The sequence below is a fragment of the Nostoc sp. genome, assembly GCF_036917635.1.
Lineage (GTDB): Bacteria > Cyanobacteriota > Cyanobacteriia > Cyanobacteriales > Nostocaceae > Nostoc.
In genome coordinates, this window is sequence record NZ_JBALCW010000101.1 from 1 (window position 1) to 57,671 (window position 57,671).

Sequence of the window (57,671 nt, forward strand, 5' to 3'; positions counted from 1 at the left end):
CAGCCGTAAAGATTTGGGACGTATCAAATCCACCTGTGAGTTAGTATGCAAAAAAATAATTGTTTGTCAAATAAATTTAGATGCGTTTACCCTGGGTAGGGGCATGACACTGCCATGCCCCTACACCTGGCGATATAATGTTGTACCGCATCTGAATGGAAACCGGTATATCATATTAAGCCTTGACAGGTAAACGGGAAATTGTCCATAAGATGAGCAAGAAGATTAAGTAAATTATGCCAACTAGTCCAAACTCAATCAGAGGAATATAGGTTACTTCATAAATTCTGCCCAAGCCGCGTTCAGTCAATCCATAAAGGGCCATTACACTCACTAAAAAGGCTCCGTAGATAGTACGTTTAGTCAAGATACTCACAGGTAAACCGTGGAGTTGAGTAAGTATTAAAATGCCAAGAAAACCAAAGAGAAATGTTGGCCACTTGCTTTGTCCTAGCATCAACGAGACAACAGCACTATGTAAAATTACTGTAATTTCTAAAGTAAATGTCCACCAACGATTTACATGGCTGCGGTTAAATATTAACGACGATTGCAGCAGAAGCAAGAACATATAGAGAAAACCAATTAAGTGTCCCAAAGTCGCCTCCATTGGATGATACCAAAAGGTGTAGATAGCGGCGAAGGAAAAAAAGTAGCCGTGGTACAGCTTGATAATTTGCAAAAATTGTTGATGGAATGGAACAGAATTACCAAAAAACAAACCGCGTCGGGGCGTTTCTAAAATCAGGACGAATACCAGTAAAAGGACAACCGCACCTTGAGAAGCCCAAATTGAAGTATCTTGAGCTAGAGCATCGTACCAAATATAGGTTTGGAGAAAGTGTAAAGCGATGAATGCACCATTAATAGCAAGCATGAGGTAATTAATCGGGTGCAACGCTGATTTGTATTTCAACTGCGATCGCTGCGCCCACAAGATACACCCCCAGATGCTAAACTGATGCCCAAGGTACATACCCCAAGCTGTTGCTCGACTCCAAAAGGTTGGTTGGGGAAGCTTCCAGTAATACCAGTTTAATCCTTGGTCAGGAAGTTTGGTGATGCTTGCAGGAATACTCCCACCTAGCCAAATTGCGTAGGTGAGGAGGATGCTTATAAAGATGCCTAAAAATAATACTCGGCGACCAGTCATAGTAATTCGTAATTCGTAATTCGTAATTCGTAATAAAAAGGGGAGAATAATCTTCTCAAAGTCCTCCAATTTATCGGAGGATCTAAAGTTTTGGATACATCAACCATCACTTTTAAAACATCTTTTAAGACCTAGATTCGGAGGCAACACGTTCTGTCTTTTGTTCAGATGCGCTTTTAGTCACTCGCAAACTAAGAGTCAAAGCTACTAGCATTACTAAAAATCCACTCAAAAAAGGAGCATGACTCCCAAATTTCATAAAACTAACCCCTGCCCATGTTGGCCCACTAATGCGTGCTAAGGCAGAGCAAGAACTAGCAATACCTAATATTTGTCCTTGTTCTTCTGGGGCTGCAATTTGGGAAATCAGGCTATTTAATATTGGTTGGCTGACACTAATTCCCCATGCTACAAGCGTGGTGGCGACCAACAATAAAATTAAACTTTGTGAGAATCCAATTAACAGTAATCCCAAACCTAACCCTAATATCCCCAAGATAAGTAACTTTCTTTCACCGAAGTATTTCTTGAGAAATCCGATTAGTCCTCCTTGAATGATTGTGCTGACAATCCCCATGAAGGCAAAAAGATAACTTGTTTGTTGAGGTCCCCAATTTAGTTGCTGCTTTGACCATAAAGCCAATGTAGAATCCATAGACGCAACAGCAAAGGTAACAAAAAAGTAGATACCAGCAAGCAAGCAAAATTGTGGACGCTGTGACAGTTGTAGCAAGTTCAGCCGTCGCTGACGGTAGCGATTAGCTTGCATTTTGGCTTTAGTCTCAGAATTAAGAGATTCTGGAAGTAACATCAAAGCACAAAGCAATGCTAATAAAGATAATCCGGCTGCAAACAACGATGGTAGATGGAAGTTAGCGTTGTCTCCATCAAATCCGATCAAAATACCTCCAATAGCTGGGCCCAGAATAAAGCCAAGACCAAAAGCTGCTCCGATTATGCCCATGCCACGAGATCGATTAGCTGGCGTGGTAATATCTGCTATGTACGCCTGAGCAGTAGCAATATTCCCTGCCATAATTCCGGCAAGGCTACGAGCAATAAACAAAATCCATAATGAGTTGGCAAAACCTAACCCAGCGTATGCAATTACAGAACCTAATAAAGTAAGTAATAAAATCGGACGGCGACCGTAGCGATCGCTAAACTTACCCCATAATGGTGCAAACAAGAACTGCATTAAAGAATAAATAGCTACAAGTAGTGTCGCTTCATTAGGTTTTGCTCCGAATTGTTCAGCATACAAAGGCAATATTGGCAAGATAATTCCGAAGCCGAGCAAGTCTATAAATACAGTCAAAAATAAGACGAATATAGCCCTGCTATTATTTTTAGTCTCCATAGTACAATTCATTTTTCTAAAAAATATGTATAACTTTGATTAATGTTATAGACATTAGAAAATGCTTGATCATAAAAACCTATTGAACGCAACCAGTAATCATCTCAAGCAATATGATTGAATTTGAGTGTGGTTGAGCAAAATAGCATGAAACAAACCCACTATAAAAATTAAGCCAATAATACTACTAATAAAAGCAACTATAATCTCGTGCTTCCGTATAGCTTTTTTTATCTTAGCTTCTATTATGTCTTCTAATTCTTTGTATGACATTTACTTTAATTTGGCTAAAACTAAGAATTATGTGAACCTTGCGTTTGACTGAAGTTTGAGTATGTCCAAAAAATTAAGCTTATTCAACGACAAATTCTTTTGACGCTTCCACATCGGTGAAATAATTAGTCATTGATAATAATACTCGCCTCTGGCAAGAAATAAGCTATGTAATTGTTAACTACAATCACTGTTAGGCGATTTCCGGAAAATAAATTATCTGATATACCGATTAAATTAGTTATGATTCTCTATTGACAATGTGGTTCAGATAAGCATTCTTGACCTAAGAGTGGATCTGGGAAAAAGCCTGTTTTAACTGACCTGGTGATTTCTTATTCATAAATGTCTTGAGCTAAGCACTCGTCACTGATAGCAGCACGAAAAGGCGAGTTTGCATACCCCTGATTTTGCTAGCCAGAACGTCTTGTAGATAGCCTTTTCCAGACCACCCAATCAAAGATTTTGGTGTGGGTTGCTGTACCTTCAATTACAAATTACGTAGCTTGCTTATCGCTGGAGGTGAATATTACGAATTAGCAATTATTTGACCAAGGGCGTTGGCGTAGTTTTAAAACAGCACCTGAAATACCAAAAGCTAATATCGCTAAGGTCAAACTTGGTTCAGGAGCTGCAACAATACTTACCTGATTAATAGCCAAGCCGTATTGTGGAGCAGAACTGCTAAAAACGAGTCGTGAGATGTTTGCAGTGTCACTACGAACCCCCAAAAACACTGCCGAGTTATCTAATGCTAGCGACGAAGTACCAAGAACTGAAAAACTACCCAACAAGTTATTGCTGCTATCAAAAGCGTTGATAAAAGTTTCAACTTCTAAATTACTAATATCTACAGCTATCTGAGTACCAGCGCCATAAACAGGCTGGGCAAAACTAATGCTCAAAGGTTCTCCGTTCCCCTGAGTACGAGGATCGGCAGCGCCAGGAAGACGAGGTTGAAAACCTGTTGGGTCTATACCTCCAAAGAGAATAAAATTTCCTTGGGCGAAGTTAGTCCGAATGCCAGGTGGAGGTAATGTTTGAAAGATAAACGGTGGAGTAATCTGAGGATTTTTAGCTGGAGTTATATTTATATCTAAGCCTAAACCACCTTGGGATGTTGCTGAAAATGAGTTAGGTAAAAAAACAGAAAAGTCAGGCGCAGAGGGATTGAATACTTTACCTAAACTTCCCCAATTAACTTCATCATTACCTCCTAAAAGAGCGCGTTCATTTACTAAAAATGTAGCTGCTTTAACTGGTAAAGGGAGAACCGTTATGATGGCTATAATTCCTGGGAGATACTTAACAGATAACTTGAATAATTGATCAATCGTAAATGCCACAAGATTTACTCCTTAATTTTGTAAAATAATATCATCAAAATGGAATAATTCAACACTCAGGATGAGGCAGTGTGTTGCTCTAATCGAGAGAGCTAAAGCAACTGTCAATGGTTATGTTGCAAAAATTTTTTGAGAGTTAGCAGGCGAGAACTGATACGATTTATACTTCTATCAGCCCAACCTCCTTTTTTGCAACATAACTTTTACTCTGGGAACAAATTACAAAAAGTTTTAACTTGTGATGGAGTTGTGACTTTTAGGAATTTTACACCAACTGAATACTCACATTGGATGAGAGATTTTCAACTAAGGCAAGTTGATTTCCTAACAAAGATAAGTTACCGGTAGAGGCGTTGTAGGAAAAGTCGCTACTATTAGTAGTACCAAACCCTAATTTAGAAACTTGGATTACGTCGCCCTGAGCAAAGTTGTAATCTTTGATGATGTCAACACCCTCCTTAGCACTGTTGAAAGTAAAGCTATCTGCACCAATGCCACCTGTAAGAACATCGTTACCTTCTCCACCGATGATGGTGTCATTACCTTCTCCACCGAAGATAGTGTCATTGCCTAAGCCACCGATGATGCTGTCATTACCTAAGCCACCGATGATGCTGTCATTGCCTAAGCCACCGACTAATCGGTTATCTTGGCTATCGCCAGTAATGGTGTCGGCCTCATTTGTACCGAAGAAATCGTCAAAGTTGACTACATTGAATGTTAATGTTCCCGAACTAGGAACGTTATTGGCAGAGATAGTTTTGGCTTCTAGGTTAACGGTGACAGATACCCCAGGCAAAGATTGAGACACATCTATGGTGTTATTAGCAACACTAGCATCAGCAATAACTGTTTCTACTTGAAAGACTTGATCTGTTCCAAATCCACCAGCTTTGATAATTGCCCCTACACCTGAGAGGGTGATCGCTTGACCTAGTTTGCTGTAGTCTGCTGTATCCAAGCCATCTCCGCCATTGATGCTGTCGTTACCGCGACTGTCGGTGAAGGTGTCATCGCCTGCACCACCTATCAACGTGTCATTTCCTAGTCCACCGTCAATCACGTCATTGCCACCTCTACCATCAATTAGGTCATCACCAGCCAAACCAGTTAATTGATTATTTTGACTATCGCCCTTAATGATGTCAGGGCCATTTGTGCCAATGACATTGGCAATGTTGGCTATTTTGAATGTTAGTATTCCCAAACTAGGAACGTTATTGGCAGAGATAGTTTGGGCTTCTAGGTCAGCAGTGATAGATACCCCAGACGAAGATTGAGACGCATCTATGGTTTTATTGGCATCTTTGCCATTGATTATGGCAATAGATGCCCCAGACGAAGATTGAGACACAAATGATGTGGTGTTATTAACATCTTTAGTATCGATTATGGAATTGCCGATGAAAGATATCCCAGACGAAGATGGAGACACAGATGATGTGGTGTTACTAACATCTTTAGTATTGATTATGGGATTGCCGATGAAAGATATCCCAGACGAAGATGGAGACACAGATGATGTGGTGTTACTAACATCTTTAGTATTGATTATGGGATTGGTGATCAAAGATATCCCAGACGAAGATGGAGACACAGATGATGTGGTGTTACTAACATCTTTAGTATTGATTATGGGATTGGTGATCAAAGATATCCCAGACGAAGATGGAGACACAGATGATGTGGTGTTACTAACATCTTTAGTATTGATTATGGAATTGTTGATCAAAGATATCCCAGACGAAGATTGAGACACAGATAATGTGGTGTTATTAACATCTTTAGTATTGATAGTATTTATTTCCTGCTTACTGAAAATATTGGAATTGGTTACACCAAGAATATTTAGAACATCAATGGTCATCATATATACCTTTGTCGTTTTACAGATCAAATGTGCTTGATCGTTGTAATGCTTGCATAAAGCAAGGTCTTGAATTATAAATTTATGATGAAATCACCTGAAACATAATTAATGTTGTTTTATATATTTAATCAACTAAACATGCATAAGGATTCAGTTTTCCCAAAAATGCGTTATTGTGTCGGAAATATTCAGAAGTAATAGCATTAGGAATTATGTACTTTACAAACTATTTATCTTGTGAATCAAAGTCAATAGCTCGTTTCAGCCTTTTGCTATAGGATTACTATTTGATTTTGGACAAAATTAGGTACTGTAGGGTGTATTAGGCACATTACAGTAATATTAATAAAAAATATGGTAGTAAATCTACTAAACAGACTTGATATTACACCTAACAGAAATAAGCAACCTGTGAGGGGACAAGATAGGAAATCTATATGTTACTTATCTTTTTTACGACATACTGCGGTAGGGAAACACTTAAAAGGGTAGGTGTACTTCTTCTACGCAAACAGCGATCGCATCTCAGACTTATTTAGATAATTTTGGATATATTACCGCAAATGCGCTGATATTTTATTTTCGCCTCTTTATAAAATCCGCAAAAACACCGTTACGCTATTTGAACTTGTGATCAAAACTTAGAGCATCCAGTTTATTAGGGCGTGTTTATGACCAACCCTGTAAAGACGTTTATCGAAGTCAATCTGGAGATGGCTCTAGAAGTAGCTCAAGAATTGGAGCAAGCTCCATACACTCAACTCGGTACTTATTGCTTGGAGATTTTGCGGGAGATAGGATGTGCTGGTACTGAACTCCCCGTCAACTTACAAACTCGCGATCAGCAGCTAAACTTTATCACAGGCTTTGCGTCTTATGCTTTTGGGGAGGTACAAAATGTACAAAGCATTAATTGAAGATATATTTTCTGATCCAGAAGAGGCAGAAGAAACTACTTTTCCTGCCACAGATCAAGATTTGTTAATTTTAACAGAAAAATTTTTAGGATTTGAAATTCCTTCAAAGGTTTTCTTACAAGCTATAGCCATTGCTGATTACGATGGTGCAGCTGCTTTTCGCTACGTTGATAATTATTTGACAACTCTCAAAAATAAAAATAAACGTAAGCATAAGAAATTACTTGTGTTAGGTGCTTCAACTAAATTTGACAATAATTGATGTGTTTGTTTACAAGCTAACCCTGAACCAATCCGATTTAGACAAGATAATTTGTACAGCCGATGTAGAGACATTGCATTACAATGTCTCTACAGATATCTGTCCCACACCGACAACAAAGAACAATTAGAATTTATCTAGAAGCTAGTGGTGGGTTCTCTATTAAATCAAGCATTTTTATGTGTGTGCTAATTACTAATTAGTATTAATCTCTTTTAAGACACACTTGTTCATAACTTTTACCAGCAATATCCCAAGTGAATTCTGTTTTTACCAGTTGTCTGCCGTTGTCAGACAATTGTGAACGCAGATGTGGATGCTCAAATAGTTGAGTAATAGCGGTGACGTACTCTGGCAATTTATTTGCTCGTAATGCCCGTAATGGATGATTAGCGCTATCTACGGCTAGTCCTTCTAAACCGCGATCGCTAGCTACTATCGGTACACCAGCTGCCATTGCCTCTAAAGTTTTATTTTTAATACCAAACCCAGTCCGCATTGGTACAACGCAAATGGTAGCTTGATGTAAATATTTTACCATCGAAGGCACACGCCCAATCACATTAATTCCTGGTTTTTGAGCAAGTGCTAAAACTTCTGACACCGGATGAGAACCGACAATATCGAAAGTTGTATCAGGATACAATTTTTGGATTTCTGGCAAAACTTCGTTGCTGAAAAAGCAGACAGCATCAATGTTTGCCAAATTATCCATCGCACCGATGAAAATTAAACGGTGTCCTCCTGGATCGGTGGTACGGTTAGGGAAAGAAATTAAATCTACACCATTGGGAATAACTGTAATTTCACTATTGGGGTTAAACTCTTGTAGTTGAATTTTATCTTCTTCTGTTGTCGCAACAATTGCCGAAAATTTAGCACAGTAGTTTTGCTCATAACGACGTAACAGTGGGAGATTAATTTTGTCTCTGAGGGAATTTTCGGAAATGCCCGTTGATAGTTGGTTTCGACAAGTAGCGTAAACTGAACTATGAATATTAACTATAGTTTTTAGTTGTTTGGTAAAATGCGTAGGCGTAGCCTGTCGTAGAGATCGCACATAAACTTCATTGACGCTATGTTCGCAGGTAATTACATCACATTTCCCTGCTTCCACCCAGTTATCAATCCATGTTTGCATCTCAACTGAGTAGCGGTTGAGTACACTTGGTGGTGTTCCCTGTTGCAAAAATTTACCAAATCGCTGTATTTTCTTCAACATTCCGGTGGTTGCAGAATCTGGCGGGCGTTCAAAAATGGCTAGATGATCTACACAATCGCATAATTCTGCTACTTCTGCGTCTGTAACATCGCCCTCGCGTTGAGTCACCAGGGTAATACTATGGCGTTGACTGAGATATTTAAGTAAATTAAATGTCCTGACTTGGGTTCCCCCGCGCGTTGGTGGGTAAGGAAAGGTGGAAGAGAGCATTAAAATGTTCATATAAGTGATGAATCAAATGTGATACATATACCATCACCCAAGCTACGTTTTTTGTCTTCCCCTGCTCAATAACAGCCTGCCTTAACCAAGAAATTCCTTAACCGAACGTTATTTGGGTTACTCCTTCAGAAAAAACAGTATTTCCCCTGACGGCAGTTGTAAAAAATACAGCGAATATTTATATGAGATGATATAACACTCTTTACATTAAAGTATCGGGGCTTAATTAGATAACTAGTCATGCAAAATAAATTATCTAGTTAGGCAAGGGAACTATTAACAGTAAAGGAATACAGCGATTTTAATCGGATTAAAAAATGGCTAAATATTTATGCGTAGGTATTTAAATGTGAAGAAAGAATTGATAATTAACTATACGCAAAAACAACAACTGATTCGTAAACCTTGCATAGCCAGACTAAAACTTTTAACATTCGGCTTTGTTTTAGCAGCAGTATCGTGCAACTCTGATCGGGCAATTGCCCAAACTTCTAATCCTCAAACGTTACCGCCTCACTGGCTAAAAGATACCCCGGTCATTCCCTTACTTTCGGATGTTCTACCGCAGCCATCAAACCAGAATCAATTACTTCCTTCGCCACAAATACCAGAGCAGCCAACTCTAAAAGAGGATGATCCTAATGCTAAATTCCGGGTTGATCGCATTGAAGTTGTTGGCAGTACAGTTTTCAAACCAAAAGATTTTGCCGCTATTACCGCTCCCTTTGTGGGACGAGAAGTATCGTTTGCAGAGTTGTTGCAAGTCAAAGATGCGATCAGCAAGCTCTACACTGATAAGGGCTATGTAACTACCGGAGCTTTAATCACACCGCAGACACTAAAAGCTGGAGTCATTAAAATTCAGATAGTCGAAGGCAGTTTGGAAGAAATTAAAATCGTTGGCAATCGGCGATTGCGTAGTCAATACATTCGCGATCGCATCCGACTCGGTGCTGGCCAACCCCTCAATATACCACGCCTAATAGAAAAACTGCAACTGCTTCGCCTTGATCCGCGCATTCAAAACCTATCAGCTGAGTTGCAGATGGGTGTACGTCCCGGAACCAATATATTGCAAGTCGAGGTTAAAGAAGCCGATACTTTTTCGCTTACAACAATTTTAGATAATGGGCGATCGCCCAGTGTTGGCAGTTTTCGCCGGGGTGTGAATCTGCAAGAAGCCAATCTATTGGGCTTTGGTGATACTCTCAGTGTCGGATACGCCAATACCGATGGCAGTAATACAATCAATGCTAATTACACACTGCCAATTAATGCTCACAATGGCACTGTATTCTTTGGTTTTAATCAAGGGTGGAATCATGTAATTGAAAAACCATTCAGCGTCCTTGATATTCAGTCAAATAGCCGGTCTTACGAATTGGGCTATCGGCAACCGTTAGTGCAAAAGCCAACTCAGGAATTAGCGGTGGGCTTATCATTCTCACGGCAAGAAAGCCAAACAGAGTTAGGTCTTGATAATATTGGCGGGTTTCCTTTATCGCCTGGTGCAGATGCGAACGGAAAAACCAAGATTTCCGCTCTGCGTTTTATCCAAGAGTATACCCAACGCAGCAATAAACAAGTTTTTGCAGCGCGATCGCAGTTTAGCGTCGGGGTAGATTGGTTTGATGCCAATGTCAATAAAGATGCCCCAGATAGCCGCTTTTTTGCTTGGCGGGGACAGGCGCAGTGGGTGCGGCAATTCGCACCAGACACTCTGTTTTTAGTTAGAGGTGATTTACAACTAGCAGCAGATTCCCTCGTACCTTTAGAGCAATTTGGTCTTGGTGGGCAGCTAAGTGTGCGGGGTTATCGCCAGGATGCATTACTCACAGACAATGGTATGTTGTTTTCGGCTGAATTCAGGTTGCCTATTGTGCGGGCTTCCAATCTTGGAGGAGTGCTACAACTGACACCATTCATTGACGTGGGCAAAGGCTGGAATAACAAGGGCGATAATCCATCACCTAGTACGTTGGTGGGTACTGGGTTAGGACTGCTGTGGCAACAAAGCGATAAATTTTCAGCTAGGCTAGATTGGGGCATTCCCCTGATATCGGTAGACGGTGAAAAGCGATCGCTCCAAGAAAATGGGCTATACTTCTCACTTACCTATTCGCCATTTTAACGGACTTGCTATATTGCGATCGCACAAAGCGTGCCTCCAGCAAGAGTGCGAATTAGTTTAACCTGTGCTGCCATTACAAAAAGTTAATCATGTTATTAATCATGCCATTTAGGGAACTCTAACTTGACATCAGTTCAAGGAATTTTTTGGTGATGAAAATCGTACCCTTTGTATTTTTGTTAACAATTGGGTTCTTATCTCCAGGGATGATGCGAAGGGCGATCTCTCAGGTGACATCTGATGGTACTACCAACACTATTGTCAAGCAAAGTGGTAATAATTTTAATATTATTAATGGTATTGAAAAAGGTAATAATTTATTTCATAGTTTCAGTAATTTTTCTGTGCCTACTACTGGTTCAGCAACGTTTGATTTAACTAACACGCCAAATATTACAACTATATTTAGTCGGGTTACAGGTGGAAATGTTTCTAATATTGATGGGTTAATTGGCACGTTTAATAGTAAAAACGCGGTAAGTTTGTTTTTGATGAATCCTGCGGGAATTGTGTTTGGTAAAAATGCCGCGTTGAATATTGGTGGGTCGTTTGTGGGGACGACGGCGAATAGTATAAACTTTGTTGATGGGGTATTTAGTGCCGTCAATCCAACTGCAACACCTTTATTGACCATGAGTGTGCCTATTGGACTGCAAATGGGCAGAAATCCCGGAGCAATTCAAGTGCAAGGTGTCGGACACACCGGGCAATTTAGTGACTCGCTCCAGGTGTCTGGGGTGAGTGGCAATACAGGTCTACAAGTGCAACCCGGAAATACCTTGGCATTACTGGCTGGAAATATTGCTCTGGATGGCGGCTTACTCAAGGCGCCAGGAGGACGGATCGACTTAGGCAGCGTCACCAGTGGCACCGTCGCCCTCAATTCCTACCCGCAGGGATTTGCCCTCAGCTATGACAATGCTTCTGGTTTTGGCAATCTTCAGATGACGCAACGGGCTTTAGCTTCGACCCAAAACTTGAGCAACAGTAGTGGCGGCTCGATCCAATTGCAAGGAAAACAAGTCAGCCTGCGCGACGGGTCTGTGGTGCTAATTCAAAATCGCAGCAATCAGCCGGCGGGAGATATTACCGTTAATGCCACAGAGTCGTTGCAAATTATCGGCAAGTCACCAAATTTCACGGCATCCAGCGCTTTGGTGAGTGAAACCGTTGCCGATGGTGCTGCCGGGAATATTGCGATTAAGACGCCGCAATTTCTGATCGATCAGGGCGGCTTTGTGCTGAGTCGTACCTATAGCTCGGCTCCGGGCGGCAACATTGTAGTGAACGCCGGTCAGATGGTGGTCAACGGCTTTGCCGTCGGTGACTCTAATCAATTTAGATCGGGCAGTTTGCTGCTGGCAGCCTCTAATGGCAGAGGCAAGGGCGGCAACGTTGACATTACTACTCAGAATCTGTCGATCTTTTCCGGGAGTAGGGTGTCAGCCAGCCCCACCAGTTCGGGTCTTGGCGGGAATGTGACAGTGACTGCCGATTCTATTCAGGTAGACGGTGGTACGCGAAGCTCGACTAACACTTCCCTATCAACAACTGCCTCTGGCACAGCGAATGCAGGCAATCTAACGTTGAACACTCGGACGCTATCAGTGCAATCAGGTGGGGTTGTGTCGGTTTCTAGCTTCCGTTCGGGAAATTCTGGGGCGCTCACGGTGAATGCCTCGGAGTCCATCGAGGTCAACGGGACAAGACAAACGATAATTGGTGCCTCCGTTCTTGCTTTCTTCGATCCAAATATCCTTGCCAATGGAGGGAGAATCACACTGAATACGCCTGTGCTGACCGTTCGCAAGGCTGGAATCGTCTTGATTGATAATCAAGGATTGGGCAATGCTGGCAGTTTAACCGTGAATGCTAAACGGTTGCAACTTGATGCCGGGGGCAGCATTTTGGCATCGACAAGATCGGGCAACGGGGGCAATATCAATCTGCAACTGCAAGAGGGCTTGATTCTACGTCATGGCAGCAACATTACTGCCACCGCAGGCGGCAATGGCAATGGTGGCAACATTCTCATCAATTCACCCATTATTCTGGGCTTAGAAAACAGTGACATCATCGCTAATGCAGTAAAAGGTCGTGGCGGCAATATTAACATCACCACCCAAGGCATCATCGGTCTAAAATTCCGCACTACGCTCACTCCCAGAACCGACCCCACGAATGACATCACCGCCAGTTCCCAATTTAATGTCAACGGCAACGTACAAATTAATAATATCGGTGTTGACCCCAACTCTGGATTAGTCGAACTACCACAGAATGTTACAGACCAATCTCAGCAAATAGCCAGTGGTTGTTCTGAAAACCAAGGCAGCAGTTTTGTGGCAACCGGAAGGGGTGGAATACCGCAAAATCCAACGCAGGAAATGACAAGCGATCGCACTTGGTCTGATATCCGCGATATCTCTGCATATCGCAAAACACAGAAAGTACAAGCACAAATACCAGTACCAAGAGAAACTCTTATCCAAGCTACTTCCTGGCATCGTAACGCTCAGGGCAAAATTGAATTAATTGCAGATAAAGCTACTGCGAATGTACAACAACCATTAACCTGTGCTGCTGTTCCCAGAAGTTAATCTCAAATCGACACTAACTATCTAATTCCCCAAAGCGATCGCTCTACTGCTGGAGTAGTACTTGCATATCCTGCAATTGTTGCTATAGGACCCAAAGAAACTGTTCGGTATTCTCCGCTATTGGTTTGCCGTCGCTGTCGGGGAAATGTAAGTCTGCATCGCTGCTAAAGAAGGTGGTCATAGGTTAACCCAAAATGACACAGCATTTTAATTTTATGCGATCGCTCATCAGCTGATAGTTCGCCTTATAAGTTGGGAATTATACATATAGTCATTTCCTAAAAACCTGTGTTGTGACTAATTGTGAACCAAACGGCTCAATAATTAAGTATTTTTTTATGGCTTTCGGAATTAAACAAACTCGTTGGCTATATATCAGCCTCAGTATTTTAAGTTTGTGTTTAGCATTTACCATTACACCTGTAAAAGCATCTCCACCAGTAACAACCCCATTTCTTTCTTCTACCCAACCTGCCAATTGGCTAGAACTTGGACGCAACCTCTACCAATCGGGGCGTTTTTCTGAAGCAGTGACGGTTTGGCAAACGGCAGCACAACAGTACCATAACCAAGGCGATCGCGCCAACGAAGCCCTAAGTTTGAGTTACCTGTCATTGGCACAACAGGAACTCAACCAGTGGGAAGTAGCTAGACAATCTATCGAACAAAGTATAAAAATTTTGCAATCGGCTAAACCCTCTGCCGATGCGATTATCTGGGCGCAAGTACTGAATACTCAAGCAAATTTTCAACTGCATACAGGCAAAACTGAAACCGCCCTAGAAATTTGGCAACAAGCTCAAAAATATTATGAGCAGGCAGGCGACAAAATGGGCAGCATAGGCAGTCAAATCAACCAGGCACAAGCCTTACAAAGTTTGGGATTTTACCGCAGATCGAAACAACAGTTGGAGACGCTAACCCAAAAGCTAGCAACAATGCCAGATTCAGAAATCAAAGTTAGTGGGTTGCGATCGCTGGGTTTAGCTTTGCACGCCATCGGTGATGCCAAAAGCCAGCAAGTTTTAGAACAAAGTTTAGCCACAGCGAACAAAATTGCCGCTAAAACCCAGTTAAGTTCTATTCTTTCGAGTCTAGGGAAAGTTGCCTCTGACTTACAAAACCCAGAAGCAGCATTAAATTACTTTGAAGATGCCCAAACAGCAGCTACGAACCCGAATGAAGCTTTACAAGCGCGTTTAGCTCATTTCAAATTATTGGTGGATTACAACAAACTGGAATATGCAATTCCCCTCGCGCCTCAATTACGACAACAGTTGTCAGAACTACCACCCAGTCATAGTTCCCTTAATGCAGCGATTAATTTTGTCGCAACCTTAAATCGCTTAGAAAATCCCGATCGAGTTTTACCAAGCAAAGATTTGGTACAACTGATGGCAGACACAGTTAAGTCTGCCGAAAAAATTCAGGATGCAACTGCCCAAGCCTATGCACTGCATCAGTCGGCACAACTCTACCGTCGCACAAAACAGTGGTCTAAGGCAAAGGAACTAGCCGAGAAATCCCTGAATATTGCCCGTCAACTCCAAGCTGAGGATCTGATTGCTCAATCAGCATGGCAGGTGGGACAGTTGTATAAACAACAAGGCGATCGCAAAGAAGCAATTACAGCCTATACAGAAGCAGTTAAGTCATTAAAGGCACTGCGAGGCGATATGGTTGCTGTTAACCCCGATGTGCAATTTTCTTTCCGCGAAAGTGTGGAGCCTGTCTATCGGGAACTGGTGGGTTTACTTCTCGATGAGCAACCAACCCAGGCTGCATTGATGCAAGCGCGGGAATTGATTGAGTCACTCCAAATCGCCGAACTTGATAACTTTTTCCGTGAAGCTTGTTTAGATAAAACCCAGCAGATTGACAAAGTTGACCCCACGGCCACGGTTATTTATCCGATTATTTTAAGCGATCGCTTAGGAGTAATTCTCTCCAAAGCTGGACAACCACTGCGTTATTATGTGACTCTAAAATCTCAAGCTGAAATTGAGCAAACTCTAGATAATTTCCTTGTTGGTCTCAACCCAGTCTCAGACTCAAAAGTTCGGGATCAATTGTCCCGGCAGATTTATGGCTGGCTGATTCAAAAACCAGAAGAAGATCAAGCATTCATTGATACTAAGACATTGGTATTTGTTTTGGATGGTCGGTTGCGGAATATTCCAATCGCAGCCCTGTATGACGGTAATCAATATCTGATTGAGAAGTATGCTGTGGCACTCTCACCAGGATTGCAACTAATGGCGAACCGATCGCTCTCTTCAAACCATATTGATGCAATTATCGGCGGTATCAGCCAATCTCGATCTGGTTTTAGTGCCTTGCCATCAGTGGAATCCGAAGTCAAGGAAATCTCTCATACTGTGCCATCTTCAATGTTACTGAACCAAAAATTTACAACTCTTGCCCTGGCCGCTCATGTCAAATCCAGTAATGCCAATATTGTCCATTTAGCAACCCACGGACAGTTTAGCTCCCGGATCGAAGATACCTTTTTACTTACGTGGGATGGACAAATTAATGTGAAGGAGTTGTCCGAACTCCTTAAAAATCGTAGTGGTAATTCATCAAAAGCGATCGAATTATTGGTACTGAGTGCCTGCGATACCGCAACGGGAGACGATCGCGCCGTTCTTGGACTAGCAGGCTTGGCTGTTAAATCCGGTGCCCGTTCTACCATTGCCACACTTTGGCCAGTCAAAGATAAGGCAGCCCAGATGCTCATGACTCGCTTCTATCAACAACTACGGCAACCCAGAGTTACTAAAGCGGAAGCACTACGGCAAGCACAAATTAACCTGATTCACCAAACTGATTTCCATGACCCGTTCTTTTGGTCTGCCTTTGTTTTGGTTGGAAACTGGCTGTAATTACGTATATTTTTTTCTATGACTATACACAAAAAAAACATCTCCTTTATGGGATTTCAGCCTAAATTCGGATACAAATGCTAGTAAGCTTCCTTATCATAGATAGTGTTTAGAAGTATCCTATGCTTTTTTAGGCCAGTGATTTTGATGTATTACATATCACTATTTACTCAAATGAGGTCAAACATCATGAAACGTCGATATTTAACTAGTGCATTGAGCATCATCGCTTTGATAGCTAGCAGTACATGGGCTAGTGCCTATGCTGTAACATTTACCCCACCTGTCCAAAATGGCGCTCCCAGCCAAGCAACGGGAGGAGCGTCCCGTGGCAACTTCTTTACCCCACCTGTCCAAAATGGTGCTCCCAGCCAAGCAACGGGAGGAGCATCCCGTGGCAACCTCTTTACCCCAACCAAAGGTAACAGTGCTCCCAGCCAAGCAACGGGAGGAGCATCCCGTGGCAACCTCTTTACCCCAACCAAAGGTAACAGTGCTCCCAGCGAAGCAACCGGAGGAGCGTCCCGTGGGAACCTCTTTACCCCCAAAGGTAACAGCGCTCCCAGCGAAGCATCTGGAGGCGCGTCTCGTGGCGATCTCTTTACCCCCAAAGGTAACAGCGCTCCCAGCGAAGCATCTGGAGGCGCGTCTCGCCTCGGTACTTATGACTTGAACCCTTCGACTGTAGCAGGAGGCCCTGCTGCGCTAATCGCACTTCTACCTCAAAGCTTCTATGGCACAACGGTGTCTGAACGCCCCACAATTTTGGTATACCTCCCTGCTTCTAATGCAGAAGAAGCTGTGTTTAGCCTCAAGGATGAAGCTGGCAATATGGAGTATAAAATGACTATTCCTGTTGCTCTTAAAGCTGGGGTGATCGCAGTTAAATTACCAGCTGATGCACCCGCTTTAACTGTTGGGAAAAACTACCACTGGTTTTTGGCACTGAAACTGAACAGGACACTTGGCCCAAGCACGCCTTACGTTGATGGTTGGATTCAGCGTATCCAGCCTACTGCTGAACTGGCAACAGCGATGGAGCAGGAAGATGCTTTAAAGCAAGCAGCTGCTTTCGGTAAAAACGGAGTGTGGTATGACTGTGTAGCAACAATGGCTGTGCTACATACCGCCCAACCCAAAAATGCGGCTATCATCAAGCAATGGGAAGAACTTCTTTCCTCAGTTAGCTTAAAGGATATTGCAACAGTTCCTTTAGTAGGATCTGCTAATTAGAAACTGAGCAGTGGGGATTAGTACTGCAAGGCGGAAGTCAAAAGTTTTGTATATCAAGGCTTTTGTAAGTTTTAAAATGGTAGCTTGATTTACGCCATGTACTAGTAGGTAATATTTTCTTCCTAATCCCCAATGCCCAATCCCCAATTTCAGAGAAGTGTTAATGGAGTAATAGCTGACGAATACTAATCAATATTATTTAAGTAAGCCTCTAGCGAAATTATGTGGCGTAAATTCCAAGCTTTCATCCAACGCTCTGGCAGTGTTTTGATTATTAGTCCCAGTATTGCTCTAACAGTTATTGTTGGGCAGTCTTTGGGACTTTTTAATTTGCCTGAGTGGAAACTTCGTGATGAATGGATACGACAGCGATCGCAAAATACAATAGCTGAGAAAATCGTAATTGTCACAATTGATGAACAAGATATCCAATCAGTTGGTAAATGGCCAATTCCAGACCGGTCACTAGCGCAATTACTAGAAAAAATCCAGGCGCAACAACCCCGCGCCATCGGTTTGGATCTTTATCGGGATTTACCAGAAGGCATTGGATACGATGAACTTGTAAAAGTCTTCCGTAATAGTCCAAATTTGATTGGCGTTGAGAAAATTACCGGGGAGCATGTCAATCCGCCACCAGAATTAAAAAAACTCGATCGAGTCGGATTAGCAGATTTGGTGTTAGATGGCGATCGCCATCTGCGTCGTGCCTTACTTACAGCAGCCGATGCCAAGGAACAGGGAAAAATTAAAGCAGGACTGGCAACTCTTGTAGCCCTCAAGTATCTTGAAGCCGAAAAGATAACTCTAGAATCCGTTGACGAAAAGCAGCAGAAGTTTCAATTGGGCAATCAAATTTACAAGCCGCTACAGAATCAAGAAGCAGGTTATTCCAATGCCGATGTTGGCGGCTATCAAATTCTACTCAACTGGTATGGAACAGATACGGCGTTTCGCACAGTTGCGATGCGGGATGTGTTGGCAGGAAAAATTCCAGCAAACCTGATGCGCGATCGCATGGTATTTATTGGGTCAACTGCTGCTAGTACCAATGACTTCTTTAGCACACCATTCAGTTCCTCCTTGATTTCTGCCCAAAAACCTACAGCTGGTGTTGTTATCCATGCCAATATTGCCCATCAACTAGTAGAAGGAGCAAAAACAGGAAAAGCAAACCTGCATGGCATTTCTGGGATGGCTGTATCCCTCTGGATTGTTTTATGCTCTTTTATCGGTTCTGGTGGTAGTTGGTATTTAGCTAGTGCGCGTACCGGGCGACAGATTCCAGGCGGCAAAATTCTTTGGGCAACTGTAGGCATCAGTGGCGCATTCATGGGTGGTGGCTACGGAATGTTTTTGCACGGTGTTCTAATTCCGGTAACACCTATTTTAGCTGTATTCATCAGCAGCGTGGTTGCCACAACCAATGCCTATAAACAGCAGAAGCTAGAAGAAGCGAATTGGCAACTAGAAATTGCTAATAGTCAACTATTAGATTATTCCAAAACCTTAGAGTTCAAAGTTGAAGAACGAACTCATCAACTGCTGGAGGCAAAGCAAGCTGCTGATGCTGCTAACGAAGCAAAGAGCGAGTTTCTCGCCAATATGAGCCACGAGCTACGTACACCGCTTAATGGCATCCTTGGTTTTGCTCAGGTGCTTGAAGCATCGCCAAACATGACAGAGAAAAACCTAGAAGGCGTCAGCATTATCTACCAGTGTGGGACACACCTTTTAATGCTAATCAATGACATTCTCGACCTTTCAAAAATTGAAGCTCGTAAATTAGAATTGCTTGCGACTAATGTACATTTGCCCACTTTCTTACATGGTGTCACCGAGATTTGCAGTATTCGAGCCGATCAGAAAGGGATTGTATTTAAGCTTTTCATGAGCCATCGCTTACCACTTGTCATTCAAGTAGATGAAAAGCGGCTACGGCAAGTGTTGATCAACTTACTAGGCAACGCTATTAAATTTACAGACAATGGTAGCGTGACATTCAAAGTAGATGTCATTGAGGAAGAGTTTCCGCATCATACAAATGACACTACACAAATAATATATCAGAAGATTCGCTTCCAAATTGAAGATACAGGTATTGGGATGTCATCAGACCAACTAGAGAAAATCTTTTTAGCCTTTGAACAAGTAGGTGAGGCTGGACGCAAATCTGAAGGTACTGGCTTGGGATTAGCAATCAGTCAAAGAATTGCAGCATTGATGGGCAGCCCAATTAAAGTACAGAGTCACCTTGGTGAAGGTAGTCTATTTTGGTTGGATTTGATAGTACCAGTACCAGTTTCCCATGACTGGCATCCAGTAAACATCACCTCAACCCACCAGAAAATCGTCGGTATTCAGGGTACTGCGCCTCAAATTTTGATTGTCGATGACGATCGCAACCACCGTTCTATGTTGACCAGTCTGCTACAAGAAGTCGGCTGTCGAACCCTGGAAGCAAGCGACGGCAAACATGGGCTACAGATGGTAACTGAACATCAGCCAGATGTGATTGTGCTTGATTTAGCCATGCCCAATATGGATGGCTTTGAGCTAATGCTTCACTTACAAGAGAATCCCCAAACTCGGATTATTCCGATTATTGTCTCTACTGCCAGCGTATTTGAAGAAAATCGGCAACAGAGTTTAAAGGCAGGAGCTACAGCATTTTTACCTAAACCCCTGCAAATTGATGAACTATTCAATGCGCTGCATTCGGCCTTCGACGCAGCAGCGAAGCGATCGCCACTAAAATTTGACTGGATCTATAGCCAATCTAAACCTGAGCATTTATCTGCCAAGAATGAGCAAATAGATAATAGTGAATTGATTCTACCATCTCAGGATATTTTGCAACAACTTTATCATCTGGCAATGATGGGAGATATTCCAGCGATTGAGGGAATTATAGGAGAGCTAACTAAGGAAAATAGTCAGTTAACTGCTTTCGCAAGTGAGTTAAGCATACTCACTGCCAACTTCCAAACTGCAAAAATCCGTAAGTTCCTAAAATCATTTGTAGCAACGGAGTCACATCCATGATGATCGAACCTTTTTTAAAGCCAATGCATATCCTGTTGGTAGACGATAATCCAAATAATCTTAAGGTTCTATCGGAAGCGATTCAGGGATGTGGTTGGAAAGCCCTCATGGCAACGGATGGAGAGTCAGCGATCGAACAAACAGAATATGCCCGTCCCGATCTGATTCTCTTGGATGTCATGATGCCAGGTGTGGATGGATTTGAAACTTGCCGCAGGCTGAAAGCCAATGCCATCACTCAGAACATTCCGGTCATTTTTATGACTGCCTTGACCGATGCTACAGATAAAGTCAAAGGGCTAGAAATTGGTGCAGTTGACTACATTACCAAACCCTTCCAACATGAAGAAGTCATTGCTCGATTAAAATTACACCTGAAAATTTCCCATCTCACCCATAGCTTAGAACAAAGAGTGCAAGAACGCACCGCAGAATTATCCCAATCTCTACAACAGTTACAACAAACCCAACTACAACTAATCCAAAGTGAGAAAATGTCTACCCTTGGACAACTTGTTGCAGGCATAGGTCATGAGATTAATAACCCAATTGGTTTTATTAGTGGGAATTGCTTTCATATTGAGGAATATGTAAAGGATCTCCTTCGTTTGGTGAATCTGCAACAGCAAAAGCTAGCACACCCAAATCCAGAAATTGAAGAACTTATTCAAGAAATTGACTTAGAGTATATCACTGAGGATTTATCAAAAGTTTTCTTATCAATGCACCAGGGAATTGGTCGTCTTAAAGACATAAGCCTTTCTTTAAGAACCTTTGCCCGATCCGATATTTCGTCTAAGGTAGAGTTTCAAATTCACGAAGGAATTAATAGCACCTTAATGCTATTAAAACATCGACTAAAAGACCAAGGAAACCGCCCTAAAATCGAGGTTTTCACACAATACGGTAAGTTACCTCCAATTACTTGCTATCCCGGACAAATGAACCAGGTACTTATGAATGTTATCGCCAATGCTATTGATGCATTTGATAGCCTTCATCAAATGCGCTCAATTGAGGAGATAGCCGCTTGCCAAAACACTATCACCATTACTACATCGGTCGATCATCAGCAAAACAATATTACAATTTGTATCGAAGATAATGCTCTTGGTATGTCTCCTGAGGTACAAGCTAAAATTTTTGAGCCATCTTTTACAACTAAGCCTGTGGGTAAGGGAACGGGGCTAGGATTAGCTATCAGCCACCAAATTGTTGTGAATAAACACAATGGACAAATCAACTGCTCGTCAACCTCTGGTCAGGGAACAAAGTTTATTATTACTCTGCCAATTTAGTTTTAACGTGAGTTAGAGGAGTTGAAAAAGGAACAAAAAAAGTAACCGTTTAGGGGTAGAAGTAAGGTTGCAGTCTGTCTAGTTGATATATTTGGCAATGAAAAATCGAGTAAAGTAACAAAATTTTACAGCAGTCCTGGAGTATGGTACGAAGAAAAGCACAAACAGTTGTGGTTAAGCAGTTTTCAATGATGAGACTAGTACCACAGGGCGGAATTAAAAATTAAAAATTAAAAATTAAAAACGAATTGAGCTAATGAAGTAGATTGAAATTGTAAATATATTTACGTAATATTACTGATTGACACCGCGTATTTACGGTGATGATAATATGGTGTTGCTTGAAATACATAACTTGTGAAGTTTGTAAATCAAAGACACAATTCATCTACAAATTCAGAAATTGACTGCTAAAACCGTCTTCATTCTGACAAGATGCGTTTGCCCTCTTATTTAGTGGAATTAGAGTTAGCAAACGAGCATGTTACTAAACGTTATGACAAGTATACAGTCCGGAATTTTCTTGAATAACTTGATGGCAACCATAGAAGAAGTCAGTCTGTGTTGACTTCGTTAGATGAGTAATAGAACCTTCAATAAGGATATTGCTTCAGCAAAACTTCTCTCATTGAATATCTAGAGATATTGCCAAATAGATTCATGTCAAAGAGTAACTTGTAAGGAGAACCGATGAGCCTAAGTCAGACAACTGTAAATGTCGATTCTGAGACAGTCTCTAAAACCTTTTATGATGTTGTAATCGTAGGAACAGGGGTAGCTGGAGCCATTGTTGCTAAAGAATTGAGTCAACAGGGCAAAAGGGTTTTAATCCTTGAAGCTACGGTACAAAAAGATTTAACCCTTGCGGGCTTTCAAAGTTACGTCGAGACCTTCTACAGCGCGGTGGAGAAAAATCCTAACTCCCCCTATCCCGCTAATCCCAATGTTCAAAGCCCCACTGATTACAAAGACTATTTTATAGAACAAGGCCCCATGCCCCTTTCGGGTTCCTATACACGCGTTCTGGGTGGGACAACGATGCACTGGGAAGCAAAAGTCCCACGCATGTTACCGGAAGATTTCAAGTTATACACTAAGTACGGCCAAGGTCTTGACTGGCCGATTGACTATAGTGAAATTGAGCCATACTACCGCAAAGCCGAGTACGAAATGGGGGTTTGTGGGGACGTAGATGAGCAAAAAAAAGTAGGTCTGGAATTTCCAGAGGGCTATGTTTTCCCGATGGAAAAGCTTCCCCCCTCTTACTTGGATCAGAAAGTTATTGAGAAAGTTAATGGGGCTACAGTTGAACTCTATGGAAAGTCCCATACATTAAGCTTCTCTACTTTTCCTCAAGCTCGCAATGGAGTACCCAATCCTAAATACGATGATGGTAACCGCTTTGTTGCCGACGGAGTTACCAGTGCCCATCCTGTTCAATATGGGGAACGTTGCCAAGGAAACGCTAACTGTGTTCCCATCTGTCCGGTTCAAGCCAAATATGATGCTCGCAGAACTTTAGCTAAAGCCTTTGAAACCGGTCGGGTTCATGTACTCTACCAAGCAGTGGCTTATCGGGTAGAATGCGATCGCGAAAATGGTCGCGTCAGTGCCATTCACTACAAGCGTTATGAGAACCCCGATTCTAGTGAGTACACTACAGGAACCGCTAGGGGAACATTATTTGTCTTAGCGACTAATGCCGTCGAAAACGCTCGGCTATTGCTCGGTTCTGATTTGCCTAACACCAGTGGAATGATCGGGCGGCATTTAATGGATCACCCTTTCACCTTAGCTTGGGCTTTGATGCCTGAAGTGACTGGCACTATGCGAGGGCCTCTTGTGACATCAGGAATCGGAACATTTCGTAAAGGCGATTTTCGTGACAAACAATCCGCCTTCGCGGTAGATATTCATAATGATGGTTGGGGATGGGCAACCGGATCGCCCAAGGGTGAAGTAGAAGATGCAGTCGATAACAAAAACAAATATGGCCAAGAACTCCGCCAGACATTGATTAGTCGGATTTCACGACAACTACTGCTGGCTTTCATGTGTGAATTACCCCCCGAGTACAGTAACCGAGTAACCATCGATCCGAGGTACAAGGATAAACTGGATAATTATCGTCCCGTCATTAGCTTCAATCTACCCGACTACAGTCGCAGAACCCTTGCCTACACCAGAAAAGTCTCCCGGGTAATCTTCGGGCGTTTAGGAGCGGAAGATTATACCAACTACGATCCTAAAGACCCTGCCTATTTTGAATTTGAGGGTGAAGGTTACGTATACAAAGGCGGAAACCACTTTTCGGGAACTCATATCATGGGAACGACCCGATCCAATTCAGTTGTTGATAGTCATCTGCGTTGTTGGGATCATCAAAATCTTTTCCTAGTTGGCGCAGGAAGTATGCCAACCATTGGCAGTTCAAACACAACATTGACCATTGCCGCGCTGAGTTTTAGGCTTGCCGAGCAGATGCTTAAAGAATTCAATTCTCATAATTTGCAAACCAGTAATTTACAAGTCGGTAATTTGCAAGCCAGGTAGGGCGTGTCATCAATTAAAATTACGCTCCATCAGGGAAAGGCTTTGGCCGCTTTTAATCCAAAACTTCATGATGGCTGAAATTCAACCCTAGATAGAGTTATACGGCTATTTGATGATACGCCCTAGTACTCTACCAAGACAACAATACTTGGTTCTTAGTGAGCGCTTGAGCGCTCAAGTAAGGACTAAAGTCCTTACCCAACGGGTTCGTTAGTCGCTCATGGGGGAAACCCCCAAGACCGCGCTAACTTACTACGAACTTATTCACCCATTAAAGTTAGTGAGTTAGTGTAACGCACTACTAGTACCCCTTACACAGTCGAAAAAACATTGTGAGTAGACCTTATGACTACAGTCTCCGATAGCTTAAAGTTGATTACAACGGTTGACCAATTGAAGTACTATCTCATCCAGGCAATGAAGATAGAACATGTAACCATTCCCCCTTACATGACAGCACTTTACTCCATTAAACCCGGAACGAATTTAGAAGCTTTCCATATTATCCGGGCGGTTGCTGTAGAAGAAATGCTACATCTAACTCTTGTGGCTAATGTTTATAATGCGGTGGGAGGATCATTTGAATCACCAGTCCTGACGGCACCTGATTTTATTCCCAAATATCCTAGCTATCTACCCACAGGATCTACAGACTTTAAAGTAGGTTTAAGCAAGTTTTCCAAAGAGACTATAGAGACCTTTCGTCAGATTGAACGGTCTCAAGACGTTCCAGAAAGTATGGCATCAGTTGCATCTCGAAGCTTGGAAGAACGTTTGCTAGAAGTTATAGGCTTCGATTCGACCAAGACTTTCTACAGCATTGGCTTGTTTTATGCAGAGATCATTCGTGGTCTGAATGCACTCTATAAAGAAAAAGGTTCTGATCTATTTTGTGGCGATCCTAAGCGACAAATTACCCCGGAATACTACTATAACGGTGGTGGAGACATCATCCCAGTAACCGATCTGCGTTCAGCCATGCGAGCCTTAAAAGTGATTCAAGATCAGGGTGAGGGGTCAAGAAGCGAAACGATCTATGATGCAGAACGACAACTAGCCCATGACTATCGTTTTGATCAAATAATAAGAGGGAAATATTATCTGATTGACAAGGATGATCCGACAAAATCCGATCACCCCGATAAGCCTACAGGTGAATCTTTTACCGTAGATTGGAACGCAGTTTATCCGATTAAGGATAATGCCAAACTGAGTGATTATCCCGAAGGATCAGAAGTACGTACAGCAGCCTTAGAGTTTCAATCCGCTTATAGTGACTTCTTAACCAAAATTGAATACGCTTTTAATGGACATCCTGAGCATTTGATTCCCGCAGTTGGGGGAATGTTCCGCCTCAAAGAACAGGCTAATAGTTTAATGCGTAACCCCATTCCAGGCAGTCCAGGGTTTAATGCGGCTCCTATTTATCGGTTAGACCAGCGCTAACTTTGACTTGCGAATGCTAAACTTTTGTGGAGGTAAATAACTGATGGATATTAATGCACCTGAGTTTATGGAGTATTTCCTGAATCTCTCAGTGGTTCTTACAGGTTTTTCCAAGTTTCACTTGCAGGGAACAGGCGTTGCTACTCTTTATTTTGAAACTATTCGAGACATCATTGGTAGAGATTTGTTTGAAGAACTGTTAACAACTTTTCATAAGTTGGAGCTTGAAAAAAAAGAAAAAAACCACGAATCAATCATACAAATTCTAGCGTCTGAAAAATTTGGACCGATCGCTCGCAATATCATCAAGGTTTGGTATACGGCCACCTGGTATGCACTGCCACAATCCTGGCGGGATGTTTTTGGAACCAAAGAAAAGGATGGAACCTTTATTATCAGTCCACATGCCTATCCAGAAGGACTTTTATGGACTGCGATCGGTGTTAACCCACCTGGCGCGAAAGGACAGGGATACGGAACTTGGAGCGAACCCCCTTTAGTCAGCCTTACTAAAAGCTAACATCCTTTATGGGTAGGGATTAACGATGATTTAGCTTCACCTAACTCAACCTCTAAAAAAAGACCCATCTTTGATCCTGACAAAATTGCAAAAATTCCTGGTTTTAAGACAAAACATGAGTATTACATCTTGGTTTGGTAGACTCTCTACTATTGCCCTCTCTATTTTTCTTAGCTTAACGATCTTTACTTTGCCCGCTAAGGCTTTCGTTGCGACAGATTACCAAAAGTTGCTTTTGACAAACGCCTGTGTTAATTGCGATTTATCGGAAGTCGATTTATCAGGTAAAGATTTATATGGCAGCGCACTCGGTGGGGCAAATCTATCCAAAGCAAATCTCTCTGGGGCTTTACTCAATGATGCAAAGCTTCAAGGATCTAATTTAACCGGAGCCAATCTATCGGGAGCTATCCTGATGGGGATCACCTTGTCGGATGCTAACCTAACGGGGGCTAATCTTTCTCAGGCAGATTTGTATAATGCCCTGATGAGTAAAACAACGTTGTTAAACGCAGATTTAACCGGTGCAGATTTAACAGAGGCCATTATCTCTGATGCAAATTTGTCTAATGCTTTGGGGAAAAATGCAAAGCTAAAAGGAGCAATTCTTTCTCGAGCCAATTTATCGAGTGCAGATTTTTCTAGTAGCTACATGAGAAATACAAGGTTATCAGGTGCCATTCTTAAGGGAACTAATTTCTATGGAACCGATTTGGCTAATTCGCTTATGCCTGACGGGACTACTTATAACGGAAATGTCTCCAAGTTTGGGGCTAATCAGTGAAACCTGAATCTTTACGGATAATCTTGATGAAGAGTCCGAAGAATATTTTAATACGTATCCTCGCCAGGGTATTTTAATACATCCTTTTGAACATTCTAATCGTTACCAACTTTTGTCCGTGTACTGAAACAATAATTTCAGTAACTCCAATATCCATAGCGCCCACAAATGCCTATAGTCTGTGAGGCTTACACAGACAATAATGAATTTGTTACTTAAAGCAGTGCTGGCACTTTAAATTTGGAAAAAAGTTGCACACCGCATTAAATTCATTGCAATGGTTAGCAATGAGTTTTATTTACTTTTGACTCATTGCTGATTATTTGAGAGTTCTACTTTCATAACCAATCATAAATTAGGAATCACTAAGTCATGTTTGCAAAGAATCAGCGCAAGATGAATAAATCATCAGTTTTCTCCAAAATCAAAGGGATTAATAGTTTATTTGCCCTATTATTTGTCTTTATTTTGGTGGGGATAACTAGCTTAACGCTTCCCGCCACTGCTGCTCCAAGTGGAAACAATTCAGTCTTGGTGTCTCTGGTTTCGCCTTCATCTACTAAACCTGCGATCTTAGACCCAACATTCGACCGCACAAAAGTCAACTTGGGCATTACGCCGACTGGTTGGAGTAATAGTGATGATCTTAGTATTGATCTCACACCTCCTATCCCTTTCCAGCAGATTCTAAGTGAAACGGCACTATCTGGCTTCCAAGGTTCGCAAATGTCACCTAAATATCCGAAAGATATGAAGGTTTTAAAAAAAGAGTTAGAACTTCGTCACTTGAGAATTTCTGAACCTTGGGTGGGAACTCTGTTCACTGAGAAAGGAAAGGAGGATGAAACCTTTAAAGAATTCGATACACAAGTAGCCTTCATGAAGGAGATGAATGGCAAAAATATTGTGGTTGCTGAATTGGGTGGTGCTGTTCATCAGAAGAAAAACGTAGACCCTCTAGTTAACAGGCCACATTTTAGTGATAAGCAATGGTCAGATTTAGTGAATGGGCTGAACAGACTTGGTTTAATCGCAAAAGAAAACGGTATGCAGTTGGTCTATCATCCCCATATTGGTACGGGAGTAGAAAACTCTGCTGATATTGATCGGTTGATGAACGGTACTAATTCCGAAAATGTTAAGCTGCTTCTCGATACTGGTCATTTGTACTACGCAGGAGTTGATCCTCTGACAGTAACTAAAAAATATGCTGATCGGATCAAACACGTTCATCTAAAAAATATTCGTCAGCCAGCTTTAGACGAATCAATAAAAACTGGTCGTAGCTTTTTAGATTCCATCCGAGAAGGGATATTTACTGTTCCGGGAGATGCTGCTGGCGCAATTGATTTTCAGCCAATTTTACAAGAGCTTGCTAAAGCTAACTATGAAGGATGGCTCATGGTGGAGGCAGAACAAGATCCTAATAAAGCTGAACCTTTGACATACGCGCTACTTGCTCGCAATTATCTACGCAAAGTGACTAGTTTGTAGCAAAAACAGAAACCCAGACCTCAACAAAGTAGCTCTGGGTATTCCTCTTGTCAAAATCAACATTTCCTCAACCGGAGTTTAGCTATGATATCTAAGGATAAAGAGAAGATCAAAGAGATTTTTGAAGAAGTATATGCCAATAATGTTAAATCTGAAAATTTGCATGGTTACGGCGAAATGTATACAGAAAATGCTCTTTGGATCGCACCAAATGTCCCCGATCGCGTTGGGATTAGTGATATTGTTGAAGGGTTTAGCGAGCAAATTGCTAACAGCAGGATCGATCCAATTTTCACTGCCGAAGAAATCGAAGTCATTGGCGATTTTGGTTATGTTGTAGGAACTTCTATTGCCACAGTTAGCCCAAAAGATGGTAGTCCGTCAAAACAGGTTAAATTTCGGGCATTATGGTTAATGAAAAAAGACTGCGATCGCTGGAAAATTAATCGCCAGATTTGGAATAATAAACCCTTCTAGCGCTGGATTTTAAACCTTTTGTAAATTTGTCAATATGAACAAATGTAAAAAGGAAAAAAATGAATATCTGGATATTATCGACCACTATTTTCGCTGCTTCGGGACATTTGGATTTAACCAGCAAACAACGCAAAATTTAACATGAGCAACTCATCATCTTTGCCTGACATTTACCTTAGCTTCTTCATGTTTACCACCAATTTGAACCCTGGTGATTTAGAATATCGGCAAACGGTTCTAAAACATATAAAAGAGCTTAAAAAGTTTGGTTACACTGGCTTTGAATTTCCTATTGCGCCTAGCGAAGATAAAAATTACGAAAAAGACATTAAAGATTATGCTAATTTACGATCTAGTCTAGACTCAGAAGGCTTTGCAGATATAAAAATTAGTACTAATGTCGGAGCTACCCGTACCTTCGATCTCAGTTCTCCCTACCCCGAACAAAGACAAGCAGCACTAGAGTACCTCAAGTCAAGGATTGACATAACAGCTGCACTAAGGGGTGAAATTATGATGGGGCCGATTATCATCCCTTATGGTGTATTTCCAACTACTGATTTTAATGTTCCAATTTGGAGCGATCAACTTCAGGAGCATTTAGCAATTCGCTATCGCAATGCTCAGATAATATTTAATAAGTTAGGTCAATATGCAGAGCAAAAAAATGTTAAATTAGCAATTGAACCAATTACTCACTGGGAAACTCCTGGTCCTAATAAATTATCGCAATTAATTGAGTTTTTGGATGGAGTTGAAAGTAAACAAGTAGGAGTAGTGATTGATAGTGCTCACGAAACTCTTGACGGCGAAGGACCTGAGATATTCAAAGCCCAAGTGTCGTCTCTTGCCCAACAGAAAAGACTTCATTATGTACAAGTCTCTCCTCCCGATCGCGGCGCACTTCATACAAGCTGGATTCCTTGGCAATCATTCTTAGAACCAATTTTACAGGTCTATGATGGCCCGATCGCAGTGGAGATTTTCAATGCCATTCCTGCTTTTACTAACTCACTTCGTTTGACTCGACGTAAGTTTTGGATTCCTGGAGAAGATCCTGAAAATGAATATCCAAGTGCTTACGATATTGCCGACAAAGCCATCAACGCTACTCGAACACAATTGGATAAAATAAAGTATTCGTGTTAAGTATTTATCAAAACTTACTTAGATATTTCTGTCCAAATTGTCGAATAGATTTATCTTAATTGAGCAATCGTAAAATATTTAGATGCCGATTTGATCGCTTGTGAATCCGATTGTTTCTCTTTTGTTTGCCATAATATGGAATATAAGGGGTTAAATAAAATATTTTTCATTTAAATATTATTTAACCTCTTCTTCTCTATTGTGCAATTCATTTCGCATAGGTACTTAAGATTTCTCGATTATTATGCTATTTAATAAAAATCGGATTATTTCAGGTTTTCTGGCTTTTATTCTGGCTGTAGCTATTACTATATGTAGCTGGGAACAGGCGATCGCCCAGCCAATAGTCGGTTTAAAAGAAGAAATGGGTGCATGGGAAACCATCCCTCTCGCTCCTAAAGAAAATCTGATGCAATCTGTCCATACTTTACTGCTTCCCAATGGCAAGGTGTTGAGCGTTAGTGGTAGTAGTTTTCGCAGCACCGTAGTTATTAACAATGGAGAACCCAATCCCAGCTTTATAGAAGGAGTCAATGTCACAGATTATGATGTCATCAACAATACTGCCCTTTTAGATCCTGAAACTGGAAAATTTGAGCGCATTGCTTCGCCACCAGTCCAGCAATATGGAGAAATCAACGATTTATTTTGCTCCGGTCATTTGCAACTAGCTGATGGTAATGTTCTTTTTGTCGGTGGTACTGGACGATACTATCCTGGAGGAGCCTTTACAGGTTCTAGACAGGTCAACCTTTATGATTGGAAAACAGGTAAGTGGTCTGCTGTCGGACAACTCAAAGAAGGACGTTGGTATCCTAGTTTAATTTCACTAGCCGATGGAAAAATAGTTATTTTTTCCGGTCTAAAATACGAGTCTCCTAACCAAATTAATCCGAGTCTAGAAATTTACGATCCTAAAACCGAAAAACTCCACTATATTGACCTGACAAGCGTAAAAAACAGTCCCTTCAACACCAAACTTCCAGATAATGCCTACGATACCATAGACCTCTATCCTCGGGTTTTGCCAACTGCTAATGGCAAACTTTTGATAACTGGAGATGACGCTGGAATTGGTGGGGTTTTAGTAACACAGTCGAGCAAAAAAAGCTATTTAATGTCTATCCATGAAAACGTAGATAGTAAATTATCCGTCAGTTTTGAAGTCGTAGCCGAACGGGGAGAGCCATCTAAAGCTTATGGAACTGCGGTACAAGTTCCTAATTCTGAAGATGTTTTATTACTCGGAGGTATCATTGGCACCAACGATATCAACTTTGGCCGAGGAGGGAATACAGCAGGTTTTCCAAACTGGTCAAGGGTTTCTACTAGCCTACAGCGTTGGACATCCCCTAGTAAGAATGGAGAAAACAATGGTCAGTGGGAAATTGTTGATAAGTTTCTTGATAAGCCAAGAGCTAATCTCCAAGCAGTGATTCTGCCCAATCGGGAAATATTGGTAGTCAATGGTGGTGAATATCCAGAATATAAGCCAGTCTATGAACCTTTGCTAATGACTCCCAATTCTAAGGCTCTAGGGGGTTACACCACCAAATCTATGAATCCGGCTAAATTACCCAGGCTTTATCACAATGGGGCAATTTTGTTACCGGATGCTCGTGTTTTGATTATTGGGGGAAATGCAAATCGAACAGCACGGGAAAAACATGGCACACTTCACGTTAATATCCAGCGAGATCCCCTAAAATATTATTATAAGTTTCCCAAATTGACAGACAAATCAGGTCAGGAGAAAAAGGAATTTAATCTTGAAGAATATTACCAATCTCCTCAAAGTTATTTTATTAAGGAAGACCTTGATAAGGGAGACAAAGAACCCTTCGTCCCTTCTGAAATTTGGCAGGCTGAGATATTTAGTCCCCCCTATTTGTTTAAGCCAGGTGTTCGTCCTGAAATAGTCAAAGCTCCTGAAAGCCTCAACTATGGGAAATCTAGTAGCATCTCAGTCAAGGATGCTACGGAAACAGGTTCTGTAATTCTAGTTAAGTTGGGTTCAGTTACTCATTCTTTCGATTATGGTCAACGATTAGCAGATTTGCCGATCGAAAATGTTGCTTTAGGGAATGAGTCTGCCATCAAATTTAGAGCGCCAAAAAATGCTAATCTTTACCCACCAGGTTACTATATGATGTTCTACTTCAATGAATTAGGTAAGCCTTCCCACGCCAAGATGGTAAAGCTTGAAGTTTAAAAAGGTTAGATCAAATATCAAAAAGAAGGATTTTTACTATGAAAAAATACATTTTTTCAGACAAATCACATTTTCTCAACTATTGGCGAAATCAATAAAATTTTACTATGGAAAATTTATGCGATCGCCTATAAATTGTAGCAGAATTACCGATTTTTAATCTGCAACGGTGAAATCCTAATTTTACAACAAGAGTTAAGCAATGGCACTAACAGAAGAAGATTTAAAAACCATACCAGAAGATGGCATTGATCCAGAAAATCCTGGTAAATACCAGACTTTGCTAAAAGATTTACAAGGAAACATTCTGAATGGGCATGGACGAGATCATATCGTACATCTGTTTTTACAATTTAAACCTGGTCAAGTAAATGCAGTCAAGCAATGGATTCAAAACTTTGCCCAGAAATATGTCAAATCTGCCGAGCAGCAGTCAAATGAGGCACGCGATTTCCGAACTAAAAAGATATCAGGTGGTATATTTGCTAGTTTATATTTATCTTGTCAAGGTTATGAATATCTGGAAATAGATCCGTGGAAAATACCTGGAGATCAACCATTTCGATTAGGTATGCAAAATGTTGATATCAAGAGCTTCTTAGGCGATCCAGCACCGACAGATTGGGAACCAGGATTTCAACATAAATCAGATGCCTTGCTACTCATAGCAGATGATAATTTGACAGACTTATCCAAAGCAATTAACGATATTTGTTCAGAATTGTCTCAAGTGTCCAAAATACTTCATAGAGAAGATGGTTTCATCCTCAGAAATGCTCAAAAACAAATTATAGAACACTTCGGTTATGTCGATGGTGTTAGTCAACCTCTATTTCTGAAACGAAATATTGCCAGCGCCAAAGGTAATAACTCTGACTTTAGCAAATGGGACCCTCGCGCTCCCCTAAGTCTGATCTTAGTTAAAGATCCCAATGGTAAGACTGAAGATAGTTATGGGAGTTACTTAGTTTGTCGCAAACTTGAACAAGATGTCCAAAAATTCCGTGAAGAGGTGCGGAATTTGGCTAAACAGTTAGGTATTAATGAAGCTTTAGCCGGAGCTTTGGTTGTGGGACGGTTTGAAGATGGAACTCCAGTAACCCTCTCAGATTTACCGAGTCAAAGCCCGACATCAACCAATTACAATTACTTTAATAACTTTAATTACGACTTGGATACGGAAGCAACAAGGTGTCCCTTCCACACTCACATCCGCAAAATTAATCCTAGAGGCGATACAGGTAGAGTAGAGTCTTCCCCAGGTTTTGATGAGGCTTTAAAGGTGGAGAGAAGGCATCGGATTGCTCGTCGTTCTGTCAGTTTTGGAGAGGAAAATTGTAGTCAAGAGCCGACAACAGGCTCAGGATTGCTGTTTCTTTGCTTTCAAGCAGATATTGAAAATCAGTTTAATTTTATACAATCTAGATGGGCAAATCCTAAGCATTTTGTTCAAGTCAATGTTGGGCCAGATCCGCTAATTGGTCAACCAGAGGGAATTCAGAAATGGCCAAAAGAATGGGGCGGATCAAAAACTGAAGAATATAAGTTTAAACTACCGGTAAAAATGATGGGGGGGGAATATTTTTTTGCACCTAGCCTGAGTTTCTTAAAAAATTTGGCAAAAACTGAATAGTAGCTTATAAATGAGTTTAGCTAAAGCTTTGTTACTCGATCAGGCGCTATACTAATCGTATTTGAATTATCAAATTAGTCATGGAGACAGGCAATAAACAACAGATTTTTTCCGAATGATTTAGGATTTCTATATCTTCAAAAACTTTTACTAGCTATATAGACTTGGAGTTAATAAAAGTTATTGATGTAGAAACAAAAATTGAGAATATTGGTGACATAATTAGGTATATTTATGAGCATCAACTTGGGACGGGAAATTTGTGGAAATCTTGATGCAGCAGAGTCGCGTGAGTGGTTAGTAACCAATGGTAGCGGCAGCTATGCTTCAGGTACAGTAGCAGGTTTATCAACACGGGGTTATCACGGTTTACTTGTGGCTGCACTGCTACCACCGTTGCAGCGAACCTTACTACTAGCAAAGCTAGATGATACAGCAGAGTATGAAGGCAGCTCTTATCCCCTGTTTGCCAATCGTTGGTCAAATGGCACAGTTGCTCCTCAAGGTTACCGCCATATTGAAAGCTTTTATTTAGAAGGAACAGTACCTGTATGGAGCTTTGCTTGTGGAGGTGCGTTATTAGAGAAACGCATCTGGATGCAGGCTGGAGGTGATACTACATATATTCATTACTACTTGCGACGAGGAAAGCGATCGCTTAAGTTATCAATCGAAGCATTTGTTAATTACCGCAACTATCACAGCACAACCCATGCTCAAGAATCGCCTGCCAACAATTGGCGAATGAATGTGACACCGATTGAGCATGGAGTCGATGTGAGAGTGTTTCCAGAAGCGCAACCTTTGTACTTGTTGACAGATAGCGGTAATGCCTCACTTAAGAACGAGTGGTACTATGGATTTGAACTGGCAGCCGAAAAGGAACGCGGACTCAACGATATAGACGATCATCTTCACCCAGCAACTTTTGAAGCCACACTGGAGCCTGGAAGCTCATTTACTTTTGTCGCTAGTACGCAACAAAACCCTAATTTAAATGGTGCAGTAGCCTTAGATTTACGTCATCAGTACGAGCAAAAGCTCATAGCAGACTGGCAAGCTAAACGATCGCCACAAGCGCCTCAAGTTCCTGATTGGGTGCAGCAACTTGTACTCGCTGCCGATCAGTTTATTGTTGACCGACAAGGTGGAAAAACCATCATCGCCGGTTACCACTGGTTTACTGATTGGGGTCGGGACACCATGATTAGTCTACCCGGTTTGACGCTTGCCACTAATCGTCCCCAAATTGCAGAATCCATTCTCCGCACCTTTGGGCAATATATCAATAAAGGAATGTTGCCCAATCGTTTTCCTGACGATAATAAGCCACCCACAGAAGAATACTACAATACAGTTGATGCAACACTGTGGTATTTTGAAGCCATCCGCCTTTACCTTGCTACGACTGGTGATGACAAGCTATTAGCAGATTTATTTCCCAAACTCGCAGAGATTGTCGAATTCCACCGTCAAGGAACGCGCTACAATATTCGCCTCGATCCCAGCGATGGGTTGCTTTATGCAGGACAAGCAGGAGTGCAGCTTACCTGGATGGATGCCAAAGTCGGGGATTGGGTGGTTACTCCTCGCATTGGCAAGCCTATAGAAGTGAATGCCCTTTGGTATAACGCTTTACGAACAATGTCCCAGTTCGCCCAAAAGTTAGGAAAACCTGACAAAGACTACGATGCAATGGCTAATGCGACTCAAAAAGGTTTTAGTCGTTTCTGGAATGATACCAAGGGATACTGTTTTGATGTTTTAGACGGCCCAAATGGTAACGATGCCTCTTTGCGGCCAAATCAAATCTTTGCCATATCCTTGCCAGAAAGTCCGCTCACTCCTGAACAACAACGGCAAGTAGTAGAAGCGTGTGAGCGATCGCTTCTAACTTCTCACGGATTACGCAGTCTTGCACCTGACGATTCGCAATATATCGGTCACTACGGTGGAGAGCAATTACATCGTGACGGCGCATATCACCAAGGAACAGTTTGGGAATGGTTAATTGGCCCGTTTGTCTTAGCTCACTTACGTGTGTTCAACAACCCATCCGTGGCTCGCCAATTTCTAGAACCAATGCAACATCACCTCTATAGTGCTGGAGTTGGAACTATCAGTGAAATATCTAATGGCGATCCACCAATGGAACCTAAAGGTTGTATTGCTCAAGCTTGGTCAGTTGGAGAAGTACTCCGCGCTTGGCTAGCTACAGAGAAATAGGCACGGGCCAGGGGAAGAAATTTTATCAAGTTGTTATCATGCCTTGATTCAGCAATGCCACAAATTGCAAATTAATCGTCACAAACATCATAAAAGGAAACGAAAATGACAGATATTCTAGAGACAGCAGAAGGAAAAAGATTACTAGAAGACCGCAACCAAAAAAAATATTGGAAGCGGTGGGGTTCTTATTTGAGCGATCGTCAGTGGGGAACAGTACGAGAAGATTACAGTGCTGATGGCACTGCCTGGGATTATTTTTCTCACGATCAAGCTCGTTCCCGCACCTATCGTTGGGGCGAAGATGGAATTGGTGGGATTAGCGATAATTATCAACGAATTTGTTTTGCGATCGCTCTTTGGAATGAACAAGACCCGATTCTGAAAGAAAGGCTATTTGGTTTAACTAACAGTGAGGGCAATCACGGGGAAGATGTCAAAGAATATTATTTTTATCTTGACAATACTCCCACTCATTCATACATGAAATATCTTTACAAATATCCGCAAAAAGCTTTCCCTTACAGCCAGTTAATTGAGGAAAATAGACATCGAAAATCAACCAATCCCGCAGCTTTTGAATATGAACTAATAGATACAGGGATTTTTGATGATAATCGTTACTTTGATGTTTTTGTCGAGTACGCTAAAAATTCTCCAGAAGATATTCACATCAAAATTAGTGTTACTAACCGAGGATCAGAAACCGCCAAACTGCATCTTTTACCAACTATTTGGCTTCGCAATACTTGGTCTTGGGGATATAAAGATCAAACAAAAGAATTTAAATACCTGCAAGCTGTCAAAACTGACTCAAACCTAAGTGTCATAGAAGCTGTTTATCAAGATAATGATGAAGTTAAAAATTTACGCAAAGGATGGCTTTATAGCGAAGCCCCTAAAGAACTTCTGTTTACAGAAAACGAAACAAACAAGAAACGATTTGGATGGGGTGAGAATTCCGGCCCCGTCAAAGATGGCATAAATGATTACATTGTTTCTTTCGGAAATCAAAAAACAGTAAATTCTACTCAAAAAGGGACAAAAGCCGCAGTTCATTACGACTTGACAATTAATCCAGGAGAAACCAAAGTAGTTAGACTACGGTTGAGCGATGCAAATTTAGACTCTCCTTTTGGTAATGATTTTGAAACTGTACTTCAAACTCGCCAGCGCGAAGCCGATGAATTTTATCAAGCTGTTTGTCCTTCTAATATTTCCCAGGATATGCGAAATGTGCAAAGACAAAGCTTTGCTGGGATGTTGTGGAGCAAACAATATTATCACTATGTAGTTTATGATTGGCTCAATGGCGACCCCACTCCACCAAAGCCACCAGAACAACGTAAATTGGGTAGAAACCGTGAGTGGGATCATTTATTTAATGAAGATATTATTTCTATGCCAGACGCATGGGAATATCCTTGGTTTGCTGCTTGGGATTTAGCTTTTCATACCGTTACCTTGGCACTAATCGATCCAGAATTTGCCAAAAGGCAATTGTATATATTTACGCGCGAATGGTATATGCACCCCAACGGTCAAATACCCGCTTATGAGTGGGCATTTGGTGATGTAAATCCACCTGTTCATGCTTGGGCTGCATGGCGTGTTTACAACATAGAAAAGGACATGTATGGTAAGGGTAAGGGTGATAGAAAGTTTTTGGAAGAAATCTTTCAAAAGTTATCTATTTATTTTACTTGGTGGGTGAATCGTAAGGATGCTGAAGGCAACAACCTTTTTCAAGGTGGATTTTTAGGATTAGACAATATTGGGGTTTTGGATAGAAGCAATATTCAGATTCCTAATGCAACCATAGAGCAGTCTGATGGTACTAGCTGGATGGCAATGTACTGTCTAAATTTGCTAAAAATAGCCACGGAGCTTGCCAAAGAAGATTCTAGCAGCGATTCTAGTAGCAAGTATAGGAGCGAGTATGAAGATATGGCTTCTAAATTTTTCCAGCATTTCCTACTCATCGCTGATGCAATGAATAAAGTCGGTGGTACAGGCGTAGATATATGGGATGAAGAAGATAAGTTTTACTACGATATTCTTAAAGCTCCTCCAGGTGTAGTTGAGAATGCTAACAGTGAAGGTGTACTGTTAATGAAAGTGCGGTCAATGGTCGGGTTAATTCCGCTTTTTGCTGTAGAAACAATTGAACAAGAGATTGTCGAGAAATATTTATCTTCAGATTTCAAAAAGCGGGTTGATTGGTTTATTAACAATCGCCCCCAACTTACTCAACACGAGAATGTTTCTGTCCTCCCCAATCAAAAAGGACTTTATTATTTGTCGCTGGTAAATAAAGAGCGACTCCAATCCATTTTGGAGCGTCTGCTGAATGAAGCAGAATTTTTGAGCGATTATGGTATCCGAGCTTTATCAAAATCTCATAAGGATCATCCTTATGTCTTACGGGCAAATGGACAAGAGTATCGAGTAGAATACGAACCAGCAGAATCAAAATATGGAATGTTTGGTGGAAATTCTAATTGGCGCGGGCCTATTTGGTTTCCTGTGAATTATCTTATCATTGAATCTTTGTTAAAGTTTCATGATTTTTGGGGAGATGAAATCAAAGTTATGTGCTCTACTTCTTCGGGTGAAAAGAAAGAGATGAATTTGCAAGAAGTGGCAAATGAATTAAGCCAAAGGCTGATCAAAATTTTCCTGAAAGACCCAAATGGCAAGCGGCCTGTTTATGGCAGCTCAGAAAAGTTTCAAACCGACCCCCATTGGCGTGATTTGATTCTGTTCTATGAATATTTTCATGGCGATATTGGTGCAGGTATTGGTGCTAGCCATCAAACCGGTTGGACAGGTTTAGTAGCTGAATTGATTCAAAACTCACCGAAAGACTTTACATAACCTGAGTTCGGGATAATAAATGGGGCAAAACAGATAGGCTGAAGGTGCTAAGTTCTCACCGATGTGCTTGCCCTATGTTTACTCTAGAAGAACTATTCTGCAATGCAGTTTGGATATCTAAGTAGAGCGGCGTGAATAATTCAAGGTTTGTAGTGAGTTAGTCGCTCATGGGGGAAACCCCTCTGAGCGACTAACGAACCCGTTGGGTGAGGATTTTAGTCCTCAAATGATGGCTAGAGCCGCTCACTACCAAGTAATCTCAAGATTTTTTACATTAGACATCTCCGAAAATGAATGTAGAGACGCGAAATTTCGCGTCTCTACAAGGGTTTCAGATTACGCATATTTAATTTCTGGAGATGTCTATTAGTTAATATAGTTTAAATTATTCTCACCGACTTACTTATTAAACTGAGTTTTGATAAAAAATGGGATTAAGTTCCATATTTATAAAACCTCGATCAAAGTGTCGCTATCCAGTTAGCAAAAATTAACAGCCTGTTTTGCCAGCTTAAATATTGAGACGATAGCCCACACCGTATACGCCTCATAACTTAAGACTTGTTTAACTTCAACTAATATAAGCCGCATAGTCAACCCAGTTTATTTAAGTTAGTTCTGTAGCCAGTTAGGGAAAACTATTCTTAGTAAACATGGTACTTAATTAAGAAATTTTGGTGTGTCACTAACTTTCGCTTAACTAAGCGCCATTGATGCTTGTCCTATCTAAAGATTTAGGAAATAAAACCATCATGGCTCAGATATCTTCGCTCAACGAGCAGATAGAATCCTTAGAATTACCAATCGAGCGCGATCAGTTTTTGCGTACAATGATTCGAGAATTGGCTGGAACCCTACAAGATGTCGTTGGGATTGAACAGGCAGAAGGATTTTTGAATGTGGTCGGTTATCGAACAGGTCAACATGTCAATCATACATACCAGAACGCTTTGCAACTGTCAAATCTTTCTCGTAACCAGGTAACTGCCGTCCTCATAGATTGGAAACGCCGGATTCAAGGTGACTTTTACGTGATTGAAGAAACTGATGAGAAGATTGTTTTAGGCAATCGCAAATGCCCCTTTGCAGAACAGGTAGAAGGGCGCGAAGCCATGTGTGTCATGACATCTAATATTTTTGGTGCAATCACAGCCGACAACCTGGGCTACGCTAGAGTAGAGTTACAAGAAACGATTGCTAGAGGCGCACAAGAATGCAAAATCGTCATTCATCTCAAACCTAGCGAAGTATTAGACGAGTTTGTAACACAGGAATACTTTAAAGCATAGTATGCTCATCAGGCGGGACATTTGCAGACTATAACCCTTTCTGTGTAATATGTCCTGCCCCAAACCATACCGTTATACGATATTGGCATAGAATGTACTGTTTGAGATTTCTGAAATACCTTTGTAGTCTAAGCTTTTAATCTAAATAGGACTTACGCAAAAAGCAGTGAAAGCCTTGATTTCGCGTAGGGGCAATTCATGAATTGCCCCTACATTTCGTACTTGATGCGTAAGTCCTACTAAAATCTAAAATTTAAAATCCAAAATTACTATTACTCTCTTCACTTTTACCCCATCAGTGCTATGAGCAACGGTAAAGATCCCTGCTTCAGTACCTCTAGATCATGACACCCGAGCAATTTTTAAAGTTTGCCCAGGTTTTACCAGAACCTTTGCTTCTTGTGACTAGCGCAGGTGAAATTTTAGCAGTTAATCAACCTGCTGCCAGACTCTTTAACAAGACTAGTAAAGCACTGATTGGTCAATGCCTTACCGAGTTTGTCACTGATTCTTCAGAGAAGGTGATCGACTATCTTCGAGTTTGCTCCCAAAGTCGGCAAATGATTTTGGGAGCTTTAACTATCCACCAAGGGCAAGGAGAGGGAATTGTTTGTCGTAGTCAAGGATCTGTGATCGAGCCGCGATCGCCAGAAAGCCCAGCGATCAATTTACTGCGGTTAGAAAAGCGAACCAGCGATCAATTCGTGATCCTTAATCAAAAAAATCATGCATTAAGTAAAGAGATTCACCAACGCCAACACATTCAGGCAGAACTCGCACAATCGAATGAAACCTTAAAAGAAACTCTGCTCAAACTGCAAAATGCCCTTGAAGTTGTCCAAACGGAAAAGATGTCTGGGCTAGGACATTTAGTCGCAGGGATTGCCCATGAAATTAATAATCCGATTAGCTTTATTTATGGAAATCTGACTTATGCTCGTGAATACTATGATGATTTACTCAAACTAATTCAACTCTATCAGCAAGAATATCCCAATCCGAGCCGAGTGATTCAGCAAGAAATTAAAGCCCTGGATCTTGACTTTATTCGACAGGATATCAAACAATTACTCCACTCAATGCAGACAGGTTCCGAGCGGATTAGCGAGATTGTTAAATCTTTGCGAAACTTCTCTCGATTAGACGAAGCAATATTTAAGGCAGTTGATATTCATGAGGGTTTAGAAGCTGCATTGATGATTTTACAAAGTCGTCTCAACCCTAACAAACGGCATTCTGGTATTGAAGTGATTAAGGAATATGGAGAATTGCCTTTGATTTCTTGTTCTGCTGGGCAACTCAATCAAGTGTTTATGAATATCCTGAATAATGCGATTGATGCTTTAGAAGAAGTTGAACAAGTGCTATCGTGTTCCACCGACCGTAGATCATCGCAAGAAGTAATGCAAAATCATCCTCGTCGGATCTCGATTCGCACGCAGAAACTAAACGATCGCTACATTGCAATTTTCATCAAGGATAATGGTAGCGGAATCCCCGCTCACATTCATCATCAGATATTTAATCCCTTCTTCACCACTAAGCCAGTCGGTAAAGGAACAGGATTAGGATTATCGATTTGTTACCAAATCATCGACAGGCATGATGGTCGAATTAATCTGATGTCCGATCCAGCTTGGGGAACTGAATTTAGCATTGAGTTGCCCATTGTTTACTGAAAACTCAGAGAACTACGCCCTGACGGGGCTGACAAATAAAAAAATAATCAATCTTTTTGGTATTTGCGGGAGCATACTTCGACTCCCTTCGACTAGGCCCTTCGACTAGGCTCAGGACAGGCTCAGGGCAAGTTGCTCAGTAATATCATGTCCGGCTAATTAGTTACAGTTACCACATCTGTGCAAAAATTGGAAAACCGTCTTTCCCCCAGCAAGAACAGCAAGAACTGCCCCCTTGCAGTCTTAATGATAAGTCTTTAACCGGACACGACATAACCGGGGGAGCAGGGGAGTGTCAATACAAAACTTTACCAAACAGAAATCAGCCAAAGATGAAGCGAATGGCGGCAGCATAGGAGAAAATTGTGTTTGCAAAAACCTTTAAATGTAAACATTCATGACAAAAAGAATGGTTTTGCGTAAAATTTAGGGCTAGAGAGCGAGAGAAAAATAGAGATTCACCTTCGCTTTTGGAGTCTCAAATGGATCATCCCGAACAAGATAAATTAGATTCACATCTACTACAACTGGCTATTTCAGCTCAAAAATACCCACCGCGATCGCCAGAACGGCAACTCGCTTTAACGAAACTGATTAGTGGCATTGTGCGCTCCTGTAGGCTTTGCCATCCACAAAAAAGCCAATTTCCAGCAGCTGTCTATGAAAACATTTATGATGAGGCACGTCAAGAACTCTTACTTTATATTTGTGAAAAAATTGAAAAGTATGATGCAGAACGCGGTAGCGTCATGGCATGGGTTAATGTGCTTTTGGAACGGCGATTTTTTAAAGATGCGATTAAGAAATTTCAGAATAATACATCAAGTATAAAAATAATAACAATCACTGACCTTGATAATTTTATTGCTTCACCCGAAGAATCAAAAAATATGACAGATATCCTGAAAGAATGTATAGAATCAGACCCAGAAAATATTTTTCAAAATGAACATATAGAAAAATATCCTCAAGTTAACTTTCAAGCATTAGCGACGCGACGATTGTTGGGAAAATCATGGAAAGAGATTTCTGCAGAATTTAAAATAAAAATTCCTACAGTCAGCAGTTTCTATTACCGATGTGTAAATAAGTTTTCTTTAAAATTAAAAGAGTATTGTGTTAGCAATGTAGATGAAATTAGAGATGTATAAATAATGAGAAACCTTTCAGAATGTTTAACCTTTACTGTACCTATCAGTTTGTCAGATCGCGCATTAGCACAACAGTTTCGCTCTCAGCATAGCAGTCCAGAAAAAGCCAAGCAGGTTTATCTCAATACTTTAGCGGTATCTGCGGTAAAATTCTACCTGCGTTGCATGGAAGTTGAAACAAATTGGTCAGCAAGTTTAAGTTGGAACCCAGCAATGCAAGCAGTAATGGATGTTGCTGATTTACAAGTCATTGGTCAAGGTAAGATCGAATGTCTTGCGGTATTACCAGGCGAAAAAGTGATTCATATTCCACCAGAAGTTTGCTCAGACAGAATTGGTTATGTAGCTGTACAGCTTGATGAATCGCTAAGAGAAGCAACTCTGTTAGGATTTATTAAAATGGTGAGTGAGTGTAATTCAGTACCTCTAAGCGAGTTGCGATCGCTCGAAGAATTCATCCTCCAACTGAGTCAAACGCCTGAAACAGAAAAACCACCAATTCACTTGAGCAAATGGTTAATGAATGTTGTTGATATTGGTTGGCAAACGATTGAGTCGCTTTTGATTCCCCAAGCAGCCGAGCTAGCTTTTACATTTAGGTCTGCTGAAGAAAGTTTAGCTCAAAACTCAGCCGAAAGTTCAACTATTAGTGTGCAAAAAGGTATACTGGTGGACTTAGGGCGACAATCAGAAAGTAAACCAATCGCTTTAATAGTTGAACTGATACCTATTTGTGAACAAGAAATAAATATTTTTGTAAAAGTGTGTCCAACTAATAGCCAAAAGTATCTGCCAGAAGAACTTGAAGTAATGGTGTTGGATGATTTAGGTACTCCTGTGATGCAAGCTATTGCTAGAAACACTAAAAGTATTCAACTAAACTTTAGTAGCAAACTAGGAGAGCGTTTTAGCATTAAAGTTGCGTTGGGTGATGTCAATTTTATAGAGGCTTTTCTAGTCTGAAAGTCAGTAAAAAGAAGTATTACTGGCTATTTGGAAATGGGTGTTAGCGATACGACTATTTTGGGAAGTCTAAGTATAAAGGATAAAGGATAAAGGAGTATTAGATGAAAGCGATGTCTAACGACAAGCCGCGAAGCGTCTACGCATTTCTCGGAGGATTCACAAGTGGGTTATTGATTATGGGGATATTACCTGCGATAGTCCTTTGGAGTCGCTTTGCGATCGCTCAGGTAACTCCCGACGGTACTCTCAACACCAGCGTCTCTCAAAGTGGTAATCATTTCACGATCACTAATGGTACTGCCGCAGGTAGTAATTTATTTCACAGTTTTCAAGAATTTTCTGTACCTATTGGTGGTTCAGCCAGCTTTAATTTAATCAATACGCCCAATATCTCCACCATCTTCAGCCGCGTTACCGGGGGTAACGTCTCCAACATTAATGGACTGATTCAAACTATCAATAGCAACAACCCTGTGAGTTTGTTTTTAGTCAATCCTAATGGTTTAATTTTTGGTGCTAACGCTCAACTCAATATCGGCGGCTCGTTTGTTGGTACAAGCGCTGACAGTATTAAATTTGCCAATGGTGCAATATTCAGCAGCAGTAAAACGCCCTTACCATCAGCATTACTGACAATCAGCGTACCCGTCGGGTTGCAATTTGGTCAAGCTAGGGGAGCGATTCAAGTGCAAGGTAAGGGTAATGATAGCATTGTTCCTAGCAAAAACTTAGGAATCATCGCCAGCCCTGGAAAAACCATCGCCCTTGTCGGCGGCGATGTCAATTTTGACAGTGGCGTGATTACTGCACCATTTGGACGGATTGAGGTGGGTGCAGTAGAAAGTGGTACAGTCAGCCTCACACCCAGCGTGGCAGGTTGGGAGTTGGGATACGCTCAAGCCCAAAAACTAGGGGACATCAGCTTCACAAACCGCTCCTCGCTGTGGAATCCCTATCCTGTAGGGAATCCAAGTGGGGGTATTCAAGTAGTGGGCAGGGATATTCGCCTCGATCAATCCCAAATTGCCGCAGCAACTGCCGGCACCAGACAGGGTGGTAATATTACTGTGAATGCAGGGCGATCGCTCTCTTTGGGTGGGGTAAATGCCAAGGCTCAAGCTCCCAGTGCTTGGATTGTTAATCAGGTGGGGGCCAAAGCGACGGGGAACGGGGGAGCAGTGAATATTCAAGCAGGGCAGTTGACTTTGCAGGATGGCGCAGCGATTGAAACCCTGAGCCTGGGTGCAGGAGCAGCAGGTAAGGTGGATGTAAGAGCAGATACCATTACCGCCAGTGGTACTGTGACTCTGAAATCTCCCTTAGCACCAACTGGGAGTAGCAGTAGCCGGATTAGCAGTGAAACTTATGCTTCAGGAGCCGGGGGAGATGTGACTGTAGGGGCGCGGCAACTGACTTTTAAGGAGAGCGGTGTAATTTTAACGACTGTCTTTCCTGGGGCTACTGGGCGTGGGGGCAATATCTTTGTCAATGTGGGAGAAGATATTACTGCCACCGCAGCACATCCTTTGAGTTTAATTCCTAGTGGAATTGGTGCTTACACATCAGGAATTGGCAATGGCGGCAATATCGATGTCTCCACAGGGACATTGCACCTTTTAGATGGAGGAGAAATTGTCGCCTCTTCTATTCGGTTGGCGGCAATACCTGGGACGGGTGTCGGCAATGCGGGTGGTATAACAGTAGTGGCACGGCAATCTATAGATATGGTGGGTGCATACCCAATCTCGCCAACCTTAATTAGTGCTATCGGTAGCTTTACTACAGGCTCCGGGAATGGGGGTAATCTATCTGTGACTACACCAAAGTTGACATTAAAAGCTGGAGCCATCTTGTCAACAAGTACTCTGCCAGTGTTTGGCATATTTGGTGACGCTAAACAATCCAATAATTTAGGAAATGCTGGCAACGTCACTGTGAATGTGGCAGATATCCTTAGCATGACTGGGATAAATCAGTTCACAAAAGCTCCAACTCTTCTGGGAAGCAACACATTGGGCAATGGTACAGCTGGAGATGTGACAGTTCAAACCAATCACTTGGTCATCCAAGATGGTGCATCAATTAACACCATCACCCAAGCCACAGGCAATGCAGGTGCATTAACTGTCCAAGCAAATGACATTTTAATAGAAGGGGAGAATATCTTGCGTTCTTCGATCATAGCTAGCGCACCTATTGCAAGTGAGACTACTAGGCAATTTTATGGTTTACCGAACGCTCCTACGGGTAATACGGGTAAGTTGAGCATCACAACTAAGAGCCTGACACTGCGCGATCATGGACGCGTGAGCGTCACCCACTCTGGAACAGGCAACGCCGGACAGTTAAGTATCCAAGCAGATCAACTATCTATGGATAAGGGTATCATTCGGGCTAGCAGCATTTCTGGTCAAGGTGGTGATATCAATTTGGATGTCGCAAACCTCCTTTTGACCCGTAATGGTAGTACGATCACCGCAGAAGCAGGTGACAGTGGCAACGGTGGCAACATCACCATTAAGGCTCCCCTAATTGTCGGGTTAGAAAATAGCGATATTATTGCCAATGCTTTTGAAGGTAAGGGTGGCAATATTCAAATTACCACTCAAGGGATTTTTGGTCTCAAATATCGGACTCACCTTACTTCCCAAAACGATATTACCGCAAGTTCCGAATTTGGCGTTAATGGGAACGTGCAAATTACTAACCCTGATGTCAATCCTAATTCTGGGTTGATGCAACTCCCTGATAATTTAGTTGATGCATCCCAGCAAATTGCTACAGGCTGTGCGAATACAAATGGTAGTAGTTTTGTGGCAACGGGGCGGGGTGGTGTGCCGCAAAATCCCAATCAGCAAGTCATGAGCGATCGCACTTGGTCTGATATCCGCGACATCTCTGCATACCGCAAAACCGCCGAGACTGCCCAAATACCCACCTCCCCAGAAACTCTGATTCAAGCTACAGGCTGGCATCGTAACGCCCAAGGAAAAATCGAGTTAGTTGCAGATAAATCTTCGACTCACCTGGAACAACGATTAAACTGTGCTGCTGTTCCTAAAAGTTAATCATGAGACATCTCCAGAAATTAAATATGCGTAACCTGAAACCGTTGTAGAGAGCCGAAATGGCACTTCGTGCCGCTATGCGCTTTCGCGTCTCTACATTCTTTTTCGGGGATGTCTATGTTATTAATAACACCCTAAACGGGAACTCTAACCTTAATCAGTAAAGGAAGTTTTTGGTTATGAGAGTCTTATTTTCTCTATTGATATTAACAACTGGGTTATTAACTCCAGGGATGATGCGATCGGCTTTAGCGCAGGTAACTTCCGATAGCACCACAAACACTATTGTCAAGCAAAATGGGAATAACTTTAATATTCTTAACGGGATTGAAAAAGGTAATAATTTATTTCACAGTTTCATTAATTTTTCTGTACCTGCTGGCGGTTCAGCAAATTTTGATTTAACCAATACACCAAATATTACAAATATATTTAGTCGGGTTACAGGTGGAAATGTTTCTGATATTCAGGGATTAATTCGTACTCTCAATAGCAATAACCCGGTAAATTTGTTTTTAATGAATCCTAATGGGATTGTGTTTGGTAAAGATGCTTCGTTGAATATTGGTGGGTCTTTTGTGGGAACGACAGCGAATAGTATTAAGTTTGCTGACGGGGTAGAGTTTAGTGCTATTAACGCCAATGCAACTCCCTTGCTGACTATGAGTGTACCTGTGGGTTTGCAGATGGGGCAAAATCCGGGGGCGATTACGGTGCAAAACACGGGACATCGGTTAACTAGAGGACTTGAAACACCCATAGTTCAGAGCAGCAATCCAGTCGGATTAGCAGTGCAACCCGGTAATACCCTTGGCCTGATTGGCGGCGAAATTAACTTAGTCGGTGGGGTGATTGTGGCACCTAAAGGACATATTGAACTCGGCAGTAGCAAGGCGGGGACTGTGAAGATTGACACCAGATCCGACCGATGGCAGTTTGACTATAGCAATATCTCCCAATTTGCAAACATTCAGTTGTCCCAGCAAGCACTGGTGAATGCAAGTGGTTCACCGGCAGGATCGTTACGGCTCCAAGGACAGAATATTAGCGTGTTAGAGGGGTCTGTTGCCCTTTTAGAAAATTTTGGCGGTGCAGGACTAGGCAATTTAGTAGTGAATGCGAGTGGGACATTAACTATGGGGAAAACAGGAGGCTATGGGTTTGCCAACAGTCAACTGATTAGCGACAATTTAGGCAGTGGTAATGGCAACAATATTCTGGTCTCTGCCCAAAAATTGCAGATTCAAGACGGAGGCGAAATTACTGCCAGAACCTTTAGGGCGGGAATTGGTGGCGACATCAGCATCAACCCACATTCCGCACTTCAAAATGTATTATCTATCTTTTCAATAAAAATTCCTAATAATGTTCAAATTATTAAGTATTAATATTGAATACCATTGGCGATTTATGTTGTTGATTTAACCATTTTTTTCCACCTATGGGAAATCTACGCATATTACACGATGAAGTGCGGAAAGTCGGATCAATGTCTCAGGTTTGACAACGCTAGACGGATGGTCTGCTGTAGATCCGAGTCTGGTTAGTCTGATCGGTGTGAAAACCTTGGGATCTGGAAGGGGAGGTGATATTACAGTTTCCACCAATCAACTGAGGGCGACCAATGGCGGTGCAATTACCAATGCTCCATTAAGCAAAGCGGCGGCTGGGAACGTTACGGTTCATGCCAATGACTGGATTGAGTTGATTGGAGGAAATCCTCTGGCTAATATTCCGAGTGCGATCAGTTCTATTGCCCTTAGTCAAGGGAATGGTGGCAATCTCAATATTACGACTTCCAGGCTGACGCTCCGAGATGGCGGGGTTGTGAATGCCACTACCCTTGCTGCTGGGAATAGTGGTAGAATCACAGTCACGGCGCTCGATCGCATCGAAGTCAGTGGGGTGAATTCGATCACCAATCGTCAGAGCAGACTTGCCTCAGCTGGTAACACTCCACGTGGAAAAATTTCTCTTCTTTCTTTACCTCTAACTGGGAATGCTGGAGGTGTTGTTCTGAATACACCACTTTTGTCTGTTAGCGATCGCGGCATTGTGGGAGTGGAAAATGCAGGGCGTGGGGATGCAGGACAGTTAATTATCAACGCCGATCGGGTCATCCTTGAGCGACAGGGTATAGTCACGGCTACAACGGCATCAGGTATGGGAGGTAATATCACGCTGAACCTGGGAGAACTTCTCTTACTAGGCCATCAAAGTATGATTACCACTACGGCGGGAGGAAGCGGTAAAGGTGGCAACATTACAATCAATGCCCCAATAATTACTGGCTTTGAAAATAGTGATATTGTCGCCAATGCCGTGAATGGTCAGGGGGGCAATATCCAAATCACGACGCAGGGCATTTTTGGGCTGAAGTTTCGCCCCCAACTCACAAAAGAAAACGATATTACCGCCAGTTCTCAGTTTGGCGTTAACGGAAACGTGCAAATTACTAGCCCCCATGTTGACCCCAACTCTGGTTTAGTACAACTACCAAAGAATGTAACTGACCCCTCGCAGCAAATTGCTACAGGTTGCGGCAATACAAATGGTAGCAGTTTTGTAGCCACAGGAAGGGGTGGAATACCACAAAATCCTAGTCAGGAAGTGGGGAGCGATCGCACTTGGTCTGATATCCGCAATCTGAATGCATACCGAACATTTGGGAAAGTTACAGCCCAAATACCAACCAAGTCAGAAACTCTTGTTCAAGCTACTTCCTGGCATCTCAACGCCCAGGGAAAAGTTGAATTAATTGCAGATAAATATCCTACTCAGGCACAACAACCATTAACTTGTGCTGCTGTACCCAAAAATTAACTATAAGTATAAATAATGTTAAAAATGATACTATTTGGGGAATCCTAACTTAAGAAGGTTAGGAAATTTTTGGTATGAGAACGATTTGTAAAACAACAAACTTCTGGGTTCACGCACTTGTAGGAACACTTACAACTGGACTATTAACATCGGCAATAGTGGTAAAAGCGATCGCTCAGGTAACTCCTGATGGTACTCTCAACACTACTGTTACCCAAAGTGGCAGTAATTTCAGGATTACTAACGGTACTGCAGCAGGTAGTAATTTATTTCACAGTTTTCAAGAGTTTTCTGTTCCCACGGGTGGTTCAGCCACATTTAATTTAATCAACACTCCCAATATTTCTACCATCTTCAGCCGCGTTACCGGGGGTAATGTCTCCAATATTAATGGAGTGATTCAAACCATTAACAGCAAAAACCCTGTAAGTTTGTTTTTAATGAATCCCAATGGTTTAATCTTTGGACCCAATGCTCAACTGAATATCTCCGGCTCATTTATTGGTACAACTGCCGACAGGATCAAATTTGCCAACGGTGCAATATTTAGCAGCAGCCAAACGCCCTTACCATCAGCCTTACTAACAATCAGCGTACCCATAGGCTTGCAATTTGGGCAAGGCAGGGGAGCGATTCAAGTCCAAGGTAAGGGTAATGATGGCATTGTTCCCACCAAAAACTTAGGAATCATCGCCAGTCCTGGACAAACCATTGCTCTTGTCGGCGGTGATGTCAACTTTGACTCCGGTGTGATTACTGCCCCTGTGGGTCGAATTGAAGTTGGTGCAGTCGGTAGTGGGACAGTGAATTTGACTCAGACACCCGCAGGATGGCAGTTAGGTTATGCACAAGTTGAAGATTTTCGAGATATTAAATTCACACAGCGTTCTTCCCTGTGGAATCCCTACCCTGTGGGTAATCCGTTTGGGGGTATTCAAGTCGTAGGGCGAGATATCACCCTAAATCAATCGCAAATTGCCGCAGCCACTGCCGGCGCCAGACAGGGGGGTAATATTACAGTGAATGCAGCGCGATCGCTCTCTTTGGGTGGGATAAATGCCAACGCAGGTGCGCCCAGCGCCTGGATTGTAAATCAGGTGGGACAGAAAGCAACGGCGAACGGGGGAGGAGTGAATGTTCAAGCTGGCCAGTTGACTTTGCAAGATGGTGCAGCCATTGAAACTCTGAGTGTGGGGGCTGGAGCAGCAGGCAATGTGAAAGTAGCAGCAGATACAATCCTTCTCAATGGTACTGTGACTCTTAAATCTCCCTTAGCACCGGCTGGGACTAGTAATAGCCGCATTAGCAGTGAAACTTATGCATCAGGAGCCGGAGGAGATGTAAGTGTCATAGCGCGGCAACTGACTCTTAAAGAGAGTGGTACAATTTCAACGCCTGTTTTTCCTGGGGCAACTGGGCGTGGTGGTAATATCTTTGTAAATGTCGCAGAAGATATTACGGCGATCGCAGCACATCCTTTGAGTTTGACTCCTAGTGCAATTGCTGCTTACACATCAGGCATTGGCAATAGCGGCAATATCGATGTTTCCACAGGGACATTGCATCTTTTGGATGGAGGAGAAATTTTTGCCTCTTCTGTTCGGATCGCGGGAATACCTGGGACAGGTGTCGGCAATACAGGCAATGTAACGGTAGTGGCACGGCAAAGCATAGACATAGCAGGTACATACTCACTTTCACCAACCGTGATTAGCACTATTGGTAACTCTATTACAGGTTCCGGTAATGGGGGCAATGTGTCTGTAACCACGCCAAATTTAACACTGCAAGCTGGAGCAGTTTTGGCAACAAGCACTTTACCAGTATTTGGCGTATTTAGCGATCGCAAACAGTCCAATAATTTAGGAAATGCTGGCAACGTGACTGTGAATGTGGCAGATCGCTTAACTATCACTGGGATCAATCAGTTTACAAAAGCTCCAACTCTTCTGGGAAGCAACACATTAAGCAATGGTGCAGCCGGAGATGTGACAGTCCAAGCTAATCACTTAGTCATTCAAGATGGTGGCTCAATCAGTACAAGTACTCAAGCTGGAGGAAATGCCGGCGCGTTAACTGTCAAAGCAAATGATATTTTGATCGAAGGGAAGAATATATCGCGTTCTACGATCGCATCTGACGCGCCCATTATAGATAAAATTGCTAGGGAATATTATGGTTTACCGGATGCTCCTACAGGTAGTGCGGGTAGGTTGAGCATCACCACAAATAGCCTCACAGTGCGGGATAATGGCTACGTGAACCTGACAAACTCTGGCACGGGTAATGCTGGACAGTTAAGTATCCAAGCAGATCGAATTTCTTTGGATAACGGTCAGATTGGGGCAACCACCGCCTCTGGACAAGGTGGCGACATCAATTTAAATGCAAATATCCTCTTAGCCCGTCATGGTAGTACGATCACAACACAAGCAGGCGGCAGTGGCAACGGTGGCAACATCACCATTAATGCTCCTTTCATCATCGGGTTAGAAAATAGCGATATAATCGCCAATGCTTTTCAGGGCAAGGGTGGGAATATTCAAATTACCACTCAGGGAATCTTTGGTCTAAAATATCGGACTCAACTTACTTCCCAAAACGATATTACCGCAAGTTCGGAATTTGGCGTTAATGGGAACGTGCAAATTACTAACCCTGATGTCAATCCTAATTCTGGGTTGATGCAACTCCCAATAAATTTAGTTGATGCATCCCAGCAAATTGCTACAGGCTGTGCGAATACAAATGGTAGTAGTTTTGTGGCAACGGGGCGGGGTGGTGTGCCGCAAAATCCCAATCAGCAACTGATGAGCGATCGCACTTGGGAGGATGTGCGAGATTTGTCTGCTTACCGTAAAATTGGCAACAGCACCGCCCAAATATTAACATTTCCAGAGGTTCTAGTCCAAGCTACTTCTTGGCATCGCAACGCCGAGGGCAAAGTTGAATTAATTGCGGCTCGATCTCCGACATACATGCAGCAATCTTTAACCTGTGTTGCGGTTCCCAAAACTTAACAGTTCATAAAACCTCAATGTTGTGGTAATTCTCCCAGAGTTAAAGAGCAATACTTCTGTAAAAAATCAGTCTATCTATAGCCTTGATTTCCCGTAGGGGCAATTCATGAATTGCCCCTACATTTCGTACCTGATGCGTAAGTCCTAATGATATAAGTGGTACTTTAGGAGCAACTATCGGTGGCTTGATTTTGGTATCACTCTATAAGCTCGCCCATATTAAAATCTATTCTTATCCAACCTTTGAGTCTTCGTAAATTGTCGAGAATCAGTAAGGGAATCTGCCAGTGATGTACCATCAGGAAGGGTAAGGGATCGCTCACCTCAAAAATTGCTTCTTTCCTCCGCCTGATGTTTCTTACCCAAGTTTGCAGTTGCTTAAAATTTCTAATTTCATTTAGCCGCCAAACTTCGTGGTACAGCCAATAGGTTGGCTTACTATCAGCAAGAGGCTGCAAAGATTCAGCCTCTTGCTCTTTACCAAGATAGGCATCCGCTACTCCTGGATGATTGTAAAACATAGTAATGGCGGAGTGAGTGCGGGGGTTACACTCAATCGCGTAAACAGTTCCGTCTTCTGCTTGGATGAAGTCAAAGGAAAGTTGCCCGGTTTTTCCCAGTTCTTTGGTAAAATGACTTGCCCATTGCATAATTTCTAGCCGATCGACGTTTTCGTAGTTGACTTGAAAGGCGGATGACTCACAGCAGCAGTACATTCTTGACTCTCCATCTCGCGCGGTAGTGTGAGTGCAGTATTCCTTTCCAGGGATGAATTCCTGCATAATCCAGGGGTTCTCTTCACTGATGGGCAGACTCTTGACAAATGCTACTGTTTCTGATTTTGTATCGCAAGGTAGTTTGGTGAGATTCAAGCGACGCACTTGATCGTAGGGGATGCTTTTAAGAATGTATTTGCGCTTCTCCTTTGAAAAGTCGAAGTTGAGGACTTGTTCGGGATCGGTAATTTTGAAAGATTTGGGGACAGATAAACCGAACGATCGCGCTGTTTCGGAAAAGGTAAACTTATCATCCAGCATCTTCGTGACATCAGCATCGAAGTGGAAAAACTCTACAAAGTCTGGTAATGGTGGCTTGCCTTGATCGTAGTGAATGACGGAAAAAATCGCTACTGGGATAAAAAAGTCGATCTTTTCTGTTTTAGCGATCGCGTGTAGGGTTTCAATGTAGCCTTCTAAGTCTTTGCTGGGATCGGGAACAGTATAAAAGCCTGCAACAGAGTTGGAATATTTATTACCACTTAACCAGTATTTGTCAATATCAATTATAATCACCCGATGCCCAGCAGCATGAAATGAACGCGCTAGCTGAAGGGTTTTAGTCATTCTAGCGCCAGCAATCAAGATATTTTTGGAATTGGGGTTAACAACAATTGACTTACTGAATGGTTGCTTAAGAAAGCTCCACAATAGGGATGTTAAGACGACGATGCAGTTTAAGGGAAATGCGATCGCCAGTAATACAAGAGTCCCCAAATTTTGGAACACTACAAAAATCTGCTTTCTCATAGTTATAATTGTGACATCAAAGATTGCATTATTTCCTCGTCAAATATTTTTAAACAATTGCAACTGCTTTAACGAGCTAAGGGACTTCCAAATGAAACCAATTCGCAATTCGCACTCTTGCCGGAGGCACGCTTTGTGCGTTTGCAATTCGCAATTGAATCAAGCCCGACACTAGGGGTGGGGTTTCTGGTTTCTACTTACCTTGGGATACAAGGACTGTTTCGCGCCACTTGCGGGCGAGGTTTTAAACCTTCACTTTTCTTATAAAAAAATACCCAAAAAACTCTCTCTTCCTCATTCCTCTGTGTTCTCTGTGTCTCTGTGGTTCGTTTCATTTGGGTAATTTATTTCTTGGAAATCCCTAATTTGATTAAGTCTCTAAAGTTCGTGTTCAAGCTAATAACTAGGCTTACTATCACTTAGGGATTGCAGAGGTATTGCCATATTTTACGTCTTCTCCAAACTGTATGAGTTTGCCGATGTTGAAATCAATCCTCACCCAAGTTCGTAAGGAGCGCAAACTATCGAGTAATAGCAAAGGAATGTGCCAATGATGTACCATTAAAAATGGTAGTGGGTCGTTAACTTCAAAAATTGCATCCTTTCCTCGCCAAATATTTTTAAACCACTTTTGTAACTGCTTTAGCGATCTAATTTCATTAAGTCTCCAAAGTTCGTGATAAAGCCAATAAGTAGGCTTACTATCACTCAGAGGTTGCAGAGGTTCAGCCGGAGGCTCTTTACTAAGATAGGCATCCGCTAAACCAGGATGGTTGTAATACATTGTAATTGCAGAGTGAGCGCGAGCGTTGCATTCGATCGCATAAATCGTCCCATCTTCCGCCTGAATGAAGTCAAAACAAAGTTGTCCAGTCAGTTGTAGTTCTTTGACAAAATGACTCACCCACTCTTTAATTTTTGGGTGTTCAAAGTTTTGGTAATTGACTTGAAAAGCAGATGATTCACAGCAGCAATGTACCGTCAATGCACCATTTCTCACCGTATCGTGAGTGCAGTATTCTTTACCGGGAATAAACTCTTGCAATATCCAAGGGTTATCTTCACTAATAGGCTTACTTTTAACATGAAGCGCCATTTTTTCGTGAGACTCCATTGGTAGCTTAGTCAAATCCAAGCGTAAAACAGAGTCATAGACAATACTTTTGAGAATGTACTTGCGCTTTTCGTTGGCAAAGTCGAATTTAAGAACTTGTTCGGGATCTGTAATTAAGAAGGTTTTCGGGACAGATAGCGAGAGTGAGCGGGCAATTTCAGCAAAGGTAAACTTGTTATCCAGCATCTTCATCGTATCAGCATCGAAGTGAAAATTCTCGCAACAGCCTGATAATACTGGTTTGCGCTCGGAATCAAAGTAGCTGGCAGCAAAAATACCTACCGGGACAAAAAAATCTATGTTTTCTTTTTTGGCGATCGCCCGCACGGCTTGAGTATAGCTTTCTAAGTCTTCTTGCGAGTCAGGAACTGTGTAAAAGCCAGCCACAGAGTTAGAAAATCGATAACCACTGAACCAGTATTTGTCGAGATCGAATAAAATGACTCGATGCCCAGCAGCGTGAAATGAACGCGCTAGCTGAAGGGTTTTGGTCATTCTACCACCACCGATCAAGATATTTTTACGATTCTCGTTCAAAGCCACAAGATTAGCATCCGATCGCCTGAAAAAATTCCACAGCAGCGATGCGAGTACGACGGTGCAGTTAAAGGGAAATGCGATCGCCAGTAATGCAAGAGTACCCAAGTTTTGGAACATTGCAAAAATCTGTTCCCTCATAGTTGTAATTGTGACATGATGGTGGAACCTTTGGCTGATGGCGAGTCTGAGGTTAAAAGTTCTATTACTTGTCGCTAGCGAAGACCTTGTGGTATTCCAACACAAAATAAAGCTAAAAAGATGATTTGCCGCACATTATATCGCGCTCAACGCTTCATTGATCGCCGTCATAAATAACTCATTTAAAGGAATTCCGGCTGCGTTCGCCGTACAGGCAATCACGGCGTTGTGGTCAAAAATACAAAACAACCCGGCTTCTAAGAACCAAGGTTGTCCCTGTGGGTCGATCCGGAAGTCAAATAAACTATAATGGCGACAGCCCAAAGCCAAATGACACTTTTTAACTTCTTCCTGAACCTTTTGGGTGATCGGGTCATTAATATCTACAATCCAACCTGGAACATAATTTTTAGCAGTTGAATCCAAGTCGCCCTCGATTGGTATTTTGAATTTGTCAGTATAGCTGCGGATGGGTCTGGCTTGGGGGTCTATCTGATACTCTTCAAGGGGTAAACCGATTAGCTCCCCATCTTTGACAATAGCGCCGCATCTGACTTCTCGACCGGCTTCAATGAATGTTTCTACAATCACCTCCGAAGCAAATTCAAATGCTTTCTTCAAAGCAGCCTCATACTCACTCTTTTCTTTGACTAAGGACACCCCTAAAGAGTTGTCGGCATTTGCGGGTTTGATCACTGCTGGAGGTGTAATTGTCGGAACGTCTCCTTGGCGGAGCAATTCTCCATTCGGCACTTTCACCCCTGCTGCTGCGACAATTGCTTTGGTTCTGGCTTTGTGGGCTGTGATTGCCATGACATCTGGAGTATTGCCTATATAAGGGATCTTCAGCAAGTCGAATAATGCCCGGTAGTCAGTCATTCCAGGGAGACAAAACATTTGTGGCAACATCAGGTCAATGTTTTGGGCTGTTATAAACTGTATGGCATCTGATAGAGGCATCGGTTTGGCGACAGCAATATCTTCTGGACTGAGAGAGGAAGGAAATCGCCACTGGCCATCAATTGTGATGTATGCAATCAGAAAGTCATAGAGTGATGCATTTGCCGTAGCTACCAGACAGCTTTGAGCGTAATTGCGTGACAACTGACAGTAAAAATCATTGTATGCAGATCCAACTAAATGAAGGATACGAAGTACTGTCATGATTC

At 42.0% G+C, this 57,671-nt stretch carries 34 protein-coding genes and 1 pseudogene; 27 read left to right on the forward strand and 8 right to left on the reverse strand.

What is annotated here, in order from left to right:
• Positions 1-175: 175 nt before the first annotated feature.
• The 4 genes from V7K32_RS25125 to V7K32_RS25140 all read right to left on the reverse strand — a co-directional run bounded on the left by V7K32_RS25125 (position 176) and on the right by V7K32_RS25140 (position 5,486).
• Entirely contained in the window at positions 176-1,153 is a 978-nt protein-coding gene (locus V7K32_RS25125) for a hypothetical protein (protein ID WP_334997060.1), read from the reverse strand.
• A gap of 124 nt (positions 1,154-1,277) precedes the next feature.
• Positions 1,278-2,513 carry an MFS transporter gene (locus V7K32_RS25130; RefSeq protein WP_334997062.1) on the reverse strand — a complete coding sequence of 412 codons (1,236 nt, stop codon included), beginning with the start codon at positions 2,511-2,513 and terminating at the stop codon, positions 1,278-1,280.
• 809 nt (positions 2,514-3,322) lie between these two features.
• Positions 3,323-4,132, reverse strand: a complete 810-nt coding sequence (locus V7K32_RS25135; RefSeq protein ID WP_334997064.1) for a hypothetical protein — start codon at positions 4,130-4,132, stop codon at positions 3,323-3,325.
• A gap of 265 nt (positions 4,133-4,397) precedes the next feature.
• Complete coding sequence (locus V7K32_RS25140) at positions 4,398-5,486, reverse strand: calcium-binding protein (protein ID WP_334997066.1); 1,089 nt, start codon at positions 5,484-5,486, stop codon at positions 4,398-4,400.
• A gap of 7 nt (positions 5,487-5,493) precedes the next feature.
• On the opposite strand from V7K32_RS25140, the gene V7K32_RS25145 reads away from it, so the two are divergent.
• The 3 genes from V7K32_RS25145 (at position 5,494) to V7K32_RS25155 (ending at position 7,181) form a co-directional block, all read left to right on the forward strand.
• On the forward strand, positions 5,494-5,886 hold the full coding sequence (locus tag V7K32_RS25145) for a hypothetical protein (RefSeq protein ID WP_334997068.1): 393 nt from the start codon (positions 5,494-5,496) through the stop codon (positions 5,884-5,886).
• A gap of 787 nt (positions 5,887-6,673) precedes the next feature.
• The gene (locus V7K32_RS25150) at positions 6,674-6,919 is read left to right on the forward strand and encodes a hypothetical protein (protein WP_334997070.1); all 246 of its coding nucleotides are present in this window, start codon (positions 6,674-6,676) and stop codon (positions 6,917-6,919) included.
• Positions 6,900-7,181, forward strand: a complete 282-nt coding sequence (locus V7K32_RS25155; protein WP_334997072.1) for a hypothetical protein — start codon at positions 6,900-6,902, stop codon at positions 7,179-7,181. The genes V7K32_RS25150 and V7K32_RS25155 overlap by 20 nt, the downstream gene beginning before the upstream one ends.
• A 205-nt stretch (positions 7,182-7,386) precedes the next feature.
• Here the strand turns inward: V7K32_RS25155 and V7K32_RS25160 are convergent, their stop codons facing one another.
• Complete coding sequence (locus V7K32_RS25160; protein ID WP_334997074.1) at positions 7,387-8,625, reverse strand: glycosyltransferase family 4 protein; 1,239 nt, start codon at positions 8,623-8,625, stop codon at positions 7,387-7,389.
• Positions 8,626-8,956: 331 nt separating this feature from the next.
• On the opposite strand from V7K32_RS25160, the gene V7K32_RS25165 reads away from it, so the two are divergent.
• The 24 genes and pseudogenes from V7K32_RS25165 (at position 8,957) to V7K32_RS25285 (ending at position 53,184) form a co-directional block, all read left to right on the forward strand.
• The gene (locus tag V7K32_RS25165) at positions 8,957-10,756 is read left to right on the forward strand and encodes a ShlB/FhaC/HecB family hemolysin secretion/activation protein (RefSeq protein WP_334997076.1); all 1,800 of its coding nucleotides are present in this window, start codon (positions 8,957-8,959) and stop codon (positions 10,754-10,756) included.
• Between the two features lie 152 nt (positions 10,757-10,908).
• Entirely contained in the window at positions 10,909-13,356 is a 2,448-nt protein-coding gene (locus tag V7K32_RS25170; RefSeq protein WP_334997192.1) for an S-layer family protein, read from the forward strand.
• A gap of 338 nt (positions 13,357-13,694) precedes the next feature.
• Entirely contained in the window at positions 13,695-16,241 is a 2,547-nt protein-coding gene (locus V7K32_RS25175) for a CHAT domain-containing protein (protein ID WP_334997077.1), read from the forward strand.
• Between the two features lie 189 nt (positions 16,242-16,430).
• Complete coding sequence (locus V7K32_RS25180) at positions 16,431-17,474, forward strand: DUF928 domain-containing protein (RefSeq protein WP_334997079.1); 1,044 nt, start codon at positions 16,431-16,433, stop codon at positions 17,472-17,474.
• Between the two features lie 222 nt (positions 17,475-17,696).
• Positions 17,697-20,519 (forward strand): CHASE2 domain-containing protein, encoded by a 2,823-nt coding sequence (locus tag V7K32_RS25185; protein WP_334997081.1) that lies wholly within the window; start codon positions 17,697-17,699, stop codon positions 20,517-20,519.
• Positions 20,516-21,817 (forward strand): hybrid sensor histidine kinase/response regulator, encoded by a 1,302-nt coding sequence (locus V7K32_RS25190; RefSeq protein ID WP_334997083.1) that lies wholly within the window; start codon positions 20,516-20,518, stop codon positions 21,815-21,817. Before V7K32_RS25185 ends, V7K32_RS25190 begins: the two co-directional genes overlap by 4 nt.
• A gap of 690 nt (positions 21,818-22,507) precedes the next feature.
• Complete coding sequence (locus V7K32_RS25195) at positions 22,508-24,370, forward strand: GMC family oxidoreductase (protein WP_334997085.1); 1,863 nt, start codon at positions 22,508-22,510, stop codon at positions 24,368-24,370.
• Between the two features lie 345 nt (positions 24,371-24,715).
• A complete protein-coding gene (locus V7K32_RS25200) occupies positions 24,716-25,816 on the forward strand; it encodes a ferritin-like domain-containing protein (protein ID WP_334997087.1) in 1,101 nt (366 codons plus the stop codon).
• A 43-nt stretch (positions 25,817-25,859) separates the two neighbouring features.
• On the forward strand, positions 25,860-26,336 hold the full coding sequence (locus V7K32_RS25205) for a hypothetical protein (protein ID WP_334997089.1): 477 nt from the start codon (positions 25,860-25,862) through the stop codon (positions 26,334-26,336).
• 70 nt (positions 26,337-26,406) lie between these two features.
• Positions 26,407-27,120 carry a pentapeptide repeat-containing protein gene (locus V7K32_RS25210; protein ID WP_334997091.1) on the forward strand — a complete coding sequence of 238 codons (714 nt, stop codon included), beginning with the start codon at positions 26,407-26,409 and terminating at the stop codon, positions 27,118-27,120.
• Between the two features lie 396 nt (positions 27,121-27,516).
• Positions 27,517-28,614 (forward strand): myo-inosose-2 dehydratase, encoded by a 1,098-nt coding sequence (gene iolE / locus V7K32_RS25215; protein WP_334997092.1) that lies wholly within the window; start codon positions 27,517-27,519, stop codon positions 28,612-28,614.
• 84 nt (positions 28,615-28,698) lie between these two features.
• Positions 28,699-29,091: a YybH family protein gene (locus tag V7K32_RS25220; RefSeq protein WP_334997094.1), complete on the forward strand. Its 393-nt coding sequence runs from the start codon at positions 28,699-28,701 to the stop codon at positions 29,089-29,091.
• Positions 29,092-29,232: 141 nt separating this feature from the next.
• Positions 29,233-30,240, forward strand: a complete 1,008-nt coding sequence (locus V7K32_RS25225; protein ID WP_334997096.1) for a sugar phosphate isomerase/epimerase family protein — start codon at positions 29,233-29,235, stop codon at positions 30,238-30,240.
• 244 nt (positions 30,241-30,484) lie between these two features.
• On the forward strand, positions 30,485-32,452 hold the full coding sequence (locus V7K32_RS25230; protein WP_334997098.1) for a galactose oxidase early set domain-containing protein: 1,968 nt from the start codon (positions 30,485-30,487) through the stop codon (positions 32,450-32,452).
• A gap of 202 nt (positions 32,453-32,654) precedes the next feature.
• Positions 32,655-34,085 carry a Dyp-type peroxidase gene (locus V7K32_RS25235; RefSeq protein ID WP_334997100.1) on the forward strand — a complete coding sequence of 477 codons (1,431 nt, stop codon included), beginning with the start codon at positions 32,655-32,657 and terminating at the stop codon, positions 34,083-34,085.
• A 234-nt stretch (positions 34,086-34,319) separates the two neighbouring features.
• On the forward strand, positions 34,320-36,311 hold the full coding sequence (locus V7K32_RS25240; RefSeq protein WP_334997102.1) for an amylo-alpha-1,6-glucosidase: 1,992 nt from the start codon (positions 34,320-34,322) through the stop codon (positions 36,309-36,311).
• A 105-nt stretch (positions 36,312-36,416) separates the two neighbouring features.
• Positions 36,417-39,188: an MGH1-like glycoside hydrolase domain-containing protein gene (locus V7K32_RS25245; protein WP_334997104.1), complete on the forward strand. Its 2,772-nt coding sequence runs from the start codon at positions 36,417-36,419 to the stop codon at positions 39,186-39,188.
• Between the two features lie 713 nt (positions 39,189-39,901).
• Entirely contained in the window at positions 39,902-40,477 is a 576-nt protein-coding gene (locus V7K32_RS25250; protein WP_334997106.1) for a methanogen output domain 1-containing protein, read from the forward strand.
• Positions 40,478-40,821: 344 nt separating this feature from the next.
• The gene (locus tag V7K32_RS25255) at positions 40,822-42,156 is read left to right on the forward strand and encodes a PAS domain-containing sensor histidine kinase (protein ID WP_334997108.1); all 1,335 of its coding nucleotides are present in this window, start codon (positions 40,822-40,824) and stop codon (positions 42,154-42,156) included.
• Positions 42,157-42,638: 482 nt separating this feature from the next.
• On the forward strand, positions 42,639-43,307 hold the full coding sequence (locus tag V7K32_RS25260) for a sigma-70 family RNA polymerase sigma factor (RefSeq protein WP_334997110.1): 669 nt from the start codon (positions 42,639-42,641) through the stop codon (positions 43,305-43,307).
• A 3-nt stretch (positions 43,308-43,310) separates the two neighbouring features.
• On the forward strand, positions 43,311-44,270 hold the full coding sequence (locus tag V7K32_RS25265; RefSeq protein WP_334997112.1) for a DUF1822 family protein: 960 nt from the start codon (positions 43,311-43,313) through the stop codon (positions 44,268-44,270).
• Between the two features lie 104 nt (positions 44,271-44,374).
• Complete coding sequence (locus tag V7K32_RS25270; RefSeq protein ID WP_334997114.1) at positions 44,375-47,341, forward strand: S-layer family protein; 2,967 nt, start codon at positions 44,375-44,377, stop codon at positions 47,339-47,341.
• Positions 47,342-47,520: 179 nt separating this feature from the next.
• Positions 47,521-50,164 (forward strand): annotated as a pseudogene (locus V7K32_RS28920) (two-partner secretion domain-containing protein).
• A gap of 74 nt (positions 50,165-50,238) precedes the next feature.
• Entirely contained in the window at positions 50,239-53,184 is a 2,946-nt protein-coding gene (locus tag V7K32_RS25285) for an S-layer family protein (protein ID WP_334997119.1), read from the forward strand.
• 197 nt (positions 53,185-53,381) lie between these two features.
• On the opposite strand, the gene V7K32_RS25290 is transcribed toward V7K32_RS25285, so the two are convergent.
• The 3 genes from V7K32_RS25290 to V7K32_RS25300 form a co-directional block, all read right to left on the reverse strand.
• Positions 53,382-54,710: an ATP-grasp enzyme gene (locus V7K32_RS25290; RefSeq protein ID WP_334997121.1), complete on the reverse strand. Its 1,329-nt coding sequence runs from the start codon at positions 54,708-54,710 to the stop codon at positions 53,382-53,384.
• A gap of 415 nt (positions 54,711-55,125) precedes the next feature.
• The gene (locus tag V7K32_RS25295; protein WP_334997122.1) at positions 55,126-56,502 is read right to left on the reverse strand and encodes an ATP-grasp enzyme; all 1,377 of its coding nucleotides are present in this window, start codon (positions 56,500-56,502) and stop codon (positions 55,126-55,128) included.
• A gap of 135 nt (positions 56,503-56,637) precedes the next feature.
• Entirely contained in the window at positions 56,638-57,666 is a 1,029-nt protein-coding gene (locus V7K32_RS25300) for a D-alanine--D-alanine ligase family protein (protein ID WP_334997124.1), read from the reverse strand.
• Between the last annotated feature and the right edge of the window lie 5 nt (positions 57,667-57,671).

Bases quoted from the DNA above. Each gene is read 5' to 3' on its own strand.
- V7K32_RS25265 (WP_334997112.1), top strand. From the start codon at position 43,311: ATGAGAAACCTTTCAGAATGTTTAACCTTTACTGTACCTATCAGTTTG.
- V7K32_RS25235 (WP_334997100.1), top strand. From the start codon at position 32,655: ATGGCACTAACAGAAGAAGATTTAAAAACCATACCAGAAGATGGCATT.
- V7K32_RS25125 (WP_334997060.1), bottom strand. From the start codon at position 1,153: ATGACTGGTCGCCGAGTATTATTTTTAGGCATCTTTATAAGCATCCTC.
- V7K32_RS25185 (WP_334997081.1), top strand. From the start codon at position 17,697: ATGTGGCGTAAATTCCAAGCTTTCATCCAACGCTCTGGCAGTGTTTTG.
- V7K32_RS25200 (WP_334997087.1), top strand. From the start codon at position 24,716: ATGACTACAGTCTCCGATAGCTTAAAGTTGATTACAACGGTTGACCAA.
- V7K32_RS25270 (WP_334997114.1), top strand. From the start codon at position 44,375: ATGAAAGCGATGTCTAACGACAAGCCGCGAAGCGTCTACGCATTTCTC.
- V7K32_RS25300 (WP_334997124.1), bottom strand. From the start codon at position 57,666: ATGACAGTACTTCGTATCCTTCATTTAGTTGGATCTGCATACAATGAT.
- V7K32_RS25175 (WP_334997077.1), top strand. From the start codon at position 13,695: ATGGCTTTCGGAATTAAACAAACTCGTTGGCTATATATCAGCCTCAGT.
- V7K32_RS25295 (WP_334997122.1), bottom strand. From the start codon at position 56,502: ATGAGGGAACAGATTTTTGCAATGTTCCAAAACTTGGGTACTCTTGCA.
- V7K32_RS25250 (WP_334997106.1), top strand. From the start codon at position 39,902: ATGCTTGTCCTATCTAAAGATTTAGGAAATAAAACCATCATGGCTCAG.
- V7K32_RS25205 (WP_334997089.1), top strand. From the start codon at position 25,860: ATGGATATTAATGCACCTGAGTTTATGGAGTATTTCCTGAATCTCTCA.
- V7K32_RS25170 (WP_334997192.1), top strand. From the start codon at position 10,909: ATGAAAATCGTACCCTTTGTATTTTTGTTAACAATTGGGTTCTTATCT.
- V7K32_RS25220 (WP_334997094.1), top strand. From the start codon at position 28,699: ATGATATCTAAGGATAAAGAGAAGATCAAAGAGATTTTTGAAGAAGTA.
- V7K32_RS25245 (WP_334997104.1), top strand. From the start codon at position 36,417: ATGACAGATATTCTAGAGACAGCAGAAGGAAAAAGATTACTAGAAGAC.
- V7K32_RS25160 (WP_334997074.1), bottom strand. From the start codon at position 8,625: ATGAACATTTTAATGCTCTCTTCCACCTTTCCTTACCCACCAACGCGC.
- V7K32_RS25180 (WP_334997079.1), top strand. From the start codon at position 16,431: ATGAAACGTCGATATTTAACTAGTGCATTGAGCATCATCGCTTTGATA.
- V7K32_RS25195 (WP_334997085.1), top strand. From the start codon at position 22,508: ATGAGCCTAAGTCAGACAACTGTAAATGTCGATTCTGAGACAGTCTCT.
- V7K32_RS25260 (WP_334997110.1), top strand. From the start codon at position 42,639: ATGGATCATCCCGAACAAGATAAATTAGATTCACATCTACTACAACTG.
- V7K32_RS25285 (WP_334997119.1), top strand. From the start codon at position 50,239: ATGAGAACGATTTGTAAAACAACAAACTTCTGGGTTCACGCACTTGTA.
- iolE (WP_334997092.1), top strand. From the start codon at position 27,517: ATGAATAAATCATCAGTTTTCTCCAAAATCAAAGGGATTAATAGTTTA.
- V7K32_RS25255 (WP_334997108.1), top strand. From the start codon at position 40,822: ATGACACCCGAGCAATTTTTAAAGTTTGCCCAGGTTTTACCAGAACCT.
- V7K32_RS25240 (WP_334997102.1), top strand. From the start codon at position 34,320: ATGAGCATCAACTTGGGACGGGAAATTTGTGGAAATCTTGATGCAGCA.
- V7K32_RS25290 (WP_334997121.1), bottom strand. From the start codon at position 54,710: ATGAGAAAGCAGATTTTTGTAGTGTTCCAAAATTTGGGGACTCTTGTA.
- V7K32_RS25155 (WP_334997072.1), top strand. From the start codon at position 6,900: ATGTACAAAGCATTAATTGAAGATATATTTTCTGATCCAGAAGAGGCA.
- V7K32_RS25150 (WP_334997070.1), top strand. From the start codon at position 6,674: ATGACCAACCCTGTAAAGACGTTTATCGAAGTCAATCTGGAGATGGCT.
- V7K32_RS25165 (WP_334997076.1), top strand. From the start codon at position 8,957: ATGCGTAGGTATTTAAATGTGAAGAAAGAATTGATAATTAACTATACG.
- V7K32_RS25130 (WP_334997062.1), bottom strand. From the start codon at position 2,513: ATGGAGACTAAAAATAATAGCAGGGCTATATTCGTCTTATTTTTGACT.
- V7K32_RS25225 (WP_334997096.1), top strand. From the start codon at position 29,233: ATGAGCAACTCATCATCTTTGCCTGACATTTACCTTAGCTTCTTCATG.
- V7K32_RS25230 (WP_334997098.1), top strand. From the start codon at position 30,485: ATGCTATTTAATAAAAATCGGATTATTTCAGGTTTTCTGGCTTTTATT.
- V7K32_RS25190 (WP_334997083.1), top strand. From the start codon at position 20,516: ATGATGATCGAACCTTTTTTAAAGCCAATGCATATCCTGTTGGTAGAC.